Annotated in this window: 47 protein-coding genes, 1 tRNA gene and 1 pseudogene; 23 read left to right on the forward strand and 26 right to left on the reverse strand. The window is 63.5% G+C overall.

What is annotated here, in order from left to right:
• Positions 1-1,436, forward strand: a 1,436-nt coding sequence (gene glgP / locus ABH924_RS18500; RefSeq protein ID WP_404501169.1) for an alpha-glucan family phosphorylase, incomplete at its 5' end; no start/stop codon positions are given.
• Positions 1,437-1,515: 79 nt separating this feature from the next.
• Here the strand turns inward: glgP and ABH924_RS18505 are convergent.
• Positions 1,516-2,640 carry a LacI family DNA-binding transcriptional regulator gene (locus tag ABH924_RS18505; protein ID WP_404501171.1) on the reverse strand — a complete coding sequence of 375 codons (1,125 nt, stop codon included), beginning with the start codon at positions 2,638-2,640 and terminating at the stop codon, positions 1,516-1,518.
• Positions 2,641-2,814: 174 nt separating this feature from the next.
• On the opposite strand from ABH924_RS18505, the gene ABH924_RS18510 reads away from it, so the two are divergent.
• Positions 2,815-3,918 (forward strand): Gfo/Idh/MocA family protein, encoded by a 1,104-nt coding sequence (locus ABH924_RS18510; RefSeq protein WP_404501173.1) that lies wholly within the window; start codon positions 2,815-2,817, stop codon positions 3,916-3,918.
• Positions 3,918-4,667 carry a ThuA domain-containing protein gene (locus ABH924_RS18515; protein WP_404501175.1) on the forward strand — a complete coding sequence of 250 codons (750 nt, stop codon included), beginning with the start codon at positions 3,918-3,920 and terminating at the stop codon, positions 4,665-4,667. The genes ABH924_RS18510 and ABH924_RS18515 overlap by 1 nt, the downstream gene beginning before the upstream one ends.
• Here ABH924_RS18515 and ABH924_RS18520 read toward each other — a convergent pair.
• From ABH924_RS18520 to ABH924_RS18555, 8 genes are all read right to left on the reverse strand, one after another.
• Positions 4,660-8,091: an error-prone DNA polymerase gene (locus ABH924_RS18520; protein ID WP_404501177.1), complete on the reverse strand. Its 3,432-nt coding sequence runs from the start codon at positions 8,089-8,091 to the stop codon at positions 4,660-4,662. The genes ABH924_RS18515 and ABH924_RS18520 overlap by 8 nt on opposite strands.
• Before the next feature lie 41 nt (positions 8,092-8,132).
• Positions 8,133-9,740, reverse strand: coding sequence for a DNA polymerase Y family protein (locus ABH924_RS18525; protein ID WP_404501179.1), 1,608 nt, complete (start codon positions 9,738-9,740; stop codon positions 8,133-8,135).
• Complete coding sequence (locus ABH924_RS18530) at positions 9,737-10,393, reverse strand: hypothetical protein (RefSeq protein ID WP_234749805.1); 657 nt, start codon at positions 10,391-10,393, stop codon at positions 9,737-9,739. The genes ABH924_RS18525 and ABH924_RS18530 overlap by 4 nt, the downstream gene beginning before the upstream one ends.
• 68 nt (positions 10,394-10,461) lie before the next feature.
• The gene (locus ABH924_RS18535) at positions 10,462-12,294 is read right to left on the reverse strand and encodes an ABC transporter permease subunit (protein ID WP_404501181.1); all 1,833 of its coding nucleotides are present in this window, start codon (positions 12,292-12,294) and stop codon (positions 10,462-10,464) included.
• Entirely contained in the window at positions 12,294-13,820 is a 1,527-nt protein-coding gene (locus tag ABH924_RS18540) for an ABC transporter substrate-binding protein (RefSeq protein ID WP_404501183.1), read from the reverse strand. Before ABH924_RS18540 ends, ABH924_RS18535 begins: the two co-directional genes overlap by 1 nt.
• 52 nt (positions 13,821-13,872) lie before the next feature.
• Complete coding sequence (locus tag ABH924_RS18545) at positions 13,873-15,144, reverse strand: MFS transporter (protein WP_404501185.1); 1,272 nt, start codon at positions 15,142-15,144, stop codon at positions 13,873-13,875.
• On the reverse strand, positions 15,141-15,947 hold the full coding sequence (locus ABH924_RS18550) for an ABC transporter ATP-binding protein (protein WP_404501187.1): 807 nt from the start codon (positions 15,945-15,947) through the stop codon (positions 15,141-15,143). Before ABH924_RS18550 ends, ABH924_RS18545 begins: the two co-directional genes overlap by 4 nt.
• Positions 15,944-16,756 carry an ATP-binding cassette domain-containing protein gene (locus ABH924_RS18555; RefSeq protein WP_404501189.1) on the reverse strand — a complete coding sequence of 271 codons (813 nt, stop codon included), beginning with the start codon at positions 16,754-16,756 and terminating at the stop codon, positions 15,944-15,946. Before ABH924_RS18555 ends, ABH924_RS18550 begins: the two co-directional genes overlap by 4 nt.
• Positions 16,757-16,889: 133 nt before the next feature.
• Here ABH924_RS18555 and ABH924_RS18560 point away from each other — a divergent pair, with 133 nt between their 5' ends.
• Positions 16,890-17,678 carry an alpha/beta fold hydrolase gene (locus tag ABH924_RS18560; RefSeq protein WP_404501191.1) on the forward strand — a complete coding sequence of 263 codons (789 nt, stop codon included), beginning with the start codon at positions 16,890-16,892 and terminating at the stop codon, positions 17,676-17,678.
• A 7-nt stretch (positions 17,679-17,685) separates the two neighbouring features.
• Here ABH924_RS18560 and ABH924_RS18565 read toward each other — a convergent pair whose 3' ends face one another.
• Positions 17,686-18,531, reverse strand: coding sequence for a phosphotransferase (locus ABH924_RS18565; RefSeq protein WP_404501193.1), 846 nt, complete (start codon positions 18,529-18,531; stop codon positions 17,686-17,688).
• 88 nt (positions 18,532-18,619) lie between these two features.
• Here ABH924_RS18565 and ABH924_RS18570 point away from each other — a divergent pair, with 88 nt between their 5' ends.
• The 3 genes from ABH924_RS18570 to ABH924_RS18580 all read left to right on the forward strand — a co-directional run bounded on the left by ABH924_RS18570 (position 18,620) and on the right by ABH924_RS18580 (position 20,295).
• Positions 18,620-19,222: a cadmium resistance transporter gene (locus tag ABH924_RS18570; protein WP_404501195.1), complete on the forward strand. Its 603-nt coding sequence runs from the start codon at positions 18,620-18,622 to the stop codon at positions 19,220-19,222.
• A gap of 90 nt (positions 19,223-19,312) precedes the next feature.
• Positions 19,313-19,876, forward strand: coding sequence for a hypothetical protein (locus ABH924_RS18575; protein ID WP_404501197.1), 564 nt, complete (start codon positions 19,313-19,315; stop codon positions 19,874-19,876).
• Positions 19,877-19,923: 47 nt separating this feature from the next.
• Complete coding sequence (locus tag ABH924_RS18580) at positions 19,924-20,295, forward strand: sec-independent translocase (RefSeq protein ID WP_404501199.1); 372 nt, start codon at positions 19,924-19,926, stop codon at positions 20,293-20,295.
• Positions 20,296-20,299: 4 nt separating this feature from the next.
• Here the strand turns inward: ABH924_RS18580 and ABH924_RS18585 are convergent, their stop codons facing one another.
• Together ABH924_RS18585 and ABH924_RS18590 are read right to left on the reverse strand one after the other, a co-directional pair.
• Positions 20,300-22,021: an amidase gene (locus ABH924_RS18585; protein ID WP_404501201.1), complete on the reverse strand. Its 1,722-nt coding sequence runs from the start codon at positions 22,019-22,021 to the stop codon at positions 20,300-20,302.
• Positions 22,018-23,064, reverse strand: a complete 1,047-nt coding sequence (locus tag ABH924_RS18590) for an agmatine/peptidylarginine deiminase (protein WP_404501203.1) — start codon at positions 23,062-23,064, stop codon at positions 22,018-22,020. The genes ABH924_RS18585 and ABH924_RS18590 overlap by 4 nt, the downstream gene beginning before the upstream one ends.
• A 181-nt stretch (positions 23,065-23,245) precedes the next feature.
• Between ABH924_RS18590 and ABH924_RS18595 the strand changes: the two genes are divergently transcribed.
• Positions 23,246-23,911 carry a TetR/AcrR family transcriptional regulator gene (locus ABH924_RS18595; RefSeq protein WP_234749768.1) on the forward strand — a complete coding sequence of 222 codons (666 nt, stop codon included), beginning with the start codon at positions 23,246-23,248 and terminating at the stop codon, positions 23,909-23,911.
• On the opposite strand, the gene ABH924_RS18600 is transcribed toward ABH924_RS18595, so the two are convergent.
• The 4 genes from ABH924_RS18600 to ABH924_RS18615 are packed head-to-tail and all read right to left on the reverse strand — an operon-like array spanning position 23,908 to position 27,778.
• The gene (locus tag ABH924_RS18600; RefSeq protein ID WP_404501205.1) at positions 23,908-24,747 is read right to left on the reverse strand and encodes a ribokinase; all 840 of its coding nucleotides are present in this window, start codon (positions 24,745-24,747) and stop codon (positions 23,908-23,910) included. The genes ABH924_RS18595 and ABH924_RS18600 overlap by 4 nt on opposite strands.
• Positions 24,748-24,793: 46 nt before the next feature.
• Positions 24,794-25,303: a nucleoside deaminase gene (locus ABH924_RS18605; RefSeq protein ID WP_404501207.1), complete on the reverse strand. Its 510-nt coding sequence runs from the start codon at positions 25,301-25,303 to the stop codon at positions 24,794-24,796.
• The gene (locus ABH924_RS18610) at positions 25,303-26,301 is read right to left on the reverse strand and encodes a nucleoside hydrolase (protein ID WP_404501209.1); all 999 of its coding nucleotides are present in this window, start codon (positions 26,299-26,301) and stop codon (positions 25,303-25,305) included. The genes ABH924_RS18605 and ABH924_RS18610 overlap by 1 nt, the downstream gene beginning before the upstream one ends.
• A 43-nt stretch (positions 26,302-26,344) precedes the next feature.
• Positions 26,345-27,778 carry an MFS transporter gene (locus ABH924_RS18615; RefSeq protein WP_404501211.1) on the reverse strand — a complete coding sequence of 478 codons (1,434 nt, stop codon included), beginning with the start codon at positions 27,776-27,778 and terminating at the stop codon, positions 26,345-26,347.
• Between the two features lie 158 nt (positions 27,779-27,936).
• Here ABH924_RS18615 and ABH924_RS18620 point away from each other — a divergent pair, with 158 nt between their 5' ends.
• Positions 27,937-28,722 (forward strand): GntR family transcriptional regulator, encoded by a 786-nt coding sequence (locus tag ABH924_RS18620; RefSeq protein WP_404501213.1) that lies wholly within the window; start codon positions 27,937-27,939, stop codon positions 28,720-28,722.
• Between the two features lie 67 nt (positions 28,723-28,789).
• On the opposite strand, the gene ABH924_RS18625 is transcribed toward ABH924_RS18620, so the two are convergent.
• Together ABH924_RS18625 and ABH924_RS18630 are read right to left on the reverse strand one after the other, a co-directional pair.
• Positions 28,790-29,569, reverse strand: a complete 780-nt coding sequence (locus ABH924_RS18625) for an SDR family NAD(P)-dependent oxidoreductase (RefSeq protein WP_404501215.1) — start codon at positions 29,567-29,569, stop codon at positions 28,790-28,792.
• 76 nt (positions 29,570-29,645) lie between these two features.
• A complete protein-coding gene (locus ABH924_RS18630; RefSeq protein WP_234749754.1) occupies positions 29,646-30,263 on the reverse strand; it encodes a TetR/AcrR family transcriptional regulator in 618 nt (205 codons plus the stop codon).
• 162 nt (positions 30,264-30,425) lie between these two features.
• Here ABH924_RS18630 and ABH924_RS18635 point away from each other — a divergent pair, with 162 nt between their 5' ends.
• Positions 30,426-31,313, forward strand: coding sequence for a ScbA/BarX family gamma-butyrolactone biosynthesis protein (locus ABH924_RS18635; RefSeq protein WP_404501218.1), 888 nt, complete (start codon positions 30,426-30,428; stop codon positions 31,311-31,313).
• A gap of 1 nt (position 31,314) precedes the next feature.
• Here the strand turns inward: ABH924_RS18635 and ABH924_RS18640 are convergent, their stop codons facing one another.
• Positions 31,315-31,971 carry a ScbR family autoregulator-binding transcription factor gene (locus tag ABH924_RS18640; RefSeq protein ID WP_404501220.1) on the reverse strand — a complete coding sequence of 219 codons (657 nt, stop codon included), beginning with the start codon at positions 31,969-31,971 and terminating at the stop codon, positions 31,315-31,317.
• 32 nt (positions 31,972-32,003) lie between these two features.
• On the opposite strand from ABH924_RS18640, the gene ABH924_RS18645 reads away from it, so the two are divergent.
• Positions 32,004-32,975, forward strand: a complete 972-nt coding sequence (locus ABH924_RS18645) for an NAD-dependent epimerase/dehydratase family protein (protein WP_404501222.1) — start codon at positions 32,004-32,006, stop codon at positions 32,973-32,975.
• A gap of 228 nt (positions 32,976-33,203) precedes the next feature.
• A tRNA-Ala gene (locus ABH924_RS18650) sits at positions 33,204-33,276 on the forward strand.
• 79 nt (positions 33,277-33,355) lie between these two features.
• Here the strand turns inward: ABH924_RS18650 and ABH924_RS18655 are convergent.
• On the reverse strand, positions 33,356-33,733 hold the full coding sequence (locus ABH924_RS18655) for a cupin domain-containing protein (protein WP_404501224.1): 378 nt from the start codon (positions 33,731-33,733) through the stop codon (positions 33,356-33,358).
• 212 nt (positions 33,734-33,945) lie between these two features.
• Here ABH924_RS18655 and ABH924_RS18660 point away from each other — a divergent pair, with 212 nt between their 5' ends.
• Complete coding sequence (locus tag ABH924_RS18660; protein ID WP_404501242.1) at positions 33,946-35,085, forward strand: class I SAM-dependent methyltransferase; 1,140 nt, start codon at positions 33,946-33,948, stop codon at positions 35,083-35,085.
• A gap of 3 nt (positions 35,086-35,088) precedes the next feature.
• Here the strand turns inward: ABH924_RS18660 and ABH924_RS18665 are convergent, their stop codons facing one another.
• Positions 35,089-35,460, reverse strand: coding sequence for a phosphotransferase (locus ABH924_RS18665; protein ID WP_404501226.1), 372 nt, complete (start codon positions 35,458-35,460; stop codon positions 35,089-35,091).
• Positions 35,461-35,638: 178 nt separating this feature from the next.
• On the opposite strand from ABH924_RS18665, the gene ABH924_RS18670 reads away from it, so the two are divergent.
• From ABH924_RS18670 to ABH924_RS18685, 4 genes are all read left to right on the forward strand, one after another.
• A complete protein-coding gene (locus ABH924_RS18670; protein WP_404501227.1) occupies positions 35,639-36,892 on the forward strand; it encodes an ROK family protein in 1,254 nt (417 codons plus the stop codon).
• 104 nt (positions 36,893-36,996) lie between these two features.
• Positions 36,997-38,352, forward strand: coding sequence for an extracellular solute-binding protein (locus ABH924_RS18675; RefSeq protein ID WP_404501229.1), 1,356 nt, complete (start codon positions 36,997-36,999; stop codon positions 38,350-38,352).
• 3 nt (positions 38,353-38,355) lie between these two features.
• A complete protein-coding gene (locus tag ABH924_RS18680; RefSeq protein ID WP_404501231.1) occupies positions 38,356-39,282 on the forward strand; it encodes a carbohydrate ABC transporter permease in 927 nt (308 codons plus the stop codon).
• Between the two features lie 20 nt (positions 39,283-39,302).
• On the forward strand, positions 39,303-40,157 hold the full coding sequence (locus ABH924_RS18685; protein ID WP_404501244.1) for a carbohydrate ABC transporter permease: 855 nt from the start codon (positions 39,303-39,305) through the stop codon (positions 40,155-40,157).
• 31 nt (positions 40,158-40,188) lie between these two features.
• Here ABH924_RS18685 and ABH924_RS18690 read toward each other — a convergent pair whose 3' ends face one another.
• Positions 40,189-40,392: a hypothetical protein gene (locus ABH924_RS18690; RefSeq protein WP_113990700.1), complete on the reverse strand. Its 204-nt coding sequence runs from the start codon at positions 40,390-40,392 to the stop codon at positions 40,189-40,191.
• A 449-nt stretch (positions 40,393-40,841) separates the two neighbouring features.
• On the opposite strand from ABH924_RS18690, the gene ABH924_RS18695 reads away from it, so the two are divergent.
• Both ABH924_RS18695 and metE read left to right on the forward strand, forming a co-directional pair.
• Positions 40,842-41,810 carry a methylenetetrahydrofolate reductase gene (locus ABH924_RS18695; RefSeq protein ID WP_404501233.1) on the forward strand — a complete coding sequence of 323 codons (969 nt, stop codon included), beginning with the start codon at positions 40,842-40,844 and terminating at the stop codon, positions 41,808-41,810.
• Between the two features lie 66 nt (positions 41,811-41,876).
• Complete coding sequence (gene metE / locus ABH924_RS18700; protein ID WP_404501235.1) at positions 41,877-44,225, forward strand: 5-methyltetrahydropteroyltriglutamate--homocysteine S-methyltransferase; 2,349 nt, start codon at positions 41,877-41,879, stop codon at positions 44,223-44,225.
• A gap of 97 nt (positions 44,226-44,322) precedes the next feature.
• Here the strand turns inward: metE and ABH924_RS18705 are convergent, their stop codons facing one another.
• The gene (locus ABH924_RS18705; RefSeq protein WP_234749721.1) at positions 44,323-44,829 is read right to left on the reverse strand and encodes a DUF2004 domain-containing protein; all 507 of its coding nucleotides are present in this window, start codon (positions 44,827-44,829) and stop codon (positions 44,323-44,325) included.
• 51 nt (positions 44,830-44,880) lie between these two features.
• Complete coding sequence (locus ABH924_RS18710; protein ID WP_404501237.1) at positions 44,881-45,858, reverse strand: LysR family transcriptional regulator; 978 nt, start codon at positions 45,856-45,858, stop codon at positions 44,881-44,883.
• A gap of 507 nt (positions 45,859-46,365) precedes the next feature.
• Between ABH924_RS18710 and nrdH the strand changes: the two genes are divergently transcribed.
• The 4 genes from nrdH to nrdF all read left to right on the forward strand — a co-directional run bounded on the left by nrdH (position 46,366) and on the right by nrdF (position 50,402).
• On the forward strand, positions 46,366-46,608 hold the full coding sequence (gene nrdH / locus ABH924_RS18715) for a glutaredoxin-like protein NrdH (protein WP_028267421.1): 243 nt from the start codon (positions 46,366-46,368) through the stop codon (positions 46,606-46,608).
• A gap of 71 nt (positions 46,609-46,679) precedes the next feature.
• Entirely contained in the window at positions 46,680-47,150 is a 471-nt protein-coding gene (gene nrdI, locus ABH924_RS18720; RefSeq protein ID WP_404501239.1) for a class Ib ribonucleoside-diphosphate reductase assembly flavoprotein NrdI, read from the forward strand.
• A gap of 11 nt (positions 47,151-47,161) precedes the next feature.
• Entirely contained in the window at positions 47,162-49,309 is a 2,148-nt protein-coding gene (gene nrdE, locus ABH924_RS18725) for a class 1b ribonucleoside-diphosphate reductase subunit alpha (RefSeq protein ID WP_234749988.1), read from the forward strand.
• A 118-nt stretch (positions 49,310-49,427) separates the two neighbouring features.
• A complete protein-coding gene (gene nrdF / locus ABH924_RS18730; RefSeq protein ID WP_059389329.1) occupies positions 49,428-50,402 on the forward strand; it encodes a class 1b ribonucleoside-diphosphate reductase subunit beta in 975 nt (324 codons plus the stop codon).
• A 95-nt stretch (positions 50,403-50,497) separates the two neighbouring features.
• Here nrdF and ABH924_RS18735 read toward each other — a convergent pair whose 3' ends face one another.
• Both ABH924_RS18735 and ABH924_RS18740 read right to left on the reverse strand, forming a co-directional pair.
• Positions 50,498-51,145: a DNA alkylation repair protein gene (locus ABH924_RS18735; protein WP_404501246.1), complete on the reverse strand. Its 648-nt coding sequence runs from the start codon at positions 51,143-51,145 to the stop codon at positions 50,498-50,500.
• A 147-nt stretch (positions 51,146-51,292) separates the two neighbouring features.
• Positions 51,293-51,549 (reverse strand): annotated as a pseudogene (locus tag ABH924_RS18740) (hypothetical protein); the annotation flags it as partial.

The raw sequence follows: 51,549 nt of genomic DNA on the forward strand, positions 1-51,549 counted from the left end.
TCTCCCGCGAGATGTTCTCCGGGCTCTGGCCAGGCTTCGACCACTCCGAAATCCCCATCACCTCCGTCACCAACGGCGTCCACGTACCCACCTGGATCGATCCGAAGATGAGCAGGCTCGCTGCAAAGCACTTTGGCAGCACTGATGTGGACGCCACCGGTTGGGACAAGATCTACGACGTGGATGATGCCGAGCTTTGGGGCCTGCGGGGCGAGTTGCGGTCTGCTTTGGTCGATGACGTGCGCAAGCGCCTGCGATCTTCGTGGAAGAAGCGCGGGGCGGCCGATGCCGAGCTGGGCTGGACGGACACCGTGCTGGACCCGGACGTCCTCACGATCGGTTTCGCCCGGCGCGTGCCCACCTACAAGCGCCTGACCCTGATGCTCCGGGATCCGGCCCGGCTCAAGGCGCTGCTGCTGCACCCCCAGCACCCCATCCAGCTGGTCATCGCCGGCAAGTCCCACCCCGCGGACGACGCCGGCAAGAAAATGATCCAGGACCTGGTGAAGTTCACCGACGACCCCGCCGTCCGGCACCGGATCGTGTTCCTGCCCAACTACGACATCGCCATGGCCCGCACCCTGTTCCCGGGCTGCGACGTGTGGCTGAACAACCCGCTCCGGCCCCTGGAGGCCTGCGGGACGTCGGGGATGAAGGCGGCCATCAACGGTTCCCTGAACCTCTCGGTCCTGGACGGCTGGTGGGATGAGATGTACGACGGCGAGAACGGCTGGGCGATCCCGACCGCCAACAACGACGCGTCCCCGACCGAACGCGATGACATCGAAGCCGCCGCCCTTTACGAGCTCCTGGAGACCCAGGTGGCCCCGCGCTTCTACGGCTCCACGGTTTCCGCGGACGCCGGCGCCGCCGGGCCCTCGCAGTCCGGCCCGGAAGCCATCCCGACGCACTGGGTGTCCATGATCAAGCACACCCTGGCCCACCTCGGCCCGGCAGTCTCGGCCGACCGCATGCTCCAGGACTACGTCAACACCCTCTACCGCCCGGCAGCTGTCGCCGGCAGGCAGGCGGGAACGGCCTCGTTCAAGGAAGCGAAGGAACTGGCGGCCTGGACCACGAAGGTCCGCAACGCCTGGCCGCAGCTGATCGTCGAACATGTCGATTCCATCGGCGTCTCCGAAGAGCCACAGATCGGGGACACCCTCCAGGTCAACGCCTACATCGCCCTCCACGAACTCACGCCCGAGGACGTGTCGGTTGAAGTGGCGTATGGCCGGGCCCAGGACGGAGACGAACTGGAGGATGTCGCCCTGGTCGAGCTGACAGAAACAGAAGACCTCGGCAACGGGCGCCACCTGTTCACCGGTTCCATCCTGATCAACCGCTCCGGATCCTTCGGCTACACCGTCCGGGTCTTCCCGAAGCACCCCTCCCTGGCCTCGAAGGCCGAACTGGGGCTGATCGCGAACGCCTAAGAATGCGCGCCCCCGCTGCAGCTCGAGCAGCGGGGGCGTATTCCGTTAAGGGGATCCTCGCCACGGTAGCGGCTTGGATTCAGCCGCACCCGCAGCTTTCCCGGACTACAAGCTCTACGGGTAGCTCTTTGGCCACCGACGCGGATCCGGGATTGGCGATCTGGTGGATGAGGATCTCGGCGGCGGCGCGCCCAAGGGCGATCATGGGCTGTCTGACGGTGGTGAGCGTGGGGCGATTGACGCGGCCGGCCGCCAATCCGTCGAAACCCGTGACGGCAATCCGTCCTGGCACTTCCACCCCGGCCCGTTCCAGGGCATCCAGATACAGGAGCGCCTCGGCATCGACGGAACAGACAAGGGCTTCAGGAAGTGCGGCGCCGGATACCAGTCGCTGGATGGTTGCGTCCGCGTCCTTGGCGAGGTTGACGCCGGAACTCAACCTGCCGGCTGCGTCCCGCCCCGGTGCGGGCAGCGTTTGGGTGTCCAACCCTGCCTCGGCCATGGCTTGGGCGTACCCGTCGAAGCGCTGCTCACGATCCGGCGAACCGGACGGGCCCACAAAGGTGATGGCGCGGTGTCCGTGATGGTGGATCAAGTGGTTCGTGAGTACCCGCATGCCTTCGGCGTTCTCCACCGAGACCCGGTTCAACCCGGTCTCCTCCGGCGGCTCGGCCAGCTCCACGACCGGAATCCGTTCGGCGATCCGCCGCAGCACCTCAACCGGAAAAGTATTGGGGAACACCGCCAATCCGTCCACACGCCCGGCAATGTCGTTGATGTCGGCCTCGGATCTGCCGCCATTCCCCTCGCCGACCATGAGTACGTAGCCACTCCTGCGGCATTCCATTTCGACGCCGCGTTGCACCTCGTCGTGATAGAGCGGGAACAGTCGAAACTCCTCGTTGGCATCGTCGGAGAACAGATCCCTGGGTAGGAGCGCGTCCGCATCGCCGTGGACGCGGGCCGCGCCAACCCCTGCGCGGTTGAAGTAGTCGTAGGAGAAAAGGCCGATCGCTCCCGTTTTTCCCGTGGCCAGGCCCCTCGCGCTGGCACTTGGCAGGTAGCCGAGTTCGTGTGCGGCCGCCATCACCAGTTTCCTGGTGGATTCGCGCACCCGGTGCGGCTGTGTGAAGGAGAGGGATACTGTCGCGATCGAGACGACGGCGCGCTCGGCGACGTCGTAGATTGTTGGTTTCTTGGCCATGGCGACTCCTTTTCCGGCCCTCAGTCTAGGCGCATTCCCCGCCGTGGCCGCTCGTGGCATGCCCGGATCCGGAAAGGCGAAAAGTCGAAGCGCTTAACCGATTGACGCTGTTCGGAGGCCCATGAAAGCGTATTTATTGGCCCTAACCGGGATACGTGAAAAGACAGGAATACCGTGGGCATTCAGCAGCAAACAACGTCAGCACGCCTCAAAGTGGGCGTTGTGGGCATCGGATGGGCTGGTCAACAGCACCTTAAGGCTTACAGCGCCATCGAAGGCGTGGATATCATCGCTGTCGCCGGGATGGAAGAAGAGCTCCTTGCCCAGGTGAAGCAGGAATACGGCATTCCGCATGCTTTCGCCCGTTGGGAAGACATGATCGGGCTGGAAGGCTTGGATGCAATCAGTGTCGCCGTTCCGACCTTCCTGCACGCTCCGATCTCCATAGCGGCCCTGGAGCGTGGACTGCACGTGCTGAGCGAAAAGCCACTGGCACGCAACGGCGACGAAGGACGCGCCATGGTCGAGGCGGCCCGGAAGGCCGGCCGCGTCTTGGACGTTGCGTTCAACCACCGCCGCCGTGGCGACATTCAAAAACTCAAGAGCATCATCGACGACGGCGGACTCGGACGTCCGTACTACGCCAAGGGTTCCTGGCTGCGCCGCTCAGGCATCCCTACCCTGGGCAGTTGGTTCACCAATCCGGAACTGGCCGGCGGCGGCCCGCTGGCTGACATCGGAGTCCACGTCCTGGACTACTCGCTCCACCTGTTGGGCGAGCCCAAGGTCCTGTCCGTTTCTGCGCAGACACACTCGGAGCTGGGTCCGCAAGGCCGTGGCGGCAACGCCCGCTACACCGCTGGACCCGCGAGCCACAAGTTCGAAGTAGAGGACTTCGCTTCTGCCTTCATACGGCTCGAAGGCGGAGGCACCCTGATCCTCGAGGCGGGCTGGGCGAGCTACCGGGAGGTGGACGACTTGCTCGACTTCACGGTCTACGGGACCGACGGCGGTGCCGAACTACGCGCCGTCGGGGCCCCGCTGCAGCCCGTCGGCAGCTTGAAGATCTTCGCGGAGAAGGACGGCGAAAATGCCGACTACGAGCCCGAAGCCCTCCCCGGCCTTGCCCACAAGGCCGTCGTCGATGACTTCATTGCCGCCGTCCGCGGCGGGGAGACGGTCTGGGGACAACACGACGGATCCCTAGCCCTGAGCCGGGCACTTATCCTTGATGCCTGCTACAAGTCCGCCCTCGAACAACGCGAAGTGGTGCTCTGATGACTGACAAAAAACTGAAGATCGTCGTCTGGAACGAAGCCGTCCACGAGGCCCGCAACAAACCGGACACCATGGCGGAAATGTACCCGGACGGCATCCACGGTGCCATCGCGTCGGGCTTGCGGGGCTTCTATCCGGATGCTGAAATCACGACGGCGACCCTCGCCGATCCCGAACACGGGCTGGATGAGGAAACCCTTGCCGCCACCGACGTCTTGCTCTGGTGGGGTCACATCGCGCACCACGAGGTGAGCGACGAGGTAGTGGAACGCGTCCAGAGGCATGTCCTGGGCGGGATGGGACTCGTGGTGCTGCACTCAGGGCATTTCGCGAAGATCTTCACCCGGTTGCTGGGCACCACGTGTTCGCTCAAGTGGCGCAACGACGGCGAACGCGAGCTCGTGTGGACGGTCAAGCCATCGCACCCGATCGCGGCCGGGGTCGAGAGCCCCATCCTGATCCCCAAACAGGAGATGTACGGCGAACTCTTCGACATCCCGGAGCCGGACGACCTGATCTTCATCAGCTCCTTCGAAGGCGGCGAGGTGTTCCGCTCCGGCGTGACGTTCTCCCGTGGCAAGGGGCGGATCTTTTACTTCAGCCCCGGTGACCAGGAGTACCCCGTCTACCACCAAGCGCAGATCCAAAGGGTCATCGCGAACGGCGTGGGCTGGGTCGCGCAGCCCGAACAGTTCCGGGATGCCCCGGCAGTGACCAACCCGGCCAGAGGCTGGTTTTTGACTACCTGAAATCGCGGGAGTTGGACTTCACTGTCAGGACCAGGGGTTCCAGCTTGTCCGCCACGAGATTGGTGACTCCTTCCGGCGATCGTTCAAGGAAACCCCGGACGATCAGTGCTGATGATTCCCGGGCTACACGGCGATGCCTCTTCCAGAGACCAACGCTGCAGATGACGTTGAGGATGCCGCTCTCGTCCTCCAGATTGACGAAGGTGATCCCTTGCGCGGTCTGGGGGCGTTGGCGGTGGGTCACGATGCCGGCCACTTCAACACGCGTGCCGGACTCGACCTGGGAGAGCCGGTCCACCCGCAGCACCCCTCTGGAATCCAGGTCCCCGCGGGCATGGCGCATCGGGTGGTCATCGGTACTGATTCCTGTGGCCCACATGTCGTAGGCAACATTTTCCAGGGGGGAGAGCTCGGGCAGCAGTGGCGGCTGGACGGCGACATGGGTCCCCGGCAATTGTCCTTCCCGCTCAAGCGCGGCATCGCCGGCCTGCCACAGTGCTTCGCGGCGGTTCATGCCCAGCGAATCGAGGGCGCCGGCGGACGCGAGTGCCTCCAGCTGGTCCGCGCTGAGATTCGCGCGGCGGGACAGATCCGCCATGTCGCGGTAGGGGCCATGCTCCTCGCGTTCGGTGACGATCCGCTTCGCCACCTCGGCACCGATGGACGTGACGCCGTCGAGTCCCAGCCGCACCGCGTGTGAGCCATCCCGCCGGTGCAAGTGGTCCTCGCGTGGTTGATCCTGCTGGAAAAGGCCGATCTTCGGTTGGCGGAAGTCCAGGCAGGAATCCATGCCGCCCACCTGACCCGCCTCTGCCCCTGTAGCCTCATCGAGCACTTCAAGGGTCGCCTCGGCAAGCGAATGCAGTACATCCGGGCGCAACACGTGGACCCCGTGCCTGCGGGCATCCGCCACGAGGGTTTGGGGGGAGTAGAAGCCCATGGGCTGTGCCCGAAGCAGGGATGCGAGGAACGCGCCAGGATAGTGCAGTTTCAGCCACGAGCTTGCGTAGACCAACACCGCGAAGCTCAAGGAGTGGGACTCCGCGAAGCCGAAGTTCGCAAAGGCCTGGATCTTGGCGTAGATGGCGTCGGCGTCGTCCTTGCTGATCCCGTTGGCCGCCATCCCCGCGTAGAGCTTGGCCTCCAACGACTCGATTTTCTCCCGGCCCCGTTTGGAGCCCATCGCGCGGCGGAGCAGGTCCGCGTCCTCGGCAGTGCAGCCACCCACGGCAACTGCCATCTGCATCAGTTGCTCCTGGAACAAGGGCACACCCAATGTCCGCTTAAGCACGGGCTCCAGCAATGGATGAAGATACGTGATTTTTTCCGTGCCTGCGCGGCGTCGGATGTACGGGTGGACGGCGCCACCTTGGACGGGACCTGGGCGGATCAGCGCGATTTCGACCACCAGATCGTAGAATTCCCTCGGTTTCAGCCGAGGCAGCGTGCTGATCTGGGCCCGTGATTCGACTTGGAACACCCCGATCGAGTCAGCCCGGCAGAGCATGTCGTAGACGGCCTGTTCTTCCCGCGGGATGGTCTCGATTGTCCAACGCTCCCCGAAATGCTTGTCGATGAGATCAAAGGAGTACTGCAGGGCGGCCAGCATGCCCAGGCCGAGAAGGTCGAACTTGACCAGGCCCATCCATTCGCAATCGTCCTTGTCCCATTGCAGGACCGTGCGGTTTTCCATCCGGGCACGTTCGATGGGTACCACCTCGCCAACAGGCCGTTCGGTGAGGACCATGCCGCCGGAGTGGATGCCCAGGTGCCGGGGGAAGCCCAGTATCTGATCAGCAAGGTCCAGAACCGGGGCCGGGATGTTGTTGGTCTTGCCTTCGCTGAGATCGCCCCAGTGGTCGAGCCGCTTGGACCACGCGTCCTGCTGGCCTTGGCTGTAGCCGAGTGCCTTGGCTATGTCCCTGACGGCGTTCTTTGGGCGGTAGCTGATGACATTCGCTACCTGGGCCGCGTTGAACCGTCCGTATTTGCCGTAGACGTACTGGATGACTTCTTCCCGCCGGTCCGAGTCGAAATCGACGTCGATGTCCGGTTCTTCCTCGCGGAGGCTGGAGAGGAAACGCTCAAACGGAAGGTTGTAGAAGATACTGTCGACGGCGGTGATCCCCAGCGCGTAGCAGACGGCCGAGTTCGCCGCCGAACCCCGGCCTTGGCAGAGGATGCCGCGGGAACGGGCAAACTGCACGATGTCGTGCACAATCAGGAAATAGCCGGGGAAGTTCTTCGCCTCGATCACTGCGAGTTCCTGCTCGATCCGGCTACGGACCCGTTCGTCGGCGTCCGGGTATTTGTCCCTCACACCTTCTTCAACAAGTTGCCTGAGCCAGGTGATAAGACTGTGCCCTGCAGGAACATCAAGCTTGGGGAGCTTCGGGCGGGCGGCCCGTAACTGGAACGCAAGCTCGTCGGCGATCCCGACAGTCCGTTCGACCGCGCCGGGGTAGCGGGCGAACCGTGCTGCCATCTCGGAACCGCTCCGCAGATGGGCGCCGCTGCTCGCGGGCAGCCACCCGTCCAGTTCTTCCAGGCTGCGGCGTGCCCGGACAGCCGCCATGGCCGTTGCCAGCGGGTATCCCTCCGGGGACGCATAATGGACGGCGTTGCTGGCGATGAAAGGTATGCCCGCCCGGTCGGCAATACGGACGAGGGCGTCGTTGTGACTGCTGTCGAGGGGATTCCCGTGATCGAAGAGCTCCACCACCACGTTTTCCCGTCCGAATCTCTCGATCAAGGCCTCCACTTCAAAGGCAGCGGCTTGCTCGCCGTCGTTAAGTAGGGCCCTCCGGACTGAGCCTTTGCGGCATCCGGTCAGCACCAGGCAGTGGTCCCTCAGGGAATGCGCCAGCGCATCGAGGTCGTAGATGGGGTGTCCCTTCTCGGCATCGGCAGCAAGATGGGCGGACGTCATCGCCCCAGCCAAGCGGTGGTAGCCCTCTTCCTTGCGGGCGAGGACGAGCAAATGGTCACCTTCGGGGTCGGCTTCCCCTTGCTGGGGTTTGCTGAGCCCGAGCGAAAGCTCAGCGCCGAACACTGTCTTCAGCTCGTAGGCTTCGGCGGCCTCCGCCATTCGCACGATCCCGTAGAAGCCGTCGTGATCGGTCAGTGCGAGGGCATGAATGCCCAGCCGGACTGCCTCCTCAACCAGTTTCTCGGGTGAGGAGGCGCCGTCCAGGAAACTATAGTGCGAATGCGCGTGCAGTTCGGCATAAGGCACGATGCCGGCACCCGGCCTCGATGCGACCCTTGCGGGCTCGAGGGGGACCGGACGGTAAGGCCCGCGTTTCCTTGACCAGGCGGGGCTGTCACCGCCGTCTCCTTTGGCCTTGCCGATCTCCGGCACGCGCCGGTCCGAGAGCGTGCGTTCGAACTCCGACCATGGGATTGACGGATTGTTCCAAGCCATCTTTGTCTTCCTGACTAAAGTTCGGTGTTCGACTCTGGTGTTCAGTCGTAGCGGGCCTCTGCCCACCAGTTCTGCTCGTCCAGGAGAAGGAGCCAAGCCTCTCCGTTTCCGTCCACAAGCTGGAACCGGTCCGCTTCAAGGCGGTGGTCGGCGTCCCACCATCTCTGCCGCAGCGGCCAGGGGCCGGCCCACTGAGCTACGAGTCGTCGTCGTGCAGGGTCTCCGCCGGGACAGAACCACATTGGCGGGGCAATCAATCCGCCTCGATGGTCTGTGCGGACTTTTTCCTTGTTCGCATCAAGCAGCAGGACAGGGATGAGGGAAGCGAACACCGTGGCGGGCTGAGGGTCTGGAATCCTGCCTGGCCACGGCCTGGAGGCCAGGGCGGCCGTTCCAACGGGCACGGCATCTCCCCAAGGAACCAGGCGGCGCCGCTCGGCCAGCAAGCGACCTCCGGAGATCGCAGGCACTACTACGGCTTCATGTCCCAGCATGCTTTGGATCCGGCTGAGTCCATGATGAATCTGTTCCTCGGCTCCGTCTCCAAAGAGCGCCCGCCCATGATGGGCGATGGAGTCCACCCGGACGGGGACGAACTCGACCCGCGTGACCGGTGACGACAGTCCGGCGCGAGCCATTCCGCCGTCGTGCGTTTTATCGTTGGCGTGGGCAGGGGGCGGTGACTGAAGCTGCCAACGCACCCTGTCCACGACGTCGCTGGCCGTGAAGTGGCGGGGGTGGCCCCACGTGCGCTCGGAGCGGCTCCCTGCTTCGTCCGTGATCAGAACCCTCAGCTCCGTGCAGACCAAGCCTTCCGTCTGCACTCCGGCCACGAAGTCGTCTGCCGTGGCCCGGAGCTGGAAGGCGAGTTGGTCAACCCGGTCCAGACCGGGTTCGAATTCCGCCCGTTGATCCAGTTTCCGCGGGGGAGTCCGGGGGATCACCTTGCGGGGATCCTGTCCGCTTGCCAGGGCGTGCGCAGTGATTCCGGCAGCCCCGAAACGGGCCCGGACATCTGCGGCGGGAAGATTGGCGAAATTCCCCAAAGTGAGGATGCCAAGGCGTTTGAGCAAGGAAGCCAGCTTCGGCTGGCCTAGTACTTCCACCGGAAATGGGGCCAGGAAATCCCGGGAAGAACCCGGCGGGAGCACAAGAACGGCGGAGAGTTCGCTGGTGCTCCGGGCTGCTTGCTCGGCGGCAAACACGGAATCGGCGATCCCCACCCGTGCTATCACGCCGAGGCTGTCCGCCGATTCAAGCGCGGCACCTGCGGCCGCTTCCTCTCCGCCGTAATATCGGGCGGCACCCTTGGCCCGGATAGCGCATAGGCCGGGGCGAAGCACTTCCACGCCAGGAGTCCGTTCCTCGAGTGACGAGACCACAGGCTCGAATTCCCTCGCATCCCGCACAGGATCAACGGCACATACCACCAGCTCAGGACAACGGGTCTGCGCTTCCCTTAGCCGCAAGCCCCGGACCACTCCCTCTGCCCGGGCTTCCGAGGAGCAAGCAGCTATGACACCTTGGCCTATGACTGCGGAAGGTACATCAGGCGGCAGGGCATCTGCCAAGCGGGCGGCGACAAGGGGCCAATCCGGGAACCAGGTCACCAACGCGCGCACCGGGGTTTCAAGCTGAAACAGCATCATGCTCCCATCCGATGGCGGGACAGATCTACCGGACCGCTGTCCGCAAGATCCACGGAGGCCCTGCGGGAACTGCCCCGCAGGGCGACGTCGAGTTCGAGCTCCTGTTTTTCGAGATGTCCGTGGCCCTGTCCGAGCCCCGCCCACTCGTATCCATTCACTTGCAAGACGGCTTCACTCTGCGGCCAGGGTCCCATGACAAGGAGGACGGAACTCCGCTCCCGGAGCCTGGCTCCCAAGCGGGCAGCCTCGGCGGGTGCGACTCTTTCCGGAGCACGCGCAAGCACCACCGAGAGCACGTCCGCCATGGCGGCGATCACCTGCGTCCAGCTGGTCCCGGGGTCAGGCACCAGCACCAGCCGGTCAAGAGCAATGCCGAAACCTGCTGCCGCCTCGATCCCGAAGTCAGGCAGCCCTGCTACCCCGCACCATGAGCCATTGCGTGACGGGCCGGCCAACAAGGCCATGGCCAGCGACATGGATCCCTGTATGGAGTACGCCGCTCCCGGGCGCAGTCCGCCCGGGAGGAGCCTGCTGAGTGAGGGGAGGACGGGTAGCGAGCGTTCGCTTCCGCGCTTGCCCTGCATGAGGTGGATCTGCGCCTGCAAGTCATCGCGCAGCGAAGCCGGCGAAGCGGAAGACAGGCGAGATGACATACTTCAATTTTCGAACATATATTCGAATGAGTCAATTGCTCGGGATCCCGCTTCGAGGGTTGGCCTCCTCAACGATCTACTGTTTTTGACGCGGGTTCCCGGTTCCGGGCGCGTGGTTCCGGGCCGGCGCTGGCAGTGTCAGCGGCGAAACTGGTCGGTTGTTGAGGGCTACGTTCCCCCTGTTCCCGCGACCACGTCACGCTCGACAATGAAACAGCCAGGATCGAGGCGAGAATCAACGCCGACGCCGGGGCGGCAACGGTCCAAGGGGCACGCCCCACGTAGTTGATTCCCTCAGCGAGGATGAGGCCCCACTCGGGCGACGGCTGATGAGGGCCGAGGCCGAGGAACCCCAGGGCAGCCAAGGCAAGCGCGATCCCCGGTATCCGGAGCATCGAATGCCTGAACACCGGGCCAAGGATGGCCGGGAGGATATAGCGCCAGAGGATGCGGACCCGCCCTACGCCCAGGACCGGAAGGATCTTCACGTGGGGTTGGGCCCTGGCCTCCTGCGCCAAGGCCGCGGTGTGGGCGGCCAGGGGTGCCCAACTGACCAGGGTGACAGCTATCGCCGCACCTTCAGCCGAGGGCCCGGTCATCACGGCAACGATCAGGCCGGCCAGGATAGGCGGAGCGGCGTTGGCTACTTCAAGGGGACCGGTGGCCGCGAGCGGGAAGAGCCCGACGACGATCCCGATCACAAGGCAAGCCAGCACCACGAGCAAAGCAGTTCCGAGCGTGGACACGGCACCGTGCCCCACCCGGGCAAGGAGGTCCCGTCCGCTGGCATCGGACCCGAAAGGCAGTTCGAAGCCCGGGCCGGCAAGCCGCGGATGGCTCGAGGTGAATGGATCGCGAAGCAAGCCCGCGACGACGATGAGCAGCAACGCTCCCGCCGCAACGAGCGGAACGGCGGCATCCCGCCGTCGTGATCTTCCCTGCGAGTCCGGAACCGGAACTGTCCCCGAGCGCAGCGCCGCTCCCAACAAAAGATATCGGGCCGCGGCGCTGAGGGAACCTGCCGCGACGGCCAGCATGAGAAGGGCCAGTACTCCTGCCTGCAGCGCGGGAATGTCCTGGGCGCTCGCCGCGCCCAGGACCGCGCGGCCCAAACCGGGAATCGCGAAGACCTTCTCAACGGCAACCGCCCCGCCGGTGAGGCCAATGAGGACAAGCCCGATCTGGCTCGTCACCGATGGCAGGGCCCGGCGGAGCACCGCCGCGGTGAGCCTGGCGCGGCTGGCTCCGGCCATGGCCCAGGTACCCACCCATTTTTCGGCGAACGCCAGGCTGATGGCATCGGAAAGCAGCCGCCCGATGAGCCCGCCGGCAGGCAGGCCGAGGGAGAGGGCCGGCAACACCGCGTGGTCCAGGCCCTGCCAGCCATACGGGGGGAACCAGCCCAGCCACACCGCGCCGACGACAAGGAGCATCGCCGCCAGGAGGAACTCGGGGAGCGCAGTCATGGCCGCAGCCACGACGCCGGAACCCCGGCCCGGGTTCCCGGCCAGCCCGCGCACCACGGAAGGAACGCACAGCGCCGCGGCCACCACCGTTGCAACGGCCACCGCGCAGGCCATCAGGGTGACGGAGACTCCGAGGGTTTCCACGGTGCCGGGGCCAACAGGCGTGTTGGTAATCCAGGAATTTCCCATGTCCCCGCGCAAAAGGCCTCCGGCCCAGTCGAGAAAGATGTGCAGCGGCCCTCGATCGAGTCCGAGCTCCGTGCGGATCATGCCCAGCGTGTCATCAGTCGCTTCCCGGTCGGCGTACCGGGCCCGCAGGATGGTGTACTCCGGGCTTTGTCCCGAAAGCCACGGCAAGAGCCCGATCAGCACAACTATGGCGAAGAGTGCCACGGCCCGGGAAACCGCGGTTTTGATGAACGCCGGGCCCCGCATCAGCCGGCGATTCCTGTCTTGCTGGTGATCAGGGCGCGCTCGCGGGGATCACGTTCGACGTTGCGGATCCTGGCTGATTCGCCTTGGATGACGCGTTCGTGCAGCAGCGGCACGGCCGCATCTTTCGAGAGGATCAGCGCCTCGGCGGCGGCAATTGCCGCCCGGCGCTCCGGGCCTGTCGGAATGGCTGCGGCCTTGCTCAGTGCTGCGTCCACCTCTGCATCGCAGAACTGGGAGATGTTGAAGGAGCCTTTGCAGGAGAAGTCGCTGAACATGTAGGCGACGGGGTCGCCGGAGTCGAGGACCGTGGCCCGAGACAGGATGAAGGCATCGAATTTGCCGGCCAGGGCGTCTGCCTCGATGTGCTGGTACTCACGGACTTCCTGCTCCACGATGAAGCCGGCGGCTTCGAGCTGCTGTTCAAGCTGCACGGCGACCTCGGGCAGTTCGGCCCGGTCCGTGAACGTGCCGAGTTTGATGCGGCGGCCATTGGCGGGTGCCGCTTCCGCCCGCTTCTTCAGGGTTTCGATGTATGAGGTGTTTTGCCGTTCCTTGGCCGCCCAGGGGAGAGCCGGGCCCAGAAGGGCTGCGGCGATGTCCGCACGTCCCTCGTAGACGCGGTCAACAATGGTGGCCCGTTCGACCGAGGTGCGTGCCGCTGCCCGGACAGCAGGATCCGCGAAAGGACCCGCCTTGGTGTTCAAGTAGAGGGTATTGGTGCGGGGCATGGGGACTTCATGAATCAGGTCCGGCTTGATCTGGGCGACCTGCCCTACGGGAATGGCCTCCACGACGTCGGCAGTTCCGGTCCTCAGCGCGGCCGCGCGCGCCGTACCGTCGGGAACGTATTGGACGTCGACGCCGCCGCTCGCCGCCTTCTCGCCCCAATAGTCAGCGAAGCGGTTGAGTGTTGCCGAGCTGGTGCCGTCCGCAGACGCAAGGACATAGGGGCCCGTTCCGGCGTTGATGGGGCTCACGACCCCGCCGGGCTTGTAGGCGGACGCGGCAAGGATGGAAAGCTGCGGGCTGGAAAGCCGCTGCGGAACCAGAGGGTCGTCCGTTTGGGTGGTCACGACGACGGCGTTCCCGCCGTCCGTGCGGACGCTCAGCTGGACGCCGTCGAGGATCCGCGGCTTGGGCTTTGCGTTGGACGCCGCCGTCAACGATGCCGCCACTTGCTCGGCCGTTAGAGGCGTCCCGTCATGGAATTTCACGCCTGCGCGGAGTTCGAAGCGCCAGTTCTTGCTGTCCAGTTGCTTCCAGGCTGTCGAAAGCGATGGCTGGGCATCGCCGAGGGCATCCAGGACAACCAGTGTCTCGGCGGTCTTCCAGCGTGAGAGTTTGAAGGCGTCGTCGCTCAGCGGGGTGAGCCCTGAACGGGGCGGCTGCAGCATGGCTACTTTGATTCGGGAGTCAGTACTGCCGGCCGATGATGCGTTGCTTTGGGCGAAGCAAGCGCTGAGTGCGGCGGCCATTGCGGAGGAGAGGAGTATCGCGGCAAGTGCTTTTGGACGTGGAATAGCCATGGATGGGTGCCTGTCTTTCGTGGGTGTGAGTGGATTAGACGGGGTGAGTGGATTAGACGGGGTGGAGTTGTTGCGGGTGCGGAGCCGGGACGGGTTTCGGAAGGAAACGGTGAATGAGTGTCGCGGAGGTTATTGCGAAGATTGCCGACACCAGCCACGGAGAGGCCGCGGTCAGGGAGGGTGTGGTGGCCTGTTCGTAGAGGGGAGCAAGGACAACATTGCCGAGGAGAACCATCGTTCCGCCGCAGCTCGCGAGCAGGCCGTAGTAGGTGCCGGTGGGGCGTCCTGAGGCAAAATCGAGGACCAGATCCATGGCAACGGGTGCCACGCACATGTGCCCGACGGCGAGCGCGGTGACCAGCAGGAACGCCGGCAGCGCAGGGAATGCGGCGGGCGGGGGGAATACGGCCATCGCTGCGATGGCCACGAAACCCAGAGCCTGGACGACAAAGCCCGCGGCGAGCGCGACGCCCGGCCCCTTCCGTTTCATGAGCCTGGCGATCGGCCACTGCAGGGTGATGGTCAAAACGGATGCGTAGGCAAAGATCGCCGAAAGCGCACCCAGACCCGTATCGCTTCGTTCCAGCTCGATGGGTAGCCCGAAGTAGAGCTGGTTATAGGCAAAGAGGTTGACGCTATAGAAAGCCGCGAATGCCACGAAGCGCTTTTCCTTGAGGCAGGACCGAGCGTCCGACGGCGGTGCGGCCGCCGGGTGCCCGGCGGCGGTTTTGACGGCGCTCGCCTTTGTCGTTGGAAGGAAGGCGTTGAAGACCGCGGCCATCACGGCAAAGACGCCCGCCCCGACGAGCAGGGCTGTGTCGAAGCCGGTCTGAAGCAGGATGGATCCGAGCAGGGGACCTGCTACGGCCCCGATTTCTCCGAAAATGACCAGCAGCGCAAAAAGAGTGGTTTTGTGGGGCTGGAAGGCGGCGCGTCGTTCTTCGGCCGCACCCACAAGGCTCTCCAAAGCGGGTGAGAAGAGGGCGCCACCCACCCCTGTGATGACGGCTCCCAAAAGGAAAAGGGGGAAGTCCGAGGCCCAGAGCAACAGAAGGTACCCGGAAATCCTGGCCAGGCATCCGGCGATCATGACAGGCCGGGCTCCCCAACGATCCGCGGCTGTACCGCCCACGAGGAACAATCCTTGCTGGGCGAAAGTACGGGCGCCGAGGACGATTCCCACCGCCATTGCACCCATGCCAAAGTCCTCGCGCATCGAAACCGCCAAGAAGGGGACTACTGAATAGAAGCCAAGGTTGAAGATGAGCTGGCTGGCCAGCAGGAGCCGGGGCGAGGGCTCCGCGTGTCCGTTCACATCTTTCACGGCTTGTCCCTGTCGGTTTCCTTGTACCGGCTCAGCCGGGGGATGGAGGTTACGAGCTCCTTGGCTTCGCGGGTCTGTGGTTTGGCGTACACGGCCGCGGTGGCTCCTTGTTCCACGACGCGTCCCCCGGAGAGGACCAGGGTCTGGGAGCACAGGCGGGCGACGGCGGCCAGGTCATGCGAGACAAACAGGATCCCGAGGCCGTCCCGATGGACCAATTGCTCCATGAGGTCCAAGACCGTGTTCCTGAGGGGAAGATCGAGCCCGCTGACCGGCTCATCTGCCAGGAGGATGCTCGGCGCGGGGACCAGTGCCCGTGCAATGGCCACGCGTTGGTTTTGCCCACCGGAGAGTTCGCCGGGCCGACGCCTGAGCATGCCCCGATCGAGATCGACCCGCTGCAAGGCGTCCATGATCATCCCGCGGTGGTCTCCGTCGAGGCGCAATTGCCTCAGGGGTTCAAGGAGAAGGCGCTCCACGTTCATGCCCGGGTCGAGGCTCGCCGCCGGATTCTGCGGTATGTATTGCACCGCGCGGCGGTACCACCTCAAGGACGAGGCCGGGCCGGGCACAACCGGGGTGTCGTTGAACGTGACGGTTCCGGCATTCGGCTTCTCCAAGGCGAGCAAGATCCGCAGGAGCGTCGATTTTCCGGCGCCCGAGCCACCCACCAGGCCGATGGTGTCTCCTGTGGCAATGCTGAGGGACACGTCCTGCAATACGGGCCGGGCTGGCCGTTGCTTCAGGAGCCCTCTGCCTGGGTAGCTGAGTCCCAGGTTGTCGGCGCTCAATATTGCATTCATGCGGTGGCTTCCCGGGGAAGGGAATCAAAGCCGACATGGGCGGATTCCACCAGCTCCTTCGTGTAACGGTGCTTGGGCGCCTCCACGAGTGACTGCATCGATCCCCCTTCGACGATCCGGCCGGAACTTAAGACAAGGGCCTGGTGGCAAAAGGCGGCAGCGACAGCGAGGTCATGCGTAATGAACAACATCGCGCCGGCGGATCCGGAATGCGTGGATGCGGAACGCGCCGATTCCGAATACAAGGACAAAGCCTCGAGGACCTTGGCCTGGCTGACCATGTCCAGTGCGGTTGTGGGTTCGTCCGCCACCAAGACGGTGCTACGGCAGGCCAGGGCGAGAGCGATGCAGACCCGTTGCAGCTGACCGCCCGACAATTCGCCGCTGAAGCTTTCCATGGTCCGTTCGGCTTCCTCTATTCCGACCGACGCGAGCAGCTCAAGTGCTTGTTGCCGTGCCGCGGAGACCGAAAGGCCGGCATGCCGTAGCGGGATCTCAAGCTGTTTGCCGAGGCGCACCAAGGGATTGAGTGCGGACATCGGGTCCTGATGGATTGCGGTGATCCGGGCGCGACTGCTTTGCCTGTTGGACAACGGCACGTCCACTCCGTTGATCTGCAACCGCGCGGAAGCACTCATGGCGGCTGGAAGCTGTCCCAGGAGGGCGGCCGCGGTCAGGGATTTGCCCGAACCAGAGGCTCCGAGAAGGGCCAGTCTTTGACCCGGGTCAATAGCGAAGCTGACTCCGTCAATCAGGGCGCGTCCACGGAGGGACACCCTCAAGTCTTGAACCAGGAGGGCAGGGTGCATGGGGAACTCTCGGGTAGGAACGATGAATGAGTATTGATGCTATCAATACTCATTCTCATTAATCGAAATGTTGAGGCGCGTTGAGTTCCCCACGCTCTTGCCAAGTAGCTACAGCCTGCGTTTAGGGTGGGACGTGGACTTTGAACACGGCTACGCGCACAACGGTTCCCTACGGATGTATTACGAGGTTCATGGCCAACCTCGGCCGGGCCGCACGCCCTTGGTATTGATCCATGGCGGCGGGTCCACGATCGAGTCGAACTTCCGGGAGCTCATCCCGCTGTTGATCGGGACGAGGCAAGTCATCGCCGTCGAAGAGGAAGGCCATGGCCGCAGGGCGCCGATCGATCGCCCCCTCACCGCCGAAGACTCGGCTGCTGACGTCGCGGCGGTCCTTCGTCAGCTGGACGTTCCGTTGGCGGATGTGCTCGGCTTCAGCGCCGGCGGGCACACCGCGCTCGCCTTGGCCATGGAACATCCTGCGGTGGTACGCAAGTTGATCATCGCGTCGTCGATGGCCGCACGCGATGGCATGGTGGAAGGATTCTGGGACGGACTCCAAAACGCCACTTCCGCAGACATGCCCGAGGTTTACCGGGAGGCCGACCTCAAGCTCAATCCGGACCAACAACACCTCGAGAGACTCTTTGTCCTGGACAGCCAGCGAATGCTGACCTTTCCGGGATGGACCGACGAGCAATTGGGCTCCATCACGGCTTCGACTCTCGTGGTGCTCGCCGACCGCGATGTGATCAAGCCCGAGCACGGGGTGCAGATGGTCCGGGCCATCCCGGGGAGCCGCCTGATGATCGTGCCGGGAAACCACGGAGACTACCTTGGGGAGCAAGCAGCCAGCGACGGCGATCTCCGGACTATGCGCGCGACGCTTCCTTTTCTCCTGCGCCACCTCGACGAAGCTTAAGGGCCGGTCACGTTATTGCGGCGTGGAGAACTGCCGCGTTTTCGGCCAGCCACGCTTGGCGGCGAAGAATCTTGTCACCGACGCCTTCGTCCCACATCCGCTTCCAGCCGCCGCCCTGGGTGATCGCCCTGCGCCGCATCAAATGCCAGGAGCGCTCGGCGGCGTTCCGGGCCACGTCAACTACTTTGGCGCGATCAACTGGACCCAGGCCATAGGCGTCCACCAGCACGGCGGCCCGGGAGGCGCCGTCGACCTGGCGCATGACGGGATCGCGGTCGGTGGCGGGCATCCAGGCGCCCCACCAGAGGAGCAAGTTCGCAACTTCTTCCGCCGGGGTTGCGGGGCGCACCAAATCGAAGTCGATCAGGGCGACGGCGGAACCGTCGCGGAAGACGACATTCTCCGGAGTGATGTCCATGTGGGCGAGGAATGTCGCCGGTCCCGCAATCGAGGCCGGGCACCCGTGGGGATCGGCATCGTCGCCCGCGCGTCCCCAGCCGGGTATGCCAAGCGGCTGCACGGCGTCATCGTAGGCCCGCACCAAGCGCGCGACGCTGATGGCGCTCGATTCGTCGGCGACCCAGCTTGGCCAGGGGCGGCCGGCGGTGTTCCCAGGAACGAAACTCAGGGTGTCCCTGCCGCTTTCGTCGATGCCCAGGAAGCGGGGCGCTCCCTGGAATCCGGTCGATTGCAGGAAATCCAGGAGACGGCGGACCCGCTGCGAAGCGTCGCTTGCAGGGCGCCGCACTGTATCGCCCACCCGGACGAGCCCCTCCGTCACGTCCCCGCCGAGTAGCGGAACGGCAGGTTCCGGCTGCCCGGGCTCGACGTACGGACGGGTATCTGCAGTCATCGTCCGATGCTGCCACGGCCGGGTCGATGGCGCCAGCCGGTGTGGTCCGGGCAAGCGCGCCCGTCTCCAAGCGGTAGTGTCATCTGCGATGGAAGATCTGGGCGGCACCGTACTGACAGCGGCTGGAGCCTTTGCGGCGACAAACCTTGATGACGTCCTGGTCTTGTCCGTTCTCTTCTTGTCAGCCAGGACGCGGCCGGTGCCAAGACTCTGGAGAATTTGGGTAGGCCAATACATCGGCATCGGAATGCTGACCGTGGTGGCGGCTGCAGCGGCAGTGGCGCTCACTCCCGTCCCGGTGGAGTGGGTGGGTTTCCTCGGTCTGGTGCCGCTTGTTTTGGGCTGTTACGCCTTGCTCAAGGTTGCCCGCCCGTCCGGCGATCCACCGAAGCCCCGGTCGCTGACGCTGCCTTTGGTTGTCGCCGTGACAGTAGCCAACGGTGGAGACAACATCTCGGTATACATACCTCTATTCCGCTCCCTGGGACCGGCTGCTTCAGTGGTGACGGGTCTGACTTTCGCGGTGATGGTGGCGGTGTGGTGCGCCGCCGGCTACTGGCTGACAGCGCATCCGACCGTGGCTGCGCTCTGCCGCCGGGCTGGAAACTGGGTTATTCCTATGGTGTATGTCGCGCTCGGGGCCACCATCATTGTCCGCTCCGGAGTCATTGCCCTGCTGTTCCAGCGTTGAACTACACGCAGCATGCAGGGTTCTCCCATTCGGAAGTGATATGACTGCGGGTGGGTTTCAACCGGAAGCGCGCAGGAGGATTGGCAGGGTATGTTCCGAAATTGGTTTGTTGTAGCCGCTCTGGTGCTGCTTTTCGGGGCAGCGGCTGTCTTGGGGTTCGCAGCGATCTTCCGGGCCAAGAGCGTGGCGGCCCGGATTGACGCGGCCGCAGCGGGGATATTGGCCGCAACTATGGCAGCCGTAGGGCTCGGATGGGCTCCGCTCGGTATAGTCCCACTGGGAGCAGCTGTTGGCCTTGCCTTCCTCTTGTTCGTCGTAAGGATCGTGTACCAAGGGCCACGGACAGCGGGAACAGCCGAGGCAGGGCGATGGTCGGCGATCTATGGAGCGGCAGTGGCGGCACTTTCGGGCTGGGTGCTGCTCTCCGCGTCGAGTGGAGCTGGAACGGTGTCGGATCATCCAGGACACCAACTGGGCATCATCCTTGCTGACATCATGGGCGCGGTGCTCATGATATTCGCCGCCACGGGGTGGGTGTTGGGTACCTTCGCGATGCCGGCTGAGAGCAAATCGCACGCTGTGCCTCGATTGAAGGGAGTCCGCGAAGCGTTGATGGCTGCTGGACTTGCCGTCGCGTTGTTCGCGATCTCCTGAGCGCGGTGCCGCCCGGAACGACCGGGCGGTGGATTTAGAATGGAGCCATGATCGATATTTCGGTCGAGAAGGTAGCCCTTCTCCTGATCATTGCCGTTTTGGTCCTTGGACCGACCAAGCTTCCGGAGTATGCGAGGAAGCTGGGGCGGCTTATCCGCGAGTTGCGGCGCATGGCCTCCGGCGCGCAGGAAAAGCTCCGCCAGGAGCTCGGCCCGGAATTCGAGGACATCGATTGGCGCAAAATGGACCCACGCCAGTACGATCCCCGCCGCATTATCCGCGAAGCCCTCCTGGAGGACGAGCCGCTTCCTGAGCCGGTCGTCCCAACACAGGCGCAGACTCCGGGCCAGCCTCCTGCCCGCCCGGTTGTGCGTTTGGCGGCCGGGCAGAAGGCTCCTTTCGACGACGAGTCCACCTGATCCGTTAGTCGAGGCGCGGCGTGCGCGGGGGAGCGGTGCGGCGCTCGCCTGTTGCTTCGAAGGCCGCAGCCAGTGCCAGCAGTGCGGTGTCGTCGTACGAGCGGCCGGCGAACGTGAGCCCCACGGGCATGCCGGTATCGCTCATGGTTCCCATCGGCACGGTGACCGTCGGAATCCCCAGATGCCGCGGGACGAGGTTGCCATTGGCCACCCACACGCCGTTGCGCCAGCCGAGATCGGCTGAGGATTCGTTGACGTCCATGTCGGCCGGTCCGACGTCGGCGGCGGCCGGGAAGATGACCGCATCCAGGGCGAGACCGTCCATCCATTCCTCGAGGTCCACCCGCCGGGTCTCTTCGAGTCCGCGCAGGCCTTCTTCGAGGGACGGGATGTCGGTGACGGAAGCAACCCTGTGCGCGCGGATATGCGCCGGGTAGTCGGCAAGGTCGTCGTCGAACCCGTCATAGCGGTCCGGGAGCGCGCCGTCGGGGTGCGGGAAGATCGTGGTGCCGTCGACGTCGGCCAGGCTTTTGAGTGCCGGATCCCCGTTGGCTGTGAGGAAGTCGTCCCAGGCCCAGGCCGAGAGATCGATGATTTCCCGCTGGAGGAACTCCGGGCTCACCATTCCGCGGGTGGCGATGGTGGGTGCGCCCGGGCGGTCGCCTTCGTAGTTGGAGACCACGGGGAAGTCGACCAACACCACGTCGGCACCGGCGGCTTCGAGGTCGCGCCGGGCAGCCTCCCACAGTTCGACCACGGAATCGCGGGTCTGGATTCGTTGGCCGGTGGGTCCGCCGATACCAGGGGTTTCGCTGGTGCCGGCGTCGGGGTCCGCGTTGATGTACATGGCCGGCACCCCGAAGCGTTTGCCCTTCAGGGCCGAGCGCGCGCCGTCGACGTCGGATGGTGCCAGCGCCGGGTAGGAAGCAGGACGGACCCGGGACGCGGCCGGGATCTGGACCCATGGCTGCGCGCGCCAGAAGTCGCCGCGGGTTTCGGCGTCGTCGGCAACAATGACATCCAGCAGTTCCAGGAGGTCTGCCATGGACCGGGTGTGGGGCACCACGACGTCCATGGTGGGGACCAGCGGCCAGTTGCCGCGCACTGAGATGACTCCGCGCGACGGTGTGTACGCGCACAAGGCATTGTTCGACGCCGGTGCGCGGCCGCTGGACCAGGTCTCCTCGCCCAGGCCGAAGGCTCCGAAGCTCGCCGCGGTAGCGGTTCCCGAGCCGTTCGAGGATCCGGAACCGAAGGCCGCGGTGAGGAAATCGACGTTGTAGGGGCTCTCGGCGCGTCCATAGACTCCGCGTTGCATGCCGCCGTTGGCCATGGGTGGCATGTTGGTCAGGCCGATGAGCACGGCCCCGGCTGCGCGGAGGCGTTCGATGGTGAAGGCATCGCGTTGGGCGATGAGGTTTTCGAACGCGGGGGAGCCCGCGGCGGCCGTGAGCCCTTTGGCCAGGTAGCTGTCCTTGGCGGTGTAGGGAATGCCGTCGAGCGGCCCGAGGGCGGTGCCGCTTGCCCGGCGCCCGTCGGAGGCCCGGGCATCCGCGAGCGCTTCGGGGTTCATCACAACAAGCGCGTTCAGCGTGATGCCGCTGCGGTCGTAGGCTTCGATGCGGTCCAGATACGCCTGGGTGAGTTCTTCGCTGGTTACCTCGCCGGCCTCCAGTGCTGCCCGCAACTGCGCAATGGAGGCCTCGACGACGTCGAAGCGGCTCATCGTGCAGCCTGGCTGGTGAGTTTGGGCTGCTGTTGCGTGATGCAGTGGATTCCTCCGCCCCGGGCGAGGATTGGCCGGGCGTCCACGGTGACGACGCGGCGGCCCGGGTAGGCCTCCGCCAGGATTTCCGCGGCCAAGGCGTCGGCCCGCTCTTCGCCGTAGCCGCACGCGATCACGCCGCCGTTGACGACGAGGTGGTTGACGTAGCTCCAATCGACGAAGCCTTCCTCGTCGCGCAGGGTCTCAGGCGCGGGAAGCAGGGCGATCTCGAACGGCTTGCCTGCGGCGTTCTGCTGGGTTTCGAAGAACCGCTGGAGGGTGCGGCTGACCTCGAAGTCGGGGTGACCTGGGTTGGTCTGAGAGTGCAGCAGGACCCGGCCGGGAGAGGGAAGGGTGGCCACCATGTCGATGTGGCCGCGCGTGCCGAGGTCTTCGTAGTCACGCGTGAGGCCTCGCGGTACCCAGACGGTGTGAGTAGTGCCCAGCGTGCGTGATAGTTCCGCTTCGACGCGGGCCTTGTCTGCGTAAGGGTTTCGGCGTGGATCCAGCTGGACGGTTTCGGTGACGAGGACAGTGCCTTCACCATCGACATGGATGGCGCCGCCTTCGTTGACGAGCAGCGAAGTGACCAGCTCCGCGCCGGACTCTTCGGCGACAAAGCGGGCCATGCCGGCGCTCTTCTCCCATTCGGACCAAGCCGGGGCGCCCCAGCCGTTGAAGATCCAGTCAACTGCGCCGAGCACGCCGGGACGCTCGTCGTCGACGACGAAGGTGGGCCCGACGTCGCGCATCCAGAATTCGTCGAGGGGAGCCTCAAGCTGTTCGATTCCGGCGCCGAGCATGCGGCTGGCCCGGTCCCGTTCGCTGGGGTCGACCACCATGGTGACGGGCTCGAACTCGGACACGGCATGCGCGACGGCGGTCCAGGCCGCGTACGCTTCTTCGGCCGAAGCGGCGTCGTCGCCCAAGGTCAGGCCAGTGCGGGGGAACGCCATCCAGGTGCGCTCGTGGGGTGCGGTTTCGGCTGGCATTCTCCAGGCCATGGAAGTCTCCTCTGTGTTGTGAGGTCGCAGCCGCGGGACCAGGGCGTCCTTGCCTTGGGTGCGGCTGGGTGTTTGCGATTCGGCGTGTTCGGAATTTCCGGTTTCTGAAATTCCCTGTTTCTGAAAATATCTTGTTGATCGCATGATCAATAAGAAGAAAACTACTTTAGACTGTTGTGTGATGTCAAGCACCATACAGAAACGCGCTGCGCGGAAGACGCCGGCCGAACGCGCGGCCGAAATAGCCGAGGCCGCCAAGGAAATAGCGCTTGAGCAGGGGCTTTCCGCCATCACGCTGCGAAACGTGGCAGCACGGGTGGGGGTGGCCTCGGGGCTCGTCGCTCATTACCAGCCCAATGCGGAGGCCTTGGTGGCGGGCATCTTCTCGACCATCGTGGCGGCGGAGACTGAGGAAGTTGCTGGCCTTCTGGAGAAGCAGCCGAGTCCCTTGGAACAGCTCGGGATGCTCCTCGAAACGCTGATGGACGGCAGCCGACTCGATGTCACGGCCATCTGGGTAGAGGCGTGGACCCTCGGACGCCGGAACGAGGCGCTCGCAGCCTGCGTCCGTGAGCAGATGGATGCCTGGCAGGCAGTGGTGCAGCGTGTGGTCGAAGCGGGGATCGACGCCGGTGAGTTCGACACGTTCGATGCTCCGTCTGTTGCCTGGCAGATCCTGGGCATGGTGGACGGGCTGAATGCCCAGGCGCTGGTGCGCTGGGACGGCGTCAGCGACCGCGGTACGCATCTGGCCCGCGCTGTGGAAGGCATGGTAGGTGCGGCCCGCGGTTCGCTGCTGCCTGGCGGTGTCCAGCACATCGGGCGGATCTCAAGTTCGGATTCTTAGTTCCGCAGGTAGTGTTCCAGCCGCCCGAACTCCGGTTGGGAAAGCTCGCTCGCGACGGCGGCGGCACCCACCGCACAGGCCGCCGCGAGGCTGCTTTCCTCATCCAGGCCCGACGCGAGTGCCAGCACTAGGGCCGCGCAGAAGGCGTCACCGGCTCCAACGCTGTTGACGACGCTCGTCTTGGTCGCGGGCGCATGGGCGGTCCTGACCCCTTGTGTGTACATTGACGCGCCGCCTGCGCCGTAGGTGACGGCCACGCGTTTGGCGTTCCGGAGCTCGGGGATGAGTCCGTACTCGGACTCGTTGACGATCACCAGGTCACACCGTTCCAGAAGCTCGGCCGGGAGTGCCTGTGCCGGGGCCGCGTTGAGGGCGAAGAATCCGGTGGTGCGGCGCGCGGCTTCCAACACGGCGTCGACGGCGATCTCCAGCTGTGCCAGTACCGGTCCGCCATCGGAGAAATCGGCGCGCTCCGGCGAAACCACGGCGTTGGCTCCAGGGGCCACGGCGATCTGGTTTTCGCCTTCGCTGTCGATCACGATCAACGCTGTGCCGGTAGGCGCGGAAACCTGCTCCACCGCCGAAATATCAACTCCCGCGCGGTCCAGGGCCTCCATCAGAAGCCGACCATCCGGATCCGCGCCGACGGCGCCCACCATGCGGGCGGCCCCGGCCAGCCGCGCAGCAGCCGCGGCCTGGTTGCCTCCCTTTCCGCCGGGCTGACGGGTGAGGGTGCCGCCGCCGATGGTTTCACCAGGGGAGGGTAGGCGGTGGACGCGGCACGTGAGATCGACGTTGAGGCTGCCGACAACAGTGAGCGTGGTTGGGATAGGCATGAGCTGTCCTTCTGGTGGTGCTGGATTGCGGTGTTGGGTTTCCGGTCTAGTGCCAGAAGCCAAGGTGGACTTCTGTTGCCTCGGGAAGCGGAACCGGGCCTATCACGCTGACGTTGCTGCCGCCGTGGGCAAGGACTTCGCGGCAGGGGAGGTCAAGAGTGGGCACGCCGGACTGCTCGGTGACAATCGAGGCAAGGTCCTTCTCGGACAAGGCATAGACCACGCGTCCGATTCCTGCCCAGTAGATGGCGCCCGTGCACATGGCACACGGTTCGGTGCTCGTGTACAAGGTGCTGCCGGCCAACGCGGCGGCATCGAGCTTCTTGGCGCTCAGGCGGACCAAATTGGTCTCGGCATGCCCGGTGGGATCGTGTTCCGTGTTGACGGTGTTCATGGCTTCCACAACGGTTCTGTCCGGGGCCAACAGAAGTGCGCCGAACGGGTGGTCGCCGCGATCCCGGGCTGCCCGCGCGAGGGAAATGGCGCGGTTCAGCAACTCGAGGTCGGCCTGGCTGGGCTCGGCGGGTGAAGAAGCAGTGTCTTCGGAAGTGTTCATCAAAAGCCCTTCAGTTCGCCGCCAGCAGGGACCGGCAGGGACAGGATCCGCTCCAGGAGATGCGCCGCGGCGTCGCCCTTGACGGACAGCACAACCCGGGAAGCCCGTTCCGGCGCCGGGCGCGCGCCGGCGGCTCCGCCGTCGAGCCGCTCACAGTGGGTCTTGCCATGGTCTGCACCCTTGCTCGTGTCCACGGAAATTGCGACGTACGGGGCGTCGTCGAGCTCGAGGGCACCCACGGCGATTGCCGCCGCCAGCGGATCGTGGAGGGCGGCACAATGCTCACCGAAAATCGTGTTGTAAAAGGCGAAGTACTGGACGAGCATGCCGGAGAGTGCGCTGGCCACCGGATGTCCGGCGATCGCAAGGGCCGCACGGTGGGCCTCATCGAAGCGGTGGTTCATGGTGACGTCCAAGGGAACCATGGTGACCGGCCAACCGGCCTCCATCACCACGGCGGCTGCCTCGGCGTCATTGAAGATGTTGGCCTCGGCGACAGGGCTGATATTGCCCGGCACAAACGCGGCTCCGCCCATGATCGTGACATCGCGGACGAGTGCCGGGAGCTTCGGGTCCAGTTGCAGTGCGAGGGCCAGATTGGTGAGCGGACCGACGGCGATGACGCGCAGTTCGCCCGGGTGCTCGTTGGCGAGCCGCACGAGCATCTCTGCGGCAGTCTCCGACTCCGACGTCAGTCCCGAGTCTTCCAAGGTGACCCCGCCGATGCCGTTCTCTCCGTGAACGTGCGGCGCCCCGCCGTCGAACGTGCCCATGAGGGGATCGTGGGCACCCACGGCAACCGGGATCCCGGCCCTGCCGGCAGCATGCAGCAGGTTCAAAGTGTTGACGGCCCCGACCGCGGCGCTGACGTTGCCGCTGACGGTTCCGATCCCGGCCAGCTCCACCTCAGGGCTCGCCAGGAGATACGCGATTGCCAGGGAATCGTCGATGCCGGTATCGCAATCGAGGTAGAACGGCTGCGGTGTGGTGGTGGTCATGGTGCTCCTTCGTGGGTTGGGCGACTCGGGTTTGGGTGCGGATTTAGGCATGGGCGACGACGACGGCGGGCGCCGCCGCGGCGCTCGCAGCCACTGGGCGGAGGAGCAGGGAAGCAGCAAATGCCGCGAGGGCGAAGCCCGCCGAGATCCACAGGGCAGTTTGGTAACCGGCGATGGTTCCGGCGGCGACGGCGGGTGCGACGACGGCGATTCCCACACTGGCTCCGATTCCAAAGCATGCTCCATTCAGGCCGGGCACGGAACCCGGCGCCGATTTGGGTGAATTCAGCACCGCGATGCCGCTGACGGTGCTCTGGAACTGGCCGAGATACAGGACTCCCATGATGATCAGCAAGGCGAAGACCATCCAACGGTCCGCGGCAAAGATTGCGACCGCAACCGCTGCCACGACGATCAGGCCGCTGCTGATTCGCAGGGCCTTGAACCAGCCGATGCGCTGCGCGAACCAGCCGGAGAACACCGCCGTGAGCACACCCACGAAGGCCGTCGGCGTCAGGTACAGGAGGGCTGACATGGAAGCGGACAGTCCGTATCCGGCTTTTGCGTCCTGGCTCAGGAGGATCACGGTGAAGTTCAACGCCGAGAAGATGCCGGCTAGCGTCAGGACCGTGCTCGCCAACACCGGCCATACCTGTCGGGACCGCAATTGCTCGATGGCGATCAGCGGACGCTCAACCCGCCTTTCCACGGCGACGAACGCCAGCCCGGCAATCACTGCGCCGGCGAGATAGCCAAGGGTCCAGACGTCGCCCCATCCGGACGTGGAAGCCTGTCCGATCAGGTTGCTCAAGAGAACCAGGAACGTGCCCAGGGTGCCTGCGCCCCACCAGTCCATGCGTCCCTCACGTGTCCGGGCGGGTCTCTTCGGGACCACGACGGCGACTAAAACGATCGCCAGAACGCCCACGCCGAGGACCAGGACAAAGAGGAATTGCCAGCCGATGGTGTCGGTGATGAAACCGCCCAGGAAGCCGTCGAGCCCGCCGATGCCGCCGTTCACTGCCGAAATGATGCCGACGGAAATGCCGAAGAGGCGTTTGCTGAAGCGCTCGGACAGGAGCAGGAACGAAATAGTGAACGTGGCGCTCGTTGCACTTTGCAGGACCCGGCCGACGAGAAGGACGGTCAGGTTTGGTGCCAGCAGGCACAGGACCGTGCCGCACAACATCATGGAGAGGACGATCAGCAGGGTGCGGCGGCGTCCCAGGAAGTCGCTCCATCGGGAAAATGCCATGCCCAGGACTGCGCCGGTCAGGAAGAACAACGACTGGACTTTGGCCACGTTTTCGGTGGATTCCTGGAAGTGTGCGGCCATGGCCGGCAGGGCCGCCGAGAACAGACTGGCGTTGAGCTGGTAACTGAGGATGGAAAGGATCAGCGTGGCGATGAGGACGGGCACTCGGGCGGTTTTTCGCCGAAGGGGGAGCCCTGCGGTGCTGGTGGCTTGGGTTGTCATGGACAAACTTCCTTGTTTGAAACAAAACGGCTTCGGGGGCGGCTCGATGCAGGTGTGGCGCAGAGCACAGGATGGCTAATATGTGCATCATACACGCTTGTTATACAAGCTCGGAATACCCATCGCGTAAACTCTCAATATCGACGAAGGGAGCCATCTTGGACCGCAGTGCCGAGGCCGTTCTTTCGGAGCCGTTGGATGCCACCGCCAACATCCCGCTCCGCGTTGCCGTGTACTCGCGCATCGTGAATGCGATCCGGGCGGGGCACTTCCCCGTTTCGTCGCTGTTGCCTTCGGAAACGGACCTGGGTTCGGCAATGAAGGTCAGCCGGACAGTGGTCCGTGAGGCTCTCATGCTCCTGGAGGAAGATGGATACGTACGCTCCCGCCGAGGCATTGGACGTTTTGTGGCCACCCGCCTGCCGCGGGTCGGCCTTGAACGGATCAGGCCCATGGAGGAGATCCTGGCCGAGGCCGGATCCGCTATCCAGGTCAGCCGTACACAGCATGTACTGCACCCGTCGTCGTCGGTGTTCACCGCGGAGCCCCTCGGAATCCGCGAAGAAGAGCCCTCCTGGTTCTTCGAGAGTGTCCTCAAACGGGACGGTTCACCTATTGCCTTGGTCCAGGAGCACGTCGCAAGCAAGGGGGGTCTCATTGATCGTTACCCCGAAGCGGCACGCGCCATTGCGGACGACGTCGGGGGAGAAGCCACGCTGCTGGCTAACTTGATGTCTGCTGTTGGCCCGGCTCTTGGGCCCGGCGAGACCGATATCGCCGCGGGCACCCCGGGTGTCGCGCGAGGCGAGCTGCTTGAGCTGGATGCCAAGGACCCTGTGCTGATCTTGACCCAGACCGTGGAGCACTCCGGCCAGATTGTGTATCTCGCTAAGACGCTGGTCAACACAGGGGTAGTCCAGATCGGAATCATCCAGGGAACCTGAGTGCAGCGTGATGCGCGGAAGGGGACCGCCGGTTGGCGGTCCCCTTCCCTGTGTGGAGCTTCGTGGCTCAGTTGGCCGGGCGCACGGCCCGTCCCGCGGCCGCGATCACCAGCTTCTCCGGGAGTAGCTTGACGGCCACCCGGGCAACAAAGGAGTTGAGCCGGCCATCCACAACGCTCGGCTTGTTCCCGCGGATCGCAGACATGGCGGTGTCCACAACCTGCTCCGGGGTCCGCATGGATCCAGCGGCTGCAGCTTCGCCGGCGATTTCAAAGAACGGCGTGTCCGTGGCCCCGGGGCAAACGGCGAGGACTTTCACGCCTGTGCCTTGTGTCTCGGCCCACAGCGCCTGGGTGAACGAGAGCACAAAGGCCTTTGTCGCGCCGTAGACGGCCATGTGGGGTATCGGCTGGAATGCGGCCGTACTCGCGATGTTGATGATGGCCCCCGAACCGCGCTCAACCATGCCGGCCAGGTATCGCGTGGTGGTACCGACCAAGGTGGAGCAGTTCAACTGGATCTGTTCGACGTAGCGATCGGCGTCTGCATGGAGAACTTGTCCGTGTGTTCCGAATCCAGCGTTGTTGACCAGGATGTCCACTTTGAGGCCCAACGACTCGGTGGCGAGGTGGAGTTCCTTCGCGGAGTCCGGCAGGCTCAAGTCCATTGCCAGGACAGTCACTTCGGTGCCGTGCTCGCGGAGTTCTCCCGCAAGCACGTCAAGTTTGTCCTGGCCGCGGGCAACCAGTATCAAGCGTGCGCCCTCGGCGGCCAGCCTTCGGGCAAAGACCGAACCGATACCGGTGGACGCTCCGGTGATGAGGGCTGTTTTGGCTGAAATATTCATTTCTACTCCTAATAAACTGACTGTGCGGTTTGTTTTTTGGCCCAGGGTCGAAGTCTTTGGCTCGTGGGTTGCTGCGTTACTGGGTGGAGATGAACTGCTGTTCGAGGAGTTGCAACAGTAGCGTCGCGCGTCGTTCGAAGGCATCGAGATCTTTGGGGTCAAGGGCGTCGGTGACCGACTTCAAGCCATCGAATGCGGCCACGACAACCGTTGCTGCGTCGTCGGGATCCCCTGGAAACGTCAAGACGCCGCTTGCGCGGCCCCGTTGAAGGATGCCGGCCACGAGGTCCACCCACGCGGCGAGGGGGGAGGTGCCTCCGGGGTGCTCCTTCGTGGAGGCCAGTTGATTGGCCAAGTGCACCACTCCCCACGCGGAAGAGTCGCTCAGGACTGTTCTGACCATGAACTCCCCGAGCTGGCGCAACTCCTCCAGCGGATTGTTCTTGCTGAGAATTTCCTCTTGCACGCGACGCAGCCAACGTGCCTTTTGCTCGTCGACGACGGCCTGGGCCAACGTTGCTTTCGAAGAGAAATGGAAGTAAATGGCTCCCTTCGTGAGCCCGACTTCGCGGATGATGTCGTCCATCCGGGTCTGCTCGAAACCCTTGCGCGCAAAAACGTCCGCGGCAACCCGAAGGATCTCATTCCGGGTGGCCGCGCCCTTGGGCGTACTGCCTGTGTCGCCAAACTCCATATCGCTAAACTACAAACCGACCAGTAGGTATGTCAATCCGGGCAGTTCACCGGCTTCGACAATCAGATGGGCACAGCTTGCCGATAGGATTTGCTCGTTTAATGGGGGGCGCAACAGCAGCGATCGCTGCTCTGGCAGATCCTGGGAGGAGTGGGGGACCCAATGCGCGATGAAGCGCTCTTCGAGGCTTCCGTCAAGCGGGAGCTCGTTCATAAGCGCTCGGTTTCGGAAGTCTTCTTGACTGACTTTGTCCAATCAAGTTCCAGGCGGTTCATTGCGGGAGCGCAATGGCCGCGATGGCACGTTTTTTATGGCTCGCCGGACGGTTCGCCGGATTCCGCGATCATGGCTGAGACGTTGAGGCAGGCAGTAATCTTCTTGTCCCATTTGTGCGGAGTGCCCTTGACCCACAAGTTCCTCATGCCGCACATGAGCATCTCGGTAGAAGCCGCGATCCTGGATCCCCTGGTACCCGCGCAGGTTGCTGTCGAACTTGACGTGAAGGACATGAAGCTCAGTGGAGGGCAGCTGTCGGCCCTGACTGTGGCTGCGCGGTTCGTTGTTGACGGCGCTCCCGTAGGGGAAGGGGTGGCGGCGGCCCGCATTGTTAATCCAGCGACGTATGAGCGAGTGCGTGGGGCGGTCCCTGCCGGGTTGCCCGCCGCCGGCGAAGACTTACTGGCGTGTGCCGACGTCGGGCATGCCACCCAGCGGAACGTGATGCTCGGGCAAAGTTCGCGCCCGTTCGTCTGGCCGTTGCGGGTTGATCCAACGCACCCCATTTTCTTTGACCATCCCCTCGACCACGTACCGGGAATGCTATTGGTGGAGGCTGCGAGGCAGGCAATGCGCGCAGCGTGTTCCCGCCCCGATGCCGATTTTGCCCTGTTTGAGGCGGAATTCATGAAGTTGGTCGAGTTCAGCTATCCCGTGGATGTTGCTGTGACGCAACTCGAATCAAATAGCGCCCACGTGGTGATGAGGGTCCGGTTGCTGCACGAAGGAGAGACCCTGATGTCCTTGTTGGCTCGGGTCAAAACACCGCGTTGATTCAGGGAGTCCCTGGGCCTTGCGGGTGAATCGGCACGATGGCCGGCATCATGAAACGCCACATGTCGTCAATCCGTTTGAGGACGTCGCGCCGTTCGGTCAGCACGTTGGACACCATCTGGACGCCCGTGAACGACGCAACTAAATACCGTGCGAAGTCTGCGGCATCAACGTCGGGCCGCACGTCGCCCTCCAGCTGGGCTTGGCGCGTCAGCATCTCCATGGTCGTGACCCAGTCCTGGTAGGGACCTTTGACGTCGCCATTGAACGCCGAAGCTTCAAATGTCAGCCGGATTCCAGCCCTGACGATTGGCTCGTCAAGTAGCTGTTGCCCGAATGTCCGGCACATGGCGATCATGGTCTCCAGCGCAGGCAGTCCGGCGGCGGCGATCTTCTCCCCGGCGACACGCACAATGTTGTGCTGTTCGGCGATGACTGCCAGCGCCAGGTCTTCCTTCGACTTGAAATGGAAATAGAGCGCGCCTTTAGTGACCGAAGCGCGGTCGGTGACGTCGCTAAGGCTTGCATTCCCGTAGCCGACCTCTTCAAAGATCGACGCTGCACCCTCGATGACTGCCGTTCGGGTGGCTTTGGCACGTTGTTGCATGATCCGCGTGGAGACCTCTCCGGTTTCTGCGTCCGGGATACTTGAGTACATGAAGCTGACGGACCTAAAGATCGGTGGGGGCCATGTCAACATGCGTTGACCACGTGCCCCGGGTCCTGGTCCTGGGTTCGTCAGGTTTCATTGGAAGCCGGGTTGTAGCCTCACTCGCCGGATCCGGAGGGGCGCACGTTGTGGCACTCTCACGAAAACCGGTTGCAAGACTACGAAACAATAACGCTACCATTGCGACCGCCGACATTTCCGTTCCGGGGAGCCTGATCCCCTTCTTGGCCGATACGGATGTTGTTGTCCATGCCGCATCCTATGTGGGCTCCGAGCCCCGTCTTGCCTATGAGATCAACGAGCTTGGCACCGGCAACGTCGTTGAGCAGTGCCGGCAAGCCGGAGTTGCCCGACTGATCTATGTCAGTACTTGCAGTGTTTACGGGAGCGGCCCTCACCGCGGCATCCTTGAATCCGAAGCCGGCTATCACCCGGCCTCGGTTGCCAGCTCCAGCCGCGCGATCGCCGAACAGCTGATTCTCGGCTACGGCGGCGAAGTTGTTCGTCCCAACCTCGTGTTCGGCGCGGGAGACCGCTGGTTTGTTCCGGGCGTGCTCAAACTGATGAAGGTGGCTGGAGGGTGGCCGGGTGATGGTTCGGCGCTGCTTTCGCTTATCGGTGCGGAGGCGCTGGGAAGGCTGCTTTCCGGGCTTGCGCTGGCGCCTGGACAACCCGGGCCGGCTTTCCATGCCGCATATCCGGAACCTGTTCGGGTGTCATTCCTCTTGCAGAACGTTGCCCGGATATTCGGTGTGGAGTACCCGAAGTTCCTGGGAGACGACGAACGTGCCGGCTCGGCCTTGCGCGCTGCAGGATTCAGCGGCCATCAGATTGAGGTGGTGACGAAGGATCACTGGTATTCCTCTGAAGGTCTGTGGCGGATCTCCGGGCGCGAACCGGAATCGTTCAACAGTGCTCTTGGTGAATTTTCTTCTGCCTACCAAGTCCCCGGGAGTCCGATCGGTCATAAACCGGTTGAACGGTTTGTTTAATGGCTGCTCAGTCTCTACACTTCAATGCAGTGGCTCGTTGTGTTTTGCAGCAACAGCTGAAGGGCAGTAATGGGGGGAGGTGCGGCCGAGTGATCGACCGCACCTCATCTGTCCTACGCACCTCGTCCAACCGGGAGCCAATAGCGTTCGATTTCCTATCTCACATCCTTGTGGTTTAGTATTGACGAGTTGCTCCGGCGGGGATTGAAGTCCCCGCGGGCAAAGTTCGGGGCTGTGGCGCAGCTGGTAGCGCACCTGCATGGCATGCAGGGGGTCAGGGGTTCGAGTCCCCTCAGCTCCACTCTGGAGGCCTTGCTTGAAACATGGATTTGGTTCGTGTTTCAAGCAAGGCCTCATTTTTTGGCTTGAAGTGCGTTCTGCTACTCGGGCTTGACTCCATATTCTGCTGCGCTGACAAACTCGATGGCCGAGTAGGTCTCGTCGCCTACAACCCATGCAGTGTGTCCCGGCGGGATGGTGTATGAATCTCCTTTGGAGATGCTGATCTTCTTGCCGTCGGTGGTCTCGACTTCCAGTGCACCGGCAATGCAGTAACCCACGTGGTTGAGCTGGCAGGAATCGGTTTGGACCACCGGTTTGATGCAATCCGTCCAACTCCAGCCTGGCTCGAAGCTGAGGCGGCCGATGGTGTAGTCACCGACAGTGACGTTTTCCACCAAGGTTTTCTCCGGGCGCCGGATTTCATCGGGGGAATTGTGCGACTTTACTTCAAGCTGAGTGACGAGGTTGACAGTCATGGTCTGCTCACAAGGGGAGTGGGAGCCTGGACTTTTCAGGTCCGCAACGTGGCTCGCCCTTCGCCGCGGACCCCGGTGTCTGAACTGCTTGCGGCGCGTGCCGTGGCCTTAGGCAGCGGTCAGACGGTCGATAACTTGCAATCTCTACCTTCCTCCGCCACCCCTATGTTGTCGAGGGTTCCCGAGGGGGGATAGATTGGTGCACCGTGACCTTGACCGAGCTGGATGCACACCTTGAGACGCTGTTCGGCACCCTCCGCCGCTTCCCCGACGTCGAGGCAGAAAACCTGCAGGCGCACGACGCCACCGATCGGCTCCTCCTCGAGACCGCGGCGGGCTACATCGTTAATCCGGAAACCCGCGTGGCGGTGATCGGTGACCGCTACGGAGCCCTGACGCTGGGCGCTTTGGCGGCCCTCGGCGTCGGGCACGTCCGGGTGACCCAAGACCTGTACGTCAGCAGGCTCGCGCTGCAACGGAACGCCGGCGCGTCCGGGCTGTCCGGCCGCTTTGACGAGTTCGAGCTGGGTGCCGGGTTGCTCGACGGCGCCGAACTGGTGATCATGCAGTTGCCCAAGGCCCTCGCGGAACTGGAAGAAATCGTCGACGCCGTTGCGCGCTTTGCAGCGCCGGGAGCCGTCCTACTCGCCGGAGGTCGCGTCAAGCACATGTCCCTGGGCATGAACGCCGTCCTTGAACGCAGCTTCGAGTCCGTGCAGCCGCAGCTTGCGCAGCAGAAGTCACGTGTCCTGCTTGCCAGCGCTCCCAAGCGGCCGGATACCCCGGAACCCTTCCCGGTCTCGGACCAGAACACCGAGCTGGGGATGACGGTCTGTGCCCACGGGGGTGCGTTTTCAGGCAAGAAGCTGGATATTGGAACGCGCTTCCTCTTGGGCTTCCTGGACAGGATCCCCGAAGCGCGCCACGCGGTAGACCTTGGCTGCGGGACCGGGATCCTCGCCGCAATGTATGCCCGGAACCGTCCCAACGCCCGGGTTACCGCGACGGATCAATCGGCCGCAGCAGTCGCGTCCGCCAAGGCAACCGCGGCAGCCAACGGGCTGGCAGATCGAATCAGGGTAGTCCAGGACGATGCCATGTCCACCTTCGAACCAGGCAGTGCCGACCTCATCCTGCTGAACCCGCCGTTCCACCTCGGCGCCAGCGTCCATGCCGGCGCGGCCACGAAGATGTTTGATGCCGCGGCACGGGTCCTGGCTTCCGGCGGTGAACTCTGGACTGTCTACAACAGCCACTTGCAGTACCGCGCGGCGCTTGAAAGGCTGATCGGTCGCACCACCGAAATCGGCCGGAACCCGAAATTCACGGTGACGCGCAGCATAAGACGTTAAGGGTCAGCGCTCCGACAGCAGCTGCTCCACCCCGAAGTGCCCGATTCCAGCCATCCCGGGATTGTCATCCGAGAAACTGACCATCGCCGTCGCAAGGACCACCGCCCAGCCGCGGGCCCGGGCCCACGTAGCGGCATCCACGGCGGGTCCGAACGCCGCCACGAAACAGTGCCGCACACCGCTGTCGAACATCAACCACGCGACGGCCAGATCGACGGCGGGATCCCCGGTCCCGAGGTCTCCGAAGTCGACGACGGCCGCGAGGCGGCCGTCAGGGGTCAGGAGGACGTTCGCCGGGTGAAGATCTCCATGCAGCCACAGCCCCGGTCCGTCCCACTGCGGGGCCAGGCAAGCCTCGGACCAGAGCCGCCGCAACCGCACCGCCTGCGGTGACGTCCAGCTCGGCCTGCGGCATGAGTGCCATAATCCAGCGCCTCTCATCAGCAATACCCGGCTCCATTACGCCTGGGCAGCGTGTGGGCATACCGGGACAAGCACACGTGCCGTACGATGCAAATGCAACAGCATTATTCGAATGATTTTAGGGGAATCCGTGACTGAGATCCGCCAGCCGACTCCGAGGCGCGGAACCAATCTGCCCCGCATGGGGGACTTCAACCTGACCGTCATTCTCGACGCAATCAGGCGCTCGTCGGGCGGACTGAGCCGGGTGGAACTCGCCCAAATTGTCGGCCTTTCACCGCAGACTATTTCGAATATCTCCCGCCGCCTCCTGGATCAACGGCTCATTGTCGAAGCAGGCAAGGAAGGCAGCGGTCCGGGTAAGCCCCGCACCATCCTGCGCCTGAACCCTTCCGGAATGTACGCGCTTGGCGTCCACGTTGATCCCGCGGTCATCACCACGGTGGTCCTGGACCTGGTGGGTGACGTTGTGAAGCACTCCAGAATTCCCACACCCACCGGAAGCAATCCCCAGCGCGTCATCGCCGCCATAGCGGAGGAAATCAAGGCGCTGATCGAGGATTCCGGTGTTGATACGGGAAAGATCGCGGGACTTGGCGTCGCGGCGCCGGGACCCATAGACCTCGATGAGGGTACCGTCGTGGACCCGCCCCTCATGACGGGTTGGGACCGGGTTCACCTGAGGGACGCCCTCGCCGAGGCCACCGGGCTCGAGACCCTTGTCGACAAGGACGTCACCAGTGCGGCCGTCGCCGAAACCTGGGCCGGCGGAGCCAGCGGCACCGGAAGTTTCATCTTCATGTATATGGGTACCGGCATCGGTTGCGGCATCGTCTTGAACGATGAAGTTATCCGCGGAACATCCGGCAACGCCGGTGAAATCGGACACATCATTGTCGATCCGGACGGGCCCGAATGCGATTGCGGCCTGCGCGGATGCGTCAAGTCTTCCTGCATCCCGCAGGTCCTCGTGGCCGAAGCCGAAGAGCAAGGTGTCCTGAACGGTGGCCGCAAAGGCACCGAGGGCCCGGAAGTTCAGGAAGGTTTCGCCCGGCTTTGCGATGCCGCGGATGCAGGTGACGAACGCGCCATCGCGATCATCGACAAGTCGGCGGTGCTGGTTGCCCGCGCGGTTGCGGTGGTGACCAACACCCTCGACGTCGAACGCGTCGTCTTTGGCGGCCCGTTCTGGGGCCGCATGTCCGAACATTACCTGGACCGCATTCCTCCCCTGCTCGCCGCCAACAGTGCCGCCAACAGCATCCACGGCATCGAGGTTGTCGGGACCGGAGTGGGCGAAGACGTCGGCGCCATCGGGGCGGCCTGCCTGGTACTCGAACACACGCTTGCGCCGCGCGCCCAGCGGCTCCTGTTGGAAGGCTGAGGCCTTCACCACGTCCTGCGTCGCAGGGCTGCATTTATCAATATTGGCAACAGGCTGGGCCAGCTGAAGTGTGGGGGCTGCAGCCGCTTGAAGATCGGAGCGTCATGCGTCGCCCAGTCCGGATCGGAGCAGCACTGCTCGGCGTTGTAGGCCTTTTGGCCTCGGCCGCCTGTTCCGCCCAACCGCAAGCTGTCAGCAAACAAACCATCAAGATCGTCTATCAAAAGACGGACTCCTTCACCGCCCTGGACAAGGTCTTCCAGGACGCCAAGCAGGAATTCGAAGCAGCAAACGCGGGCGTCACTGTGGACTTGGAGCCCATCCAAGCCAACGACGACGACTACGGCACCAAGCTTGCGCTGGCCCAGCGTTCCCCGGACACCGCCCCGGACGTCTTCTACGAGGACACCTTCAAGGTCCGCTCGGATGTCGACGCCGGATACTTGCTCAAACTCGACTCGCAACTGGCCTCGTGGGACGAGTGGTCCAAGTTCAACGAGGGCGCCAAGGCCGCGGGACGCGGTGACGACGGCAGCATCTATGCCGTCCCGCTCGGCACCGACACCAGGGCGATCTGGTACAACAAGACAGTCCTCGAGAAGGCCGGCATACCGTTGCCGTGGCAGCCGAAAACCTGGGATGACATCCTGGCTGCGGCCCGCAAAATGAGGGCCGCGGATCCGAGCGTGATTCCCTTCAGCATGTACGCCGGAAAAGGAACCGGTGAGGGAACGGTCATGCAGAGCTTCTACGAACTGCTTTATGGAACGGGAAGCTCCCTGTATTCAGAAAGCGACAAGAAGTGGGTGGTCGGTTCCAAAGGATTCACCGATTCACTCCAGTTCCTGAAGACCCTCTACGATGAGAAACTTTCCGTGACCCCGGCGGACGCCCTCGATTCGAATGTGTGGAAGAAAGTCTTTGGACAGTGGCTGCCGCAAGGCAAAATGGGCGCCACCGTGGAAGGCTCCTACGCGCCGTCGTTCTGGCAGAAGGGCGGCTCCTACGAATGGGCCGGCTATGCGCAGGATATGGGAGTAGCCAAGTTCCCCACCCAGTTCGGAGGGGATCCCGGTGGCGTGAGCATGTCCGGTGGCTGGACGCTCGCCGTTGGGGCGAAGACCAAGAGCGCGGACCTGGCCTTCAAGTTCCTGACCACTGCCGTGAACAAAAAGAACGCCTTGGCCTTCGACGTCAACAATTCCCAGATCGCCGTCCGCACCGATGTCGCTTCCGATCCCGGTTACCAGGCGGCCAACCCGTTCGTGAAGGATGTTTCCGATCTGGTGGGCGTCACGCACTATCGCCCGGCGACCGCCGACTATCCGAAGATTTCCCTCGCCGTCCAACAGGCAACCGAGGCCGTCATTACCGGCAAACAAAGCCCGGCGGAGGCGGCGGCCGAATACGACGCTTCGGTCAAGAAACTCGTCGGCGACACCAAGGTCATGCAGAAATGACGCATGGCAGTCCCTGATTCCCTCAGTCGCGGTTCCCTGCGACGCAGATCCCCAATCAGAAGGTCCCTGCGTCGCAGGCTCCGCTTGTTGCCGGTAGTGCCGTCAATCCTGCTGTTGGCCCTCTTCATGTTGGCACCTGTCGCGTGGTCCTTCTACGCCTCCTTCACCGACGCCGCGTTGTCCGGCAAGGCGGCCCTGAACCCCCAATGGGTCGGGCTGGACAACTACGCCCGGATGCTGACGGATTCCGTCTTCCCGCTCTCGGCATGGCTGACGGTAGTCTTCGTGGCCGTATCTGCGATCCTCGGACAGAACGCCCTGGGCCTGGTCATCGCCCTGTTGATGACCAGGTCCGGGGGAGCGACGGCGTCGCTGGTGGGCGCGGTGGTGGTCGCTTCGTGGATACTGCCGGAGATCGTGGCGGCCTTCGCGGCCTACGCGTACTTCAGCCAGGACGGTACGCTCAACCAGCTCTTGGGAATGTTCGGTGTCCAGGGCACCAACTGGCTGTATGCCTTTCCGATGGCCGCCATCATCCTGGCCAATGTCTGGCGCGGCACCGCGTTCTCGATGCTGGTCTACAGGGCGGCGCTCTCCCAGGTCCCGCGCGACGTCTCCGAAGCCGCCCTCATGGACGGCGCAAGGGGTTGGCAACGTCTGGCCTTCATCACCCTTCCGATCATCCGCGGTAGCATCGCCACCAACCTCATGCTGATCACCCTCCAAACGCTCGCGGTATTCACCCTCATCTGGGTGATGACGGCCGGCGGTCCCTCCAACGCGAGCACCACCTTGCCCGTGCTGGCGTACCAGGAAGCCTTCAAGCTCGGGGATATCGGCTACGGCACCGCGATCGCTTCGGTGTTGATCCTGATCGGCATGGTCTTCGGAGCTGTGTACGTCAGGTTGATCCGCGGGGCGAAACCGTGACTTCCCTGCGCCGTGCGCCGTTGCTCGCCGGGAAGCGCCCGACGGCGGCGGCCGGGGGAAGGCCGCGTGTCCGGTTGGCTGCCAATGCGGCTTTGGCCGTGATCGGGGTGTGCTTTGTGCTGCCCCTTGCGTGGCTGCTTCTTGCTTCCGTTGATCCGCACGCCGGCTACGAGACGCGGTGGCCGCAATCGCCGTCGTTCGCCAATTTTGCAGCCGTACTGACTCCAGGGCTGCTCTTCCAGCCACTCATGAACAGCTTCCTGCTCTCTGCCGGAACCGCAGTCGTGAACCTGGCGGTCGCCGTGCTCGCTGCCTATCCGCTGTCCCGCTACCAATCGCGATTCAACAAGCCGTTCCTGTACGCGATCCTGTTCGGCACATCGCTCCCGGTCACGGCGATCATGGTGCCGGTCTATGGCCTGTTCGTGCAGTTGCAATTGCTGGATTCGATGCCGGCAACCATCTTCTTCATGGCAACCACCACTTTGCCCATGGCCATTTGGATGACGAAGAACTTCATGGACTCCGTGCCGCTTGAGCTGGAGGAAGCTGCTTGGATGGACGGTGCCTCGGGGCTGGCCACGCTCCGGAGAATCGTCGTGCCCCTGATGAGGCAAGGGCTGGGCGTGGTGTTCATCTTCGTCTTCATCCAGGCCTGGGGGAACTTCTTCGTCCCGTTCATCCTGTTGTTGTCTACCTCAAAGCAGCCGGCCGCGGTGTCCGTTTTCAGCTTCTTCGGCCAGCATGGAGCCATCGCCTACGGGGAACTCGCCGCGTTCTCCATTTTGTATTCAGTCCCGGTACTTATCCTCTACACGGTGGTCGCAAGGGGGTCCGGGAGTGCGTTTGCGCTTTCCGGCGCGATGAAGGGCTGATCAGCGACAGCCAGGACTCAGCAGCCAGGACTCAGTCGATGTCCTCCACGATGGTGCCGTACGGGATGGAATCATCCAGGTGCGCTTGGTGGCCTGTAAGGCCGCGGTTGTAAAGTACGCGCACACCGTGGAGCTTGTCCGCGGCCGATTGCATCAAGATGGGGCGGACGGTTTGGATGAACCGCTCGTCCTTGCCGTCGAGGTATTCCTGATAACTGGCTGGAAGCTGGATCATGGCAAAAGAATAGTCCTGCCGGACCGTCATGGGGAGGGCTCGCAACGGGGTTCTCCGTGGCGTACTGTTTGCGGCTTCAACCCCGACGGAAGCCAGAACGAACAATCTTCAGAAATCAGGCGAAACGTAGCGTAAAAGTGCGTCTTAATTCGGTGGAGGATTTGTGGCGCCCGGACCCCCGATCTAGAGTCGTATTCAAGTTACCGCGGTAACGTGTCAGCGATCCTCCGCCGGATCTGCCTCTTGAAGGCAGGCAGGAGGGTGTGGGTGCCCCCATGTGGGCCTGACATTTGCACACGGACAACTTCATTCCAGGCGTAACAGTCGCGGCTGCGCCCTGCTGGAGTTCGTTGCGTGTATCCCCAACTCAATTCACCGATTCTGCAGTCCAAGGACCTGGCTTTCACGTCCGCGAACGCAGGCCCGCTGACACACAGCCAAGGACGCAAATGTCACCACCAAGCCTCATCGACACCCATCCGAACTTGACCGGCGCTGCCCCTGTTGCCCTGTCCTACGAACTTTTCCCGCCCCGCTCTCCGGCCGCTGCCGAGTCCCTCTGGACGACCATCGGCGAGCTTGAAGCCACGGACCCCGACTTCGTCTCCGTCACCTACGGCGCCAGCGGCTCCAACCGGGACACCGCCGTCGAGCTCATCAACCGGCTGCTGCTCGAAACGACCCTGCGGCCACTGGCCCACCTGACCTGCGTCGGAAACACCCCGCAGGAACTGGCCGAGATCATCGGCGAACTCCTGGACAACGGCGTGCGCGGCATCCTTGCGCTGCGCGGCGACCTCCCCAAGGACAGCGGCCAGCCGGTCAACGGTTCGCTGCGCTACGCCCAGGACCTGATCGAACTGATCCGCCGCGTGGAACAGCGACGTTCAGCTCTCCTGTGCGCGGGCAAGATCGCAGTTGGAGTGGCCGCCTATCCCACCCGCCACCCTGAGTCCCCGAGCGTGGAGCACGACGTCGAGGTGCTGCTCGCGAAGCAGCGCTCGGGCGCCGACTTCGCCATCACACAGGTCTTCTTCCATACTGAGCAATATGCGGACCTGATCTCCCGTGCCCGACGTGCGGGAGTCACGATCCCGATCATTCCGGGCGTCATGCCGTTGACCAGCCTTCGCCGGCTCAAGCGCCTCGGCGAGCTCACCGGCGTCGAGCCTGCACCGGAGCTGATCGAACGCCTTGCTGCTGCGGACAACGACGCCGAACGACGCAAGATCGGAGTCCGCGCCACTGTGGACCTGGCCAACGCCGCCCTCCAGGCCGGTGCTCCGGGCATCCACCTGTACACCTTCAACGAGCACGCCTGCGCCCTGGACGTGCTGGACAAGCTTGCCTTGCCCCGGCCGGCCCGGCCTGCCAGCAGGCTCAGCGCCATCGCCCGCCGCCAAGAACTCGTCAGCTGATCAGCCATCGCTGCTCCGCAAACCCCTAGACACATCGATTTGCACCTACTGCCCCAAGGAAATCCCATGACTGAACAGAACATCACTGAGAAGACCAACGCAGCGTTCCCCGCTGCATCCCTGCTCGGCTACCCGCGCATCGGCCGCCGTCGCGAACTCAAGAAGGCCGTCGAAGCCTACTGGGCAGGCAAGATCGACGCCGCCGCCCTTGACGCCGCCGCCAAGGCCATCCAGCTGACCACCGCGAAGCGGCTCCAGGAACTCGGCCTCAACGAAGCCGCCGCCGTTCCGGGCACCTTCTCCTTCTACGACCAGGTACTCGACGCCACCGCACACCTGGGCGCCGTCCCGGCCCGCTTCGGCCAGTTGCTCGACGCCGAAGGCCAGCTCGACATTGATGGCTACTTCACGCTGGCCCGCGGAAACAAGGAACAGCAGCCGCTGGAAATGACCAAGTGGTTCGACACCAACTACCACTACCTCGTTCCGGAAATCGGCCCGGAGACCGACTTCAAGCTCGCCTCCAACCGCATCGTCGAGGAATTCGAATTCGCCTTGGCGAATGGCATCGAGACCCGCCCGTACATCGTCGGCCCGGTCACCTACTTGCTGCTTTCCAAGGCTTCCGACGACGCTCCTGCGGGCTTCGCTCCGCTGTCCCGCCTCGAGGACATCCTCCCGGTCTATGTTGAACTTCTCGGCAAGCTTGCCGCTGCAGGCGCCAGCTGGATCCAGTTGGACGAGCCTGCCCTCGTTGTCGACCAGGACACCCCGGCCGCGGAAATCCAGGCTGCCACTGCCCGGGCATACGAGGTCCTTTCCGGTGCGGCAGCGCGCCCGCAGCTCTTCGTCTCCACCCCGTATGGTTCCCTCGACGGCCAGCTCGGCACCCTTGCCGCGACCAACATTGACGCCTTGCACATCGACGTCTTCAAGGGCGCGGTACCGTCCGCAGCAGCCCTGGCCGGCCTGGGCAACAAGACCCTCGTTGCCGGCGTCGTCGACGGCCACAACATCTGGCGCAACGACCTCGCCGTCTCGGCCGCCAAGCTGGACGAATTGAAGGCCGCAGCCGGCAAGCTTGCCGTCAGCACCTCCACCTCCACCCAGCACGTTCCGCACGACACTGCGGAGGAGACCCAGCTCTCGGAGCAGCTCCGCAGCTGGCTCGCATTCGCTGACCAGAAGGCCGTAGAGGTCAAGACCCTCGCGGATTACCTGGCCAACCCGGCTTCCGCGAAGGCCGCCATCGACGAAGCCTCCGCTGTGATCGCCTCCCGCGCCATCGCCGAAGGCGTCCAGCGCGCCGACGTCCGTGCCCGCACCGCTGCCCTCACCGAGGCCGACTTCAACCGCTCCGAGTACTCGGTCCGCGAAGCCGCCCAGGAAGCAGCGCTGCACTTGCCGCCGCTGCCCACCACCACCATCGGCTCCTTCCCCCAGACCTCGGAAATCCGCTCCGCCCGCGCCCGCAACAACAAGGGGGAGCTGAGCAACGAGCAGTACGAGCAGCTCATGAAGGACGAGATCAAGCGCGTCGTCGAGCTGCAGGAAGAGCTCGGCTACGATGTCCTGGTGCACGGCGAGCCCGAGCGCAACGACATGGTCCAGTACTTCGCCGAGAACCTCGAAGGGTTCGACGTGACGGTCCACGGCTGGGTCCAGTCCTACGGCTCCCGTTGCACCCGTCCTTCCATCCTCTGGGGCGATGTCACCCGCTCGGCTCCCATCACGGTTGCCTGGGCCGAATACGCGCAGTCCCTGACGAGCAAGCCGATGAAGGGCATGCTCACCGGTCCCGTCACCATCCTGGCCTGGTCCTTCGTCCGCGACGACCAGCCGCTGGGCGAGACCGCCAACCAGGTCGGCCTGGCGCTGCGTGACGAGATCGCCGATCTCGAAGCTGCAGGCATCAAGGTCATCCAGGTGGACGAGCCCGCACTGCGCGAACTCCTGCCGCTGCGCAAGGCTGACCACGCCGCTTACCTGAAGTGGTCGGTTGACTCCTTCCGCCTTGCCACTGCCGGTGCCGCCGACGCGACCCAGATCCACACCCACCTCTGCTACTCGGAGTTCGGTGTGATCATTGACGCGATTGACGGCCTCGACGCCGACGTCACGTCCATCGAAGCAGCACGTTCACGCATGGAGGTTGTCCACGACCTCGAGGCGCACCACTTCGGCCGTGGCGTTGGTCCGGGCGTCTACGACATCCACTCGCCGCGTGTTCCGGGCGAAGCCGAAGTCACCGAGCTGCTGTCCACCGCCGTCAAGCACGTTCCGTCCCGCCAGCTCTGGGTCAACCCGGACTGCGGCCTGAAGACCCGCGGCTACGCCGAGACCGAAGAGTCCCTGCGCAACCTGGTCAAGGCCACCAAGACGGTCCGCGCCGGACTGCTCGAAGCAGCCAAGTAAAACCCCGGTAGTACAAACAGCTGCGGCCGGTCACCTCGAAAGGTGACCGGCCGCGGGCGTTTTCTTTTAGTTTTGTTTCAGGACTTTTAGTCCCTTGTCAGGACTCCCAGAGGATCTCGTCGTCCACCACGCCGTCCTCGTCCGCCGCGACTACCAGGAGCTCGTCGGTGAAGTGCGAGCCCAAGGTGAAATCCAGGACGAAATAGCGCTCCGGCTGGCCGGGGTAGATCGCAACATGACCTAGTTTGAGGGCCTTGAGGAAAACGTCCTTGGTGAGCTGCGTCTTGTCACGGACGCCGAACACCGCCTCCAGTTGCTCTTCCTTGAGCTGGTTGGAGTGGAAGTGGAGGAATTGCTGGGAGTTGGTGCCGTCCTGGTCCAGCTCCTCGGCGATCATGTCCCGGACCTGATCCACCAACTCGGGGAGGTAGCCCAGGCGGTAGTCCACCTTGTGGAGTGCCTTCTCGTCGAAGTGGTCATGCGCCGTGACGTTCAGGTCCAGTTCGAGGGGATTTCCGGCGAGCTCGTGCGAAGCCACGTAACAGTGCTCCCGCCCGTGGTTGAGCTCGATCTCCCCAAAATGTTTGCTCGCTACCTTGCTCATGTCTTCAAGATAGTCCCAAACAAGCGGCGTGTTCCAGCATCCTGGAAGATTTCAGGTGCGCGGTTTGGGCGTTGACTTTTGAGTCGTTTTGGGCATCGTCGCGGCGCTGCCGGCCCGGACGGTTGCGGTGCTCCCGCGAAGCGTGTCGGCCAGCAATTCCGTGAAGAGCTGCACTTGCGCTGTGCGCTTCTCGTTGAGGAGCAGGGCGAACACGTTGCGCGCGAGCCGGATGTCCGGAACATCGAGAACCACGACGCCGGGCGGCCGGTGCCGCAGCGCCAGTTCCGGCACCAGGGCGGCGCCGAGCCCCGCTGCCGCCATCTCAAGGCTGGCGTGGAAGTCATCGCTGTAGGCCACGACGCGCGGGTGCAGATTGCAACTGGCAAACAGGCGTTCAATCACGACGGCGTCGCTGGTGCCCGGATGGTGCATGATCCAAGGCATATCCGAGAGTTGCGCGGCCTGCATTTCGGCGTCCTCCCGGATACCCCAGGACGCGGGGAGCACCACCCGGAAGTCGTCGTCGCCGATCCATTGCCGGTCCAGTGTGTGGGGCCACGCGAGCCCGGACTGGCCCACTTGGTACACCAGGGCGAGGTCCAGTTCGCCGCCGGTGCGCAGCCCCTGGATGGTCTGGGAGGGTTCGGCCACCCACACGCGCAGTTCTATGCTCAGCTTCTTCCAGCGCGGGTTCCGGAGGATGTCCGGGAGGATGTAGGTTGCCAGGCTTGGGAAGATGCCAAGCCGCAGCTCCTGGACGGGGGAGTCCGTGCTCCGCGAGGCGGCCGCCAGCAGGGTCTCGACGTCGGTGAGCACCTTGGAGGCATGGCGCACCATGGTGAGGGCGGCCTCGGTGGGAACCACGCTGCGTGCGGAACGCTGGAAGAGTTCGACGCCGGTGTCCCGTTCCAGCGCTGCCATCTGTTGGGATACGGCTGAGGCGGTGTAGCCGAGCCGCCCGGCGGCTGCCGCGAAGGAACCGAGCCGCGTGACTTCAAGCAGCGTCCGCAGGTGGAGAAGGTTGACCATCAGTGATCCTTAGGCTCGGTGCCGGCCGAAATCCGTGCCCAGCCAGCATAGCTGTGTGAATTCGGTCTCCGCTGTTGCTGTTGCTGGGTCCGGGCGGCGTCGGCCTGGTGCCGGGAAGTGTGGCGGGCGACTCACGAAACGGTGTTTGCAGGATGCCGCGACACGCCGGGATCCAAGCGACACGCTGACGATTAAATGTGGCTAAGTAGTCCACAGGGTGTGGATTACGTCTCCGGATTTGGCGGATTCCCGGACATTTTTACCCCCTCGGCCTGTGGACTACCGGTGCGTAAAATGACATACTTGTAATACATCATCTTGGGGTTCCGCCGAGGCGCTTGCACTACATGTAGTATCGATTTACGGATTGAGCGGGAAACCAGCACAAGACATGAATAGAGCGTTTGGCCGCCTAGGCGGTCAGCGGGCCAGCATCGGAGACGGAATCAGTTCCGGTCGGGGCCTGCCAAACGAAGAGCAAAGACTTCAACAAAGGGGACAGGGACCATGACTGTTACGGTTTACACGAAGCCGGCCTGTGTTCAGTGCAACGCAACCTACCGTGCACTCGACAAGAAGGGCATCGCCTACCAGAGCGTTGACATCTCACAGGATGCCGAGGCCCTTGAGCGCCTGAAGGCCCTTGGATACATGCAGGCCCCCGTCGTGGTGACCGAGCAGGACCACTGGTCAGGATTCCGTCCGGACAAGATCGAAGAACTGGCACTGGCTGCCGCTTCGGTGGCCTAGTCTTTCAGGGACCTGGCTCCTCAGGACTCCGCCACATCAAAAAGTATTTCAATGTAGTAGAGGTGACTCCCATGGCAGCGCTGGCAACAGCACCTGCTCAAGCAATGGCTGAAGCTATCAGCACGCGGAGTCACCTCATCTACTTTTCCTCCACATCTGAGAACACCAAGCGCTTCGTCCAGAAGCTCGGCGTCGACGCGGCACGCATCCCGCTCCATGCCAAGGACGCGCCGCTGCTCGCACTGGAACCCTTCGTCCTTGTGTTGCCCACGTATGGCGGCACGGATGGCGACGGATCGGTGCCCAAGCAAGTCATCAGGTTTCTGAACAACCCGCAGAACAGGGAACTGATCCGCGGCGTCATCGGAGCAGGAAACACCAACTTCGCGGAAAACTACTGCATGGCGGGAGACATCATCGCCACCAAATGCCGGGTTCCGCTTCTTTATCGATTCGAACTCATGGGGACTCCGGAAGATGTTGACCGGGTCAATCAAGGATTGGAAAAGTTTTGGACACGACTGTCGCAGATACAGAAGTAACCAAGGGCGCTATGGACACCGCCAAGGTCAAGAAGCCGTTGCCGGAGGCCTACAAGGGCCTTGGCTACCATGAGCTCAACGCCATGTTGAACCTCTATGGTCCGAACGGGGAAATCCAGTTCGACGCCGACCGCGAGGCCGCGCACCAGTACTTCCTGCAGCACGTGAACAACAACACTGTTTTCTTCCATGACCTGGAAGAGAAGCTGGACTACCTGGTCAAGAACCAGTACTACGAGCGCGAGACACTCGATCAGTACACGATGAACTTCATCCGTGACCTGTTCAACCGCGCCTACAAGAAGAAGTTCCGCTTCGAGACGTTCCTCGGCGCCTTCAAGTTCTACACCTCCTACACGCTCAAGACCTTCGACGGCAAGCGTTTCCTGGAGCGCTACGAAGACCGCGTCTGCATGGTTGCCTTGCACCTTGCCCGCGGCAACGAAGAACTGGCCAGCCGCCTCGTCGACGAAATCATCGACGGCCGCTTCCAGCCCGCCACGCCCACGTTCCTCAACGCCGGCAAGGCCCAGCGCGGTGAGTTGGTCTCCTGCTTCCTGTTGCGTATCGAAGACAACATGGAGTCGATCGCCCGCGGCATCAACTCCGCGCTGCAGTTGTCCAAGCGCGGCGGTGGCGTGGCCCTCTCGCTGACCAACATCCGCGAGCACGGCGCCCCGATCAAGCAGATCGAGAACCAGTCCTCCGGCGTCATCCCTGTTATGAAGCTCCTCGAAGACAGCTTCTCCTACGCCAACCAGCTCGGTGCCCGCCAGGGTGCGGGTGCCGTGTACCTGCACGCCCACCACCCGGACATCTACCGCTTCCTGGACACCAAGCGTGAAAACGCCGACGAGAAGATCCGCATCAAGACGCTGTCCCTCGGGGTCGTGGTTCCGGACATCACGTTCGAGCTGGCCAAGAAGAACGAGGACATGTACCTCTTCTCCCCGTACGACGTCGAACGCGTCTACGGCGTCCCGTTCTCCGACATCTCGGTCACCGAGAAGTACTACGAGATGGTGGACGACTCCCGGATCAAGAAGACCAAGATCAGCGCCCGCGAGTTCTTCCAGACCCTCGCGGAGATCCAGTTCGAGTCCGGCTACCCGTACATCATGTTCGAGGACACGGTGAACCGGGCCAACCCGATCGCGGGCAAGATAACGATGAGCAACTTGTGCTCGGAGATCCTGCAGGTTTCCACGCCGTCGATCTACGCTGAGGACCTCAGCTACGAGACGGTCGGCAAGGACATCTCCTGCAACCTTGGTTCGATGAACATCGCCAAGACCATGGATTCCCCGGACTTCGGCCTGTCGATCGAGACGTCCATCCGTGCCCTCAGCGCGGTGTCGGACATGTCCTACATCAACTCGGTGCCGTCCATCGCACAGGGCAACGCCCAGAGCCACGCGATCGGCCTCGGCCAGATGAACCTGCACGGCTACCTTGCCCGTGAGCACGTCCACTACGGTTCCGAAGAGGGCCTGGACTTCACCAACATCTACTTCTACACGGTGCTGTTCCACGCTCTCCGTGCCTCGAACAAGCTGGCCATCGAGACCGGCCAGCCCTTCGCCGGCTTCGAGAACTCCACCTACGCAAGCGGCGAGTTCTTCAACAAGTACACCGAGCAGGAATGGACCCCGGAAACCGAGCGCGTTAGCGAGCTCTTCGCCGGCATCCACATTCCGACGCAGGATGACTGGCGCGAGTTGAAGGCTTCCGTCATGGAGCACGGCATCTACAACCAGAACCTGCAGGCCGTACCGCCCACAGGTTCCATCAGCTACATCAACAACTCGACGTCGTCGATCCACCCGGTAGCCGCCAAGATCGAAATCCGCAAGGAAGGCAAGATCGGCCGCGTCTACTACCCGGCTCCCTACCTCGACAACGACAACCTGGAGTACTACCAGGACGCGTACGAGATCGGCTACGAAAAGATCATCGACACCTACGCCGCTGCCACACAGCACGTGGACCAGGGCCTGTCCCTGACGCTGTTCTTCAAGGACACCGCCACCACGCGTGACATCAACAAGGCGCAGATCTACGCATGGCGCAAGGGCATCAAGACCCTCTACTACATCCGCCTCCGCCAGCTTGCGCTGGAAGGGACCGAAGTAGAAGGCTGCGTTTCCTGCATGCTGTAACCGATAACGGTTGTTTATTTGCGGCAGCCGCCGCGCCTCAAAACTGAAGAGCACGACGCCGGGTGAGCGCCCGGCGTCGTACGCTTACCTTAAAGAACACATACGTTAAGGGGACGAAATGACCGAGAAGGTCAAGCTGCTTAGCCACGTCGAAGCGATCAACTGGAACCGCATCCAGGATGACAAGGACGTGGAGGTCTGGAACCGCCTGGTCAACAACTTCTGGCTGCCGGAAAAGGTGCCGCTGTCCAACGACGTCCAGTCCTGGCACACCCTGACGCCGGACGAGCAGCAGCTCACCATGCGCGTATTCACGGGCCTGACCCTGCTGGACACCATCCAGGGCACGGTGGGTGCCGTTTCGTTGATTCCGGATGCCATCACCCCGCACGAAGAGGCTGTATACACCAACATCGCCTTCATGGAGTCGGTGCACGCGAAGTCGTATTCGTCGATTTTCTCGACCCTGTGCTCCACCAAGGAGATCGACGACGCCTTCCGCTGGTCCCTCGAGAACGAGAACCTGCAGAAGAAGGCGCAGATCGTCATGGACTACTACCAGGGCGACGATCCCCTGAAGCGCAAGGTTGCTTCCACGCTGCTGGAATCGTTCCTGTTCTACTCAGGGTTCTACCTTCCGATGTACTGGTCCTCCCGTGCCAAGCTCACGAACACGGCAGACCTCATCCGCTTGATCATCCGCGACGAAGCCGTGCACGGCTACTACATCGGCTACAAGTTCCAGAAGGGCCTCGAAAAGGTCTCCGAGGAAAAGCGCCAGGAAATCAAGGACTACACCTTCGAGCTGCTCTTCGAGCTCTACGAAAACGAAGTCCAGTACACGCACGACCTCTACGATGGCGTCGGCCTCGCCGAGGACGTCAAGAAGTTCCTGCACTACAACGCCAACAAAGCCCTCATGAACCTCGGCTACGAGGCCATGTTCCCGGCTTCCGTCACCGACGTGAACCCGGCCATCCTGTCGGCCCTGTCCCCCAATGCTGACGAGAACCACGACTTCTTCTCGGGGTCTGGGTCGAGCTATGTGATTGGCAAGGCTGTTAATACTGAGGATGAGGACTGGGAGTTCTAGTTCTTCTTCTTCGTCGGTCGACTTAACAATCAACGAAGCTGCCCCTGCACGGTACGTCGTGCGGGGGCAGCTTTGTTGTTTTCCAGCCCCAATTCCTACTTATCGTTCTGTCGGTGCACCATTTCAGTGATCCAGATGGGCGCGAATGGAGAGGTGCAGTTCGGGGGAGTCGGGTAATCCTTGAGCACCCCTAGGCGCTCACCGATGTCGATGGCGCGGGCGCGGTGCTCGGTGTGTTCGATCCCGATCTGGGCCAGGCAGTGGTTCATGGCCCATTGAAGACGGTCCAGGGCGTCTTTCATCTCCGCCTCGATGACGTCGAGCAGTCCTGCGAGGTCCAGGCCCTCGGGATTTTTGGCCGCGCGTTCAGTGGTCAGCGCCCAGCCGGCACTCGCGACCACTGGATCCGGATCGGCGAACCAGGCAAGGCGCAGCTCCTCGCAGTGCGGGTTCTTCTTCACCACATAGTTCACGAGCCAGTCGTGAACCTTCGGCGTGCGCGCCTGGCGCAACATGACATCCAGCTCATCGCGCTCGAATTTCTTCGGGCGGCAGATCAGGATCGCGAGCAGTCTCGCGGCCGTGTCATCTGTCGCCCAGAGCTGGCGTGCGAGTTCCTGCTGCGTCTTCAACCGCTTCGCGAGCGCGCGCAGTTTGCCGAGGTTCACACCGTGATCGTCACCGTGTTTTTCATTCACCTCGCGGGCTCTCGGGTCCTCGAGCGCGGCCAGCTCGGCAACCATTTCGTTCACTGTCGTCTCGGTCACCGCAGCAGCCTGTTGATCACTTGTGGGGTAGAGCCTACTAGTAGGCGCGCGCCTGTGCTGCGCCGTTTACGAGGGCGTCCAGGGGCGGCAGGACTGTGTCCTCTGGTTGAAGGCTTTGGTCGATCAGGTGCCGTGGAACGCGGCGCATTCCGGGAAGGGGTCGTTCAGGGGCGCTGGCCAGCCTGGATCGTCGGTGTCGTCCATGTCGTCGTCGGGCCATGGGTGTGCGGCGGTGAAGGAGTACCAGTCCGGGAAAGGATCCGGGGGCAGTTCCGGTTCGGGAAGTGCGGGCAGGTCTTGGCCCGGGTATGTGTCCGTCTCCGTGTCCGTGTCGGTGATGGGGGTGTGGTGTGGCCAGCGGGGTGGTTCCCAGTCCTGGT

Source organism: Arthrobacter sp. GAS37 (assembly GCF_044908325.1).
Taxonomy (GTDB): domain Bacteria; phylum Actinomycetota; class Actinomycetes; order Actinomycetales; family Micrococcaceae; genus Arthrobacter; species Arthrobacter ramosus.

Coding starts and splice junctions, on each gene's coding strand:
- ABH924_RS18505 (WP_404501171.1), bottom strand. CDS start 2,640: ATGGCCAAGAAACCAACAATCTACGACGTCGCCGAGCGCGCCGTCGTC.
- ABH924_RS18515 (WP_404501175.1), top strand. CDS start 3,918: ATGACTGACAAAAAACTGAAGATCGTCGTCTGGAACGAAGCCGTCCAC.
- ABH924_RS18520 (WP_404501177.1), bottom strand. CDS start 8,091: ATGGCTTGGAACAATCCGTCAATCCCATGGTCGGAGTTCGAACGCACG.
- ABH924_RS18525 (WP_404501179.1), bottom strand. CDS start 9,740: ATGATGCTGTTTCAGCTTGAAACCCCGGTGCGCGCGTTGGTGACCTGG.
- ABH924_RS18530 (WP_234749805.1), bottom strand. CDS start 10,393: ATGTCATCTCGCCTGTCTTCCGCTTCGCCGGCTTCGCTGCGCGATGAC.
- ABH924_RS18535 (WP_404501181.1), bottom strand. CDS start 12,294: ATGCGGGGCCCGGCGTTCATCAAAACCGCGGTTTCCCGGGCCGTGGCA.
- ABH924_RS18540 (WP_404501183.1), bottom strand. CDS start 13,820: ATGGCTATTCCACGTCCAAAAGCACTTGCCGCGATACTCCTCTCCTCC.
- ABH924_RS18550 (WP_404501187.1), bottom strand. CDS start 15,947: ATGAATGCAATATTGAGCGCCGACAACCTGGGACTCAGCTACCCAGGC.
- ABH924_RS18555 (WP_404501189.1), bottom strand. CDS start 16,756: ATGCACCCTGCCCTCCTGGTTCAAGACTTGAGGGTGTCCCTCCGTGGA.
- ABH924_RS18565 (WP_404501193.1), bottom strand. CDS start 18,531: ATGACTGCAGATACCCGTCCGTACGTCGAGCCCGGGCAGCCGGAACCT.
- ABH924_RS18570 (WP_404501195.1), top strand. CDS start 18,620: ATGGAAGATCTGGGCGGCACCGTACTGACAGCGGCTGGAGCCTTTGCG.
- ABH924_RS18575 (WP_404501197.1), top strand. CDS start 19,313: ATGTTCCGAAATTGGTTTGTTGTAGCCGCTCTGGTGCTGCTTTTCGGG.
- ABH924_RS18580 (WP_404501199.1), top strand. CDS start 19,924: ATGATCGATATTTCGGTCGAGAAGGTAGCCCTTCTCCTGATCATTGCC.
- ABH924_RS18585 (WP_404501201.1), bottom strand. CDS start 22,021: ATGAGCCGCTTCGACGTCGTCGAGGCCTCCATTGCGCAGTTGCGGGCA.
- ABH924_RS18590 (WP_404501203.1), bottom strand. CDS start 23,064: ATGGCCTGGAGAATGCCAGCCGAAACCGCACCCCACGAGCGCACCTGG.
- ABH924_RS18595 (WP_234749768.1), top strand. CDS start 23,246: ATGTCAAGCACCATACAGAAACGCGCTGCGCGGAAGACGCCGGCCGAA.
- ABH924_RS18600 (WP_404501205.1), bottom strand. CDS start 24,747: ATGCCTATCCCAACCACGCTCACTGTTGTCGGCAGCCTCAACGTCGAT.
- ABH924_RS18605 (WP_404501207.1), bottom strand. CDS start 25,303: ATGAACACTTCCGAAGACACTGCTTCTTCACCCGCCGAGCCCAGCCAG.
- ABH924_RS18610 (WP_404501209.1), bottom strand. CDS start 26,301: ATGACCACCACCACACCGCAGCCGTTCTACCTCGATTGCGATACCGGC.
- ABH924_RS18615 (WP_404501211.1), bottom strand. CDS start 27,778: ATGACAACCCAAGCCACCAGCACCGCAGGGCTCCCCCTTCGGCGAAAA.
- ABH924_RS18625 (WP_404501215.1), bottom strand. CDS start 29,569: ATGAATATTTCAGCCAAAACAGCCCTCATCACCGGAGCGTCCACCGGT.
- ABH924_RS18630 (WP_234749754.1), bottom strand. CDS start 30,263: ATGGAGTTTGGCGACACAGGCAGTACGCCCAAGGGCGCGGCCACCCGG.
- ABH924_RS18635 (WP_404501218.1), top strand. CDS start 30,426: ATGCGCGATGAAGCGCTCTTCGAGGCTTCCGTCAAGCGGGAGCTCGTT.
- ABH924_RS18640 (WP_404501220.1), bottom strand. CDS start 31,971: ATGTACTCAAGTATCCCGGACGCAGAAACCGGAGAGGTCTCCACGCGG.
- ABH924_RS18645 (WP_404501222.1), top strand. CDS start 32,004: ATGTCAACATGCGTTGACCACGTGCCCCGGGTCCTGGTCCTGGGTTCG.
- ABH924_RS18655 (WP_404501224.1), bottom strand. CDS start 33,733: ATGACTGTCAACCTCGTCACTCAGCTTGAAGTAAAGTCGCACAATTCC.
- ABH924_RS18675 (WP_404501229.1), top strand. CDS start 36,997: ATGCGTCGCCCAGTCCGGATCGGAGCAGCACTGCTCGGCGTTGTAGGC.
- ABH924_RS18680 (WP_404501231.1), top strand. CDS start 38,356: ATGGCAGTCCCTGATTCCCTCAGTCGCGGTTCCCTGCGACGCAGATCC.
- ABH924_RS18690 (WP_113990700.1), bottom strand. CDS start 40,392: ATGATCCAGCTTCCAGCCAGTTATCAGGAATACCTCGACGGCAAGGAC.
- ABH924_RS18695 (WP_404501233.1), top strand. CDS start 40,842: ATGTCACCACCAAGCCTCATCGACACCCATCCGAACTTGACCGGCGCT.
- metE (WP_404501235.1), top strand. CDS start 41,877: ATGACTGAACAGAACATCACTGAGAAGACCAACGCAGCGTTCCCCGCT.
- ABH924_RS18705 (WP_234749721.1), bottom strand. CDS start 44,829: ATGAGCAAGGTAGCGAGCAAACATTTTGGGGAGATCGAGCTCAACCAC.
- ABH924_RS18710 (WP_404501237.1), bottom strand. CDS start 45,858: ATGGTCAACCTTCTCCACCTGCGGACGCTGCTTGAAGTCACGCGGCTC.
- nrdH (WP_028267421.1), top strand. CDS start 46,366: ATGACTGTTACGGTTTACACGAAGCCGGCCTGTGTTCAGTGCAACGCA.
- nrdI (WP_404501239.1), top strand. CDS start 46,680: ATGGCAGCGCTGGCAACAGCACCTGCTCAAGCAATGGCTGAAGCTATC.
- nrdE (WP_234749988.1), top strand. CDS start 47,162: ATGGACACCGCCAAGGTCAAGAAGCCGTTGCCGGAGGCCTACAAGGGC.
- nrdF (WP_059389329.1), top strand. CDS start 49,428: ATGACCGAGAAGGTCAAGCTGCTTAGCCACGTCGAAGCGATCAACTGG.
- ABH924_RS18735 (WP_404501246.1), bottom strand. CDS start 51,145: ATGGTTGCCGAGCTGGCCGCGCTCGAGGACCCGAGAGCCCGCGAGGTG.